The organism is Acinetobacter sp. I-MWF (assembly GCF_025433935.1).
GTDB classification, from domain to species: domain Bacteria; phylum Pseudomonadota; class Gammaproteobacteria; order Pseudomonadales; family Moraxellaceae; genus Acinetobacter; species Acinetobacter guillouiae.
Genome location: NZ_JAMBAR010000001.1, coordinates 1,302,236 through 1,359,906 on the forward strand (window position 1 = coordinate 1,302,236; position 57,671 = coordinate 1,359,906).

Genomic DNA, 57,671 nt, shown 5'->3' on the forward strand with positions numbered 1-57,671 from the left:
CTTAAATGTTCGGCTTTTTAATCGAACCACACGCAGTGTTTCTTTGACTGATGCCGGAATCCAATTGGTTCATTCACTTCGACCATCCATGGAAAATATTTCAAATGCGCTAAATCATTTAGATGATTTTAGAGATCAGCCGAGTGGTGTACTTAGAATTAATGCCAGTGAAGGGGCGGTTAGGTTGGTTTTAAAACCCATTCTTAAAAAGTTCTTACAACACTATCCATTGGTTCATTTAGATATTGTTTGCGATGGCAAATTAACCAATATCGTTGAAGAAAATTTTGATGCAGGCATACGCCTTGCAGATGATATACCTAAAGAAATGGTTGCAATCCGTTTAACTGAAACCGCACGTTTTGTTGCTGTCGCATCCCCAGACTATTTATTAAAAAATTCTACGCCACTTGTTCCGCATGATCTTTATGAACATGATTGCATTCGTTTTCGTTTTGATAGTGGCTTAATTTTTCGCTGGGAATTTGATATGAATGGCATTATTGAAAAGATAGATGTCAAAGGGCGATTAACACTAACAGATCAAACATTAATGGTTGACGCTGCAATAGATGGTATTGGTATTGCATTTGTACCCGACCATTTGGTAAGGAATGCTGTTGAAAATCAGCAATTAAGTATCGTTTTGGAAAAGTTTAGTCCAGTCTATCGTGGACTTAGCCTTTATTATCCTGGCTATCGTCATGTATCAACTACACTTAAGGCGTTGATCAATATGATTCGTGATTCATCAAGCGATTGATATTCATTATTTTCATTTCCACAAGTCGCAAAAAAGCTTGGCTAAAAAGAGTTCATTTTAGAATTCAACTTATTTGCCTATATCGAGCGATCTTAAAGAGAAAATTTAATCATTTAAAAGCGAACTTTCATTCACAGAAGACATAAGGAAAAAGATAAAAACTTCAAAAAGTACTATGTTTTATAGAAATCCATAAATTTTTTAAGGTTTTTGTAAATATATCCCGAAATAGAGGCTGTTTTACCTCAAAGTGCTTTGCTTAATTTCTAAAAATAGGACATAACTATGAGAGTAAATACAGTAAAAATTTTTAATTACAAGGGGAATAAAAAATGCTTTTAAAATTTGCCACTCGATTCGCAAGTATTTTATTTGGAATATTGGCTTTAATCGCGATCGTGATTCATTTTGTTTTTTCCAATAAGCTATCCATTGATCTTTGGATTGTCTTTTTCCCAGTGATTTTAGCGGTTCCAATTTTAACAGCAGTTTTGATGACTGGTGATGATGAGTTAGGTGTTCAATCTAATGAGTGGAACAACTCATAACTTTAAATCTAAGCTCATCGAAAGATGGGCTTTTTAGTATATGAAAGAATTAATTTTGAACCTATGTCATTATCTCACTTTTTCTTTTAATGGATAAAGGAGAGATCTAGGCAGTAAGTACCGACAACTTTGTGGTTGTATAGCGAGTCTAGTTATTGTTATGTACTCGCTTAAACGTGTATTTGCAGTGTTTTACTTTAATGATTGGATTGTTGATGAGGAGAACCAAGTTGCGATATTTATTGTTTATACTCAGTTTTTTACTATGTGCTGAATTGAAAGCGCAAAGCCCATTAGACGAACCTTTTTTGCAAGTTGGTGCAGTTGATGATCAATTCAATATCATTAATCTCGAATTGTACAATGGCTTAGTCAAAGTGATTAATCATAATTTTTCGAACATTAAGCCGAATCAATCAGATGACTTAACAAACATTTCTAGAATTAGATTGACCAGCAATGGATTGTTGCTTGTATCTGATTTAAAGGGGATTGAGTCTGTAGAAGATCTAAGAGAGAAATTTGATGAAAACAAGTATAAAAATCTGACCAAAAACAACATTTGTAGTAAAAGTGATTTATTTGAGTCTGAAGTATTTAAAAAAACAACACGAGGCAATATTGTTTATCAATTAAATAACGCTAAAGGTGAGTTTTTGAAAAGTTTTATAATGAATTATAAAGAATGCTTATAGATTTTATCTTTTAATATCAATATTTTGGTTTAATTTCTATGTGCTTAAATGGTTTTTTCCTTAGTCGTCTTTTGGGGAACTCAGACTAATTTATAATTTTTAAATTAAACCTAAAAAAGTAGAATTCCTTAGCCATTTCTATGGGATAGCAAAATGTGGAATTTCATCAAAAGCTTTAATTGTATAAATGTATGGCTAATCATATCTTTGATTGCGCTTGGATTGGTATTGTTTCTATATTTTTCTTAGGCTTAGATGATTTTTAGCAATTCAGAGGTAGTAACTAAGTTTGAAGTATCGAGCTTGTATAGGGCATAGCGATATTTTAGCTCTAGTGGACGGGAAATGCAGGTGATGTAGATTTATGCATTTGAGTGGAATAATGAAAAGAAATTACGCTCTTCAATAAAAATAAATATCTAATTCATATCGTGCATAAACGATGATGTTTGTGATTTTAGTAGATCGTTTGGAAGCATGGCGCTAGATGATCTCTATGCATATAATCAATGTAATTAGAAAAATTCTAAGGACTATAAAAATGAAATTGAGAATTTTATTGCTTTTATCATTTAGCCCAGAAATTTATGCAAATCAAATAGATCATTGCAAAATTATTGCAGAAAGCGCTGGAATGATCATGCAGTTAAGACAGTTTGGTATTGATTTAAATACGGCATTTAATTTAAAAGGCGAACTAAGCAATAATGCAAAAAATTTAGAAGTCATCATTGCTGATGCAGAATCAAAACCCGTGTACGCCACAAATTTAGGTAAACAAAAAGCGGAACAAGAATTTGCAGCTGAATGGAAAAAATTGTGTTTGGAATCAGTTCAGTTTTTGAATGATGGTGCAGGTCCGACTTAATCAGTTTATCGCGTGGATCAAAGAGAATAATATTGTTGTTTCGCTATAACCTATAGGGCTATATTTTTGAAAATGGAATTAAAGGTATATTCAACATATATTTATAATTTTATAAGAATTTGAAAATAAAACACTCCAGAGATGCCGCTGCATGGTCGTTACCCTGAACCCGATGAGTTCAAGGTGGACGCGACGTACACTTAATGGGTTTCCCACTCAAGGTGGGCATACACTCAAAATATACAGAACACATCCATAAGTTTAAGTATCGGCAGGGGAATAGACGTACTGGCGAACACCCTAGAGTTGTATTAAGTATACATAATTTGGAGATTGTGGCAAATCACCAACGCTCATAATTTATAAATACAGCATAAAAAAACCAATCAATTGCACGAAAAAAAAGCGGTTTATCCCGCTTTTTCAACATCTTCTAACATGGTCGCTAATAAACGTTCGCATTGTGCATATTCTTGTAACGATTTATTCATGCCTAAAACTTCTTGCATCAGTTCTAAAGCCACCATGATCACCAATTTATTGTGTTCAACATTGGGGGCTTTACGGCGGAATTCTTGAAACTTTTCATTTAAGAGTCGACCAGCACGTTCGAGTTCTGGTTGCTTATCTGTTGTGGTGCCTAAACGAAAACTTTGCTCGATTAAGCGTAATTCTACAGTCACATGTTCAGTCATACTCATACTTCCTCATTCGACTCTGATGGATGAGCAAGCTGTTGGATTTCTTGCGCATGATGATCTTGTTCAGTCCCTAAAATCGAAAGGCGTTGAATAATGGCTTCCACTTTTGTTTTGGCATGTTCATTTTTTTGAATTAAACGTTCACGCTCATCTTGAAGACCTTTGATGTCTTGTAAGTGATGGCGCTGTTCATTTGCCATTTTTTCTTTAACCACACGCAATTCATTACGTTCAGCCAAAATTTCCTGAAAACGATTTTTTAAATCGGTACAGCTTTTTTCCAAACGCCCATAACGCTCTGCTAAAGATGTGGCATCTGTATTGAGCTGTTGAAACTGATTTTGTAACTGAGAGAGTTGCTCAGTGAGCGTATCAATTTCATCTTGTTTTTGGGTGATAATGCTATTTTTATGGCTAATTTGAGCATGAGATTGCTCTTCGCTGTTATCCTTTTCTTTTAACAGCGATGCATTTTCTTTCTCAACAGTTTCAATTCGTGTTTTTAAAACACCAATATGCGTCTGTAGACGCTGTAATTGTTCTAACATAACGGGTCGCACAGATTTGCAATCAAAGGTAATATATACAGAAGTATAGAGATTGGATAAACGAATGCAAGACGATATTTCAGGTTGGTCAGATTGGAATCAAAATTTTGAGGGGATTGAGGAAATTTCAAGCCCGAGTGAGTTACATGGCTTACTGACAGGTATAGTTTGTGTTACTGAAGTTCCGACTCGAGATGAATGGTTACAAATTTTATCTACGCTTGATGTGCCAAAATTAGACGATGAAGCGCTTGCACTATTGTCTGATGAAGCCGAGGACGTATCACATGCACTTTCAGACGATGATTTAGACTATCTTCCAATGCTTCCAGATGATGAGCATACATTGGCTGAGCGTGTGCAATCACTGGCAGATTGGTGTGCAGGGGTTGTGCTTGGCTTTGGTTTGGCTTCTGGGCATATTCGCGCAGATGAGCAAGAACTCATTGAAAGTTTACAAGATGTCGCGTCTGTTGAGTTTGATGAATCAGATGACGATGATGAGGGTGAAGCAAGCTATCTTGAGTTGTATGAATTTGTACGCTTGATCCCTGTGTCATTATCAATGGGACGGAAAAAAGTTCCAGTATCTGAAAGCCCTTTATTGCAAAATTTTCATAGCAAAATGAAACAAGCAATTGATGCTTCTGAAAGTAACAATGTTGTAGAGATGTTTACTCCACATCGCCCAAGCTAAAACTAAGAAAAAAAGCTAAGAAACTTAAACTTTAAGAACATCTATGTTTGATGAGCAGCCAGTTTTACAGCGCCCTTTACCGTGCTTTTTATTCACTTTAAAAACATCGAAGTTGAATAAAGTCGTGATGTAAAGGGTTAAATTTTTTTAATTTGGAGTAATTTGCTTGTTCTGTTGTCGCAACTGAGCGCAGAACGAGAGAAATAATAAAATTATTTTAAAATATGCAAATATTGAGTCATCAGTATTTGCATTCATCTAAGCGTAATTGTAAGTTAAAGCTTCTTCCAAATTAATCATCTGAAATACAAGCTGAATAGAGAATGAAATTAACTCAAGCAGATTTTCAGGAACGTCGTGACCGCCTCGCTGAACAAATGGGTCCCAATAGCATTGCAATTATCTCAACCAGTCCAGAAGTCATGCGTAACCGAGATGCTGATTATAAGTTTCGTGCAGATAGTAGCTTTTTCTATTTAACCGGTTTCGCAGAGCCACAAGCAATTGCAGTCATAGAGACAGATGAAACTGGTGAGGAATATATCTATAGCTTGTTCTGTCGTGAACGTAATCGTGAAATGGAAATCTGGAATGGTTACCGCGCTGGAATTGATGGTGCGGTTGATGATTATGAAGCAGATGAAGCTTATGCGATTGATCTGCTTGACGAAGAAATTATTGCTAAAATTTTAAATAAAGAAAAATTATTCTATCGTATTGGTCAACGTGCAGATTTTGATGCCAAGGTCAGTACTTGGATCACCAAAGCCAATGAATCTGGACGTGGTTTTGGCGTTCCAGCGCAGTTGATTCAACTTGATCAAATTTTAGATGAAATGCGTTTGCATAAGTCCGATCAAGAAATTGAATTGATGCAAATCGCCTCAAATATCAGTGCAGATGCGCATACGCGTGCCATGCAAAAAGTTCATCCTGACATGATGGAGTATGCTTTAGAAGCTGAGTTGAATTATATCTTTGGTCAGAGTGGTTGTGTTCCTGCCTATAACAGCATTGTGGGTGGTGGGAAAAATGGCTGTATTTTACATTATGTTGAGAACAACCAACCGTTAAAAGATGGTGATTTGGTGTTGATTGATGCGGCTGCTGAGTATGAATGCTATGCCTCAGACATCACCCGTACTTTTCCTGTAAATGGTAAGTTTAGCCCTGAACAAAAAGCGCTATATCAAATTATTTTAGATGCACAAATTGCTGCGATAGATGCAATTCAAATCGGTCATTCTTATAAAGAACCGCATAATGTTGCAGTACGGATCATGGTGGAAGGTTTGGTCAATCTTGGTATTATGCAAGGTGATGTTGATCAAATTATTGAATCTGAACGCTATCGTCAGTTTTATATGCATGGTACAGGGCATTGGCTTGGTATGGATGTGCATGATGTTGGCGCATATAAAGATGAAAATGGTCAATGGCGTAGCTATGAGCAGGGTATGGTTGTTACTGTAGAACCAGGTTTATATATCGCACCTGATGATGAAACAGTGGATGCAAAATGGCGTGGTATTGGTATCCGGATTGAAGATGATGTGGTTGCAACTGAACAGGGGCCATTGGTCTTGACCAAAAATGTGGTGAAGTCGATTGAAGACATTGAAGCGTTGATGGCAAAGTCAGTATAAGTTTTTAATTTGAAAAGGTGAGTATGTATGGATACTTACACCGTTTTAGCTAAGCCAGTAGAAACAAGTCGTTTGATTCTACGCAAGTTTGTTGAAGGTGATGAAATTCCACTTTTTCATGAGTATTGCGGAGACAGGGAGTCTTCGAAATACTTACAAAGGCGACCACATGTCAATATTGAGCAAACCAAGTGTATGTTTGAAAATTGGAGTGGTACAAAATGGGAAAATAATGATAACGATTTTGCTTGGATTATTGGCGAGCGTAAAACTAATTTAGCCATGGGGCTTGTGATGTTTATTCACAAAGGAGATCACGGTGAAATTCATTTTGGGCTTGGAAGTAAATTTCAAGGGCAAGGCTTTATGAGAGAGGCAATCACTGCTGTCATTGTCTATTTAAAAAATAACAGTAGGCTTAAACGAATTGAGACTTTTTGTGATGCAGAAAATGTGAAATCACGAAACGTTCTGATTGAAACAGGATTTACTGAAACAACCTTATTAAAGCATTGGGCTATATTTCCAGCTTTGGGAGATAATAAGAGAGATTGTGTGGGTTTTATGATTGAAATAAATTAAAAAATAGATGTTAGTCAAGTAAGTTCACAAATAACAATACTCAAGTAATGAGTCAGTACTTTTATTGATGCTGCATATTTAAACAATACCTTTAAGGTGCCATATCGGTCGAGCTAAATAACATGCTTAATTCTTGGCTAGAATTTTTAATTTTCATACCTATGTTAAAAATAGCGTATTGATTCAGTACAAATACAGCCAACAATTTCCTATTTCAATATAAAAATAACTTTGCTTGATGTAATATGAAATCAATCAAGATTATAAGTATTCAGTACGCTGAATCACATATAGAAAGGATAAAAGCATGCAACAAGAAGTCATCATCGTCGGCGGTGGAATGGTTGGGTTGAGCTTGGCTCTGATGTTGGCAAAAGCCAATATTGCGGTAAAGCTTTTAGAGGCTGTGAAATATCCAAATTATGATGATGCCAATCTTGCACCCTATCATTCCAGTTTTGATGCACGAAATACCGCGCTATCACGTCGTACCGTGCAAATTTATCAAAAACTCGGTCTTTGGGATGCTTTGCAAGAACATGCGACTCCTATTTTAGAAGTACATATCACTGAACAAGGCAGTTTTGGTAAAGCACGTTTAGTTGCAGATCAAGAAAAAGTCGAAAGTTTTGGGCAAGTGATTGAAAATGCATGGCTAGGCCGTGTACTACTGACTCAAGTTCGCCAGCAAGCTTTAATTGAATTGATTGACGGTGTACAAGTCACCTCACTAAAACAAGAGGGTGACTATGTATATGTTGAAGCCAATCGTGGTGAAGAATATACCCATTCACTTAAAGCCAAACTGTTGATTGCTGCAGACGGTCGTGATTCTTTCTGCCGCCAAGCTTTAGGTGTTGGTGTGGATGTACATGATTATGATCAGGTGGCAATTGTCACAACAGTACAAACCTCTAAACCACATCATCAAGTGGGCTTTGAACGTTTTAGCCATTTAGGTCCATTGGCATTGCTTCCATTGCCGGGGGAATGTCGCCGTTCAGTGGTTTGGCCAGTGAAAAAAGGCACAGAAGATGAATGGTTAGGTGATGAAAATGACCAACATTTCCTCGATGCTTTACAGCAAACTTATGGTGATCGTGCAGGTAAATTCCAAAAAACAGGTAAACGTTTTAGCTTCCCATTGGCACAAGTGCTTGCTGAAAAACAAGCGGTGGGTCGGGTAATTTTGATGGGTAATGCTGCACATACGATTCATCCTGTCGCTGGACAAGGTTTTAACTTGTGTATGCGTGATGCAGATGTGCTGATGCGTTATATCACAACCCAAATTGCGCAATCTGATGATATTGGACAACCTGAGATGTTAAAGGCCTATGAACAATCTCGCTTAACTGATCAGCAACGTGTGATTAAATTCTGTGATTCTGTAGTACGTGGATTTAGTAATCAAAATCCAGTTTTAAAATTATTGCGTAATACTGGCTTGGTGGCTTTTGATGTGATTCCGGGGATTAAGCCTTTGGTTGCCAATTATGCGATGGGATTAAAAGCATGACACAGCAAGATATGTTAGATGTGGTGATTGTGGGTGGTGGTTTGGTGGGTGGCTTAACCGCATTACTTTTAGCAAAAGGTGGTGTACAAGCCACTGTTTTAGATGCAGCCCCTATTTTAGATGCAGAAAAGACTTTAGCTGTTGCTAATCCGCGGGTTTTAGCGCTGAGCCAAGCCACGATTCACTTGTTAAAAACGGTGAATGTGTGGGAAAAAATCGCTCGCCAAATGCCTTATACAGGCATGCAAGTCTGGAATAAAAATGGCTATGGTGAAATTAACTTTGGGCAAGCCTCAGAAAACTTTCCCACAGCTGAGCAAAGCTTAGGTTCAATGGTTGAACCAAGTTTATTAAACCTTGCCATCCAACAGGAAATGTTGGAGCAACTGCAAGATTATCGTACTCAAGTTAAAGTTGTGCGAGTAGAGCAGGGTGTAGGCTGCTGGATCATTAAACTTGCAGATGGGACTGAGCTAAAGACCAAGTTAGTGATTGGTGCAGATGGTGCAAACTCATTTGTTCGTGATCAAGCATTTATCGATCTTGATGTTTTAGATTATCAACAGGCAGGTTTGACCTGCGCGATTCGTACCACACAACCACACCAATATGTGGCTCGTCAGATTTTCCATTCGACTGGTCCGTTGGCTTTTTTACCGATGGCCAGTTTAAAGCCAGAACAAGCTGAACACTGGATTTCAATCGTTTGGACCTTACCTGATGATTATGCAGAAGAATATGCGCGCTTAGATGATGTTGATTTTTGTGAATTACTGACACGTGAAAGTCACCATATGTTGGGCAAGATCATTGAAGCGACACCTCGGGCTCAATTTCCACTTAAGGCGCGTGCGGCACAACGTTATGTAAAAGATGGGCTCGCCTTGATTGGCGATGCAGCACATGTAATTCATCCTTTGGCAGGGCAAGGCGTAAATATCGGGTGTTTAGATGCTGCTATTCTATGTGATGTATTACTTAAAGATAAACAGCGTGGCGTATGGGCACATGAACAAACCTTAAAGCGTTATGAACACCAACGCAAAGGGCAAAATGATGCCATGATGCATAGCATGTCGATGATTGGTTTTTTAGAAACTGCGGAAATATTTCCATTGGTTTGGGCGCGTAACTTTGGCTTAAAACAAGTTGAAAATATGCCATTTTTAAAAGATCAATTTATGTCACAAGCCAATGGGCTGGCAACTTTAAAAAGCACGCAATATACCATTTAATTGGATTTCTGATATTTTTTAACCAATCATTTAAACAACATTACGAATTTGATGAAAAAAAACACGATTTTGTGTATCTAGATACTAGTCGAATGGCGAAGAGCTTGATACATTTCTCTGTAAAACATCACCATTTTTCGGATGGTACATTGACGTCATTGATGGGGAGTTAAAGATGACAGATACAAATGATTATGATGATAATTCAGAAGATCATGCAGTAGACGATGATGAAGCTAAAGCGGCTGAAAAAGGCGCTGCGGCAAGTGATTCTACAGTTTCAGATACAGATTTAGCTGAAGCTGAAACACTCACTGTGACAGCGAAAAAAAGACAGCGTGAAGCGTTGGAAGATGAAGTCGCTGCATTTTTAGCGCGTGGTGGGAGAATTACCGAAGTTCCACCAGATGAATCTGCTAAAGATTGATTTTAAAAGCACCGAAAGGTGCTTTTTTAAATTTGGTTGGAATACTGTCTATTTTTAGATGTTTAAATCTCAATCTTAAAAAGTTTTAGTGTTTATGACTTTTTACTTGAACTTTTAATGAACTATTTTATTTTTATGGATCCTTGCTGCTTGCTTTAAGTGTATGACTGATTAAATTATTAGGAATGTTGTACTTTTGATTATTTGTTTTTCTATGTCAGCTTTTATACGTGTCAGATTGATCAGTGCATGGTTAAAATTTATTGTGTTTTAAAAGATTAAGGTGGTTAAAAAGCGACCATAATAATCAGTCACTTGTAGAAAAGCAGATTGAGAAATGCGTTTATAAGCATTTCTCAACTCAAGAAATAAAATTATTGTTGATTAGTCAGCTCTAAAGCACGTTGATAGGCGATTTTCTTTTTGATGCCAGTTAGATCCGCAGCAAGTTGTGATGCCGCTTTGACTGATAAATCTTGTAATAAGCGATTTAAAAGTTGATCTAACTTCTCTTGTTCCACATCTTGATCTTTGGCATCTGGTGCACCACCAATAACTAAAACAATTTCACCTTTTTGCTGGTTGCGATCATTTTCAATAAATGTCACCAACTCGCCCAAAGTCATCTTTTTAATCGTTTCAAATGTTTTGGTAATTTCACGTGCAAAACCAACAGGTCGATCTGCGCCAAAAACATCAGCCATATCTTTGACACTATCTAAAATACGATGAGGTGCTTCATAGATAATCATGGTTTGTGATTCATGTTTTAATTTTTCTAATTGAATCAATCGTTGCGATTGTTTTGACGATAAAAAGCCTTCAAAGCTAAAACGATCACTGGGTAAACCCACCGCACTTAGCGCAGCAATAGCAGCACATGCACCCGGTACAGGAATGACACGGATACCATTTTCCTGAGCGGCACGGACCAATTTAAAACCCGGGTCACTAATCAATGGTGTACCAGCATCACTGACCAGTGCAATATTATGACCAGTTTTTAATTTTTCAATAAGTATATCAATTTTGTTACTTTCATTGTGATCATGACACGCTGTGAGCGGAGTTGAGATATTATAGTGCTTTAATAATTGAGCAGATTGACGTGTATCTTCTGCCGCAATAACAGAAACAGACTTTAAAACTTCAATAGAACGAAAAGTCATATCATCTAAGTGCCCAATTGGGGTCGCTACGACGAATAATTGAGCACTCATAAAGGTCTCCATGAAGAATAAGTTAGTGTTGAACAGTATTAAAAGAGTGGTTGTGTTGGGAATGGTTGGATTTACAATCCAAGTTCACGCAGAAATTCTGGTTATATTACCTGAAACAGGCCCTATGTCGCGAGCGGGTTTGAGTATTAAACAAGGAATATTAAGTGCCGCGCAGGCCTCAAAGAATGAAATACCCTTAAAATTTGTCGATTCAGATCAAAAGACCATCAAAGCGCTGTTAAAACAGCACGTCAATAAAAAGACTAAAATGATTATTGGGCCTTTGGCTCGGCCTGATGTTGAGGCTTTAATTAATTTAAAGCCTAAAGTACCTGTATTGGCACTTAATGAAGTTTATCCAAGCTATAAAAGTGTTTGGCAATATAGCCTTTCTAAAAATGACGATGCTTTGGCACTGCTTGACTATATCCAGCATGATAAAGTCAGCAAACTTTATGTGGTGCGTGAAAAAGGCACAGAAGCAGAATCTATTAACTTTTTAAATGCATTATTTGCCAATTATATGGGTGAAGTTGATCCTGTAGAGCATGTGCCAAAGTCGATTTCGGATCGAGAGGGTATTTTACTGTTAGGTTCAAACCAATGGTTGACCAGTTTTCCCAAATTGCAGAAGAAGAAAATTTATACCCAAGCCATTGCCGTTGATGAAAAAAAGGCCTTGCCTAAAGGGATGAAATTCTGTGATGTTCCAGCCTTATATATCGCCGAATGGGATGATGTGGTCAAAGCCTATAAAGATAAACCGACCTCGTTACCGTATCAGCGTTTATATGCCTTTGGTGGAGATGCTTGGCATATTGCTGAGCAATTTGTTTTGGATCCGAATGTAAAAAGCTTAACCTTTAATGGGCGCACTGGAAAAATTAAAATTGATGGCAATCGTGTTGAACGTATTCCGCAATGTTTTGAACGCTCAAAAAATAATTTAGTGCCTTTGTGATGACAGGTTTCCCATGGCAAAAAATAATTTAGGACAATGGGCGGAGCAAGAAGCAGTGAAATTACTGCTTCAACATGGCTACGAGATCGTAAAATTGAATTATTTCTCGCGCTTTGGTGAAATAGATATTATTGCGCAGTCTAAACAAGAGTTAATTTTTGTTGAAGTGAAAGCAAGAACTCCAACACAGATGGGGCATGCTTTTGAAACGGTAAATCAATCAAAACAACAAAAAATGATTAAAACGGCGTTTAAGTTTTTACAAGAACATCCACAATATGAACAATATTATTGCCGTTTCGATGTGATTGGTTTTGATTTACATCATAAAATTGCAAAAAACGTACAGCAAGAACTCAGTAAAATCTCTTATGATCAATCTTGGATTGAAAATGCATTTACTTTAGATGCAGACTTGATTAATCTGTGACTGAAATTTATGTACGGTTATTTCAAAAATAAATATATTTTCCAGCATGTTAACGACGTTTAAATGGGTTGTTTAGCAGGCTGAAATTAATAGGAGTCTTGCTGAGTGTTAAAACGTATTGTCATCACCATGATGTGTGTAGCAAGTTTGTCTGGTTGCGCGAGTTTTATCTCAGGTGGTACTGGTTCTTCACCAGTGGGAACAGATAGTGGTGTTCGATCTTTAGGACAAGTGTTTATTGATTCTTCTATTGAGCGAACTGCGAAAATCAACTTGTATAAGTTGGATGCTCGATTTAAGCAATCTCGTGTCAATATTAATAGTTTTCATAGCAATGTGTTACTGACAGGGCAAGTGCCAGATGCACATTTAAAACAGTTGGCAGAAGATAATCTACGAGCAATGAGCGATGTAAAAGCAGTCCATAATTACCTGACTGTAGGCAATCAAATCGGTTATAGCACCATCATGCAAGATGCATCAGTCACTGTGAATACTCGTGGTTTAGTGATGAAAGCGCCTGTGGTTTCAGACAATAAAGTCTTGATTCATACAGAAGACGGCGTGTTGTATGTTTTAGGTCGTTTAAACAATGCTGAAATTGCAGATTTAAATGATGTTTTACAAAAAGTTGGAAATGTGACTAAAATTGTGACCTTGATTGATAACATCGAACAAGCAAATAATTCAGTCCAAACTTCATCTTTCACAGCACCTGTGGTAAATAATGTACAGCAACAACCTGATGTACAGACACCTGTTGCGATTGATCCTAATGCTACAGAGCCAAACAATAATGTTATTCAACAATAGGTTAAAAGTTTTAAAAGTTAGATTTGGAAAGCAGTTTGAACACCTAAAATCTCAATTTAAATCGCACTATCAAGATTTTCGTTTATACGATTTAGGCAGTATTACCATTAATGGCTTGACCCCTAAAAAGGGTTATTCCATTCAGCATAATATTGCCTATGGCTTAAAGGCGAGACAACGTTTAGATCTATATATTTCTAATAAAAAGCAACAAAATGCGCTGATTCTTTTTGTTCATGGTGGGGCATGGAGTCATGGGGATAAAAGTGCTTATAAATTTGTAGGTGAGGCGTTTAGCCGTTTTGGCTATAACGTGGCAGTGCTGAACTATCATTTGGCACCTGAACATAAATTTCCAAGCTATATTGATGATCTTGCTGTTGCATTGAATTATTTGGAGCAACAACAAGCACGTTTTGGTATTTCAATGGATAAAATTGCCTTGATGGGGCATTCAGCAGGCGCATTTAATATTGCATCTTTGCTTTATCATCCTAAGCACTACCAACTGGCCATCAAACAAAATATTAAAGCTTTGATTGGAATCGCTGGACCTTATCATTTCGATTATAAAGGCGATGCTTTAGCCGAAAATGCCTTTGATCAAAGTATCCCTTATCAACAAGTAATGCCGTATTATTTTGTTGAAAAAAATGAGGTAAAGCATTATTTGTTCTTGGCAGAAAATGATCAGATTGTTAAAGCTAAAAACTCTTTAGATTTTAAACAGCAATTACTTGAACAAGGCAATCATTGTGAAATTTACACGATTCCTAAAACTGGGCATATTTCAATTATGGGCAGTGTTTCAAGTCTGTTTAGTCGATTTTATAAAACCCGACCTGAAATTATTAAGGTTTTAAATGAAGCAATGAAAAATGCCTAGCAATCGCTAGGCATTTTTCATTTAAACATGTCTCAATCAAGATCAGTCTTTATGCATTGGTCTATTGTGAATCACATGTTCAATCATGGCATGGGCGATACTGCCACTAAAAGGTGTTTCGGGTAACTGATCAAACTTAAAGAACTGAGCCTCACTAATTTCTTCTTCTTGCAAGACGATTTCACCAGATTCATATTCTGCCTTAAAGGCCAGCATAAGATTACTTGGAAAAGGCCAAGGTTGGCTTGATAAATATTGTACATTTTTGACATGTAGGCCAACTTCTTCCAATGTTTCTCTTTTAACCGCTTCTTCCAGTGTTTCACCGACTTCAACAAAACCCGCAATAAGACCATACATCTTGCTTTTATTCTTGGCATTTTTTGCCAATAGAATTTCGTTATCGCCACGAGTAATCACGGTGATAATACATGGTTGTACACGTGGGTATTGATGATAACGACAGCTAGGGCAGACCATAGCATATTCAGTGGGATGAACCTCGGTTTCGTGACCACAGTGGCTACAAAACTTATGATTTCTTCGCCACTCTAGCAACTGTACTGCACGACTGGCTTGTTCAAACTCAGATTTGGTCCATTGTGAAATCAATTGACGAATCGGGATCAGTTGATATCCCGCTGGAATTTGATCTTCGATAAAAAGATCTCGGGCAATAATCTGATCACCCGAGTTAAAGCTGATATCACTTGCTAACTTTTCAACTTTAGGCAGTTGTAAATTTTCATCCACTAAAAGTTGTTGATGGTGAAAGATATATGCAAGTGATAATTCTGACATTAGGCTACCGATTTTAAATTTTGACTACTTGTTAATGCTACATCAAACATGGCTTGTAAAACAGGTTGTTTATTTTGTAGATTTTCAATCATCATGTCTGCACTGGCTAAAACATCCAGCAGCTTATTGACTTGCGCAAGGTTAAACACATGTTCTTTGTTAAGACCCGTTTGAATAAACTCCGCAGAGAGTAGCAATGCTTTTTGACCATCTTTTGCTGCAAGGAACAATAGCGCACCACCAATTTCACTTAATTGTGATGGAAGTTGGTCTAAACTTGTGCTTTGAGGATCTTGTAAATATTGCACCAATGTTTGTGAGCTTAAATCAACCAGCGCTTTGGTCTCAGTCAATAATGCTGCATGTGCTTCATCTAGACGATCTAATGAAATCTGCAAGTTATTCACTTTTAACTGTAAACGACTCGATGTGTAATTACGCTCTAAGATACCAATCGAATTCATCGCTGATAAAATACTATTCATCAATTGTTGCGCATAATTTTCATCTTTGAGCATGTTGTCTTGAGACAGTAGGTCAGCCTGTTGTTTCAGTCCGCTATAGGCTTCATTAAGATTCAAGACTTTAAATACATGTGCAAGATCGGTCAGTTTGCTTTTCAATTCTTGCGTTTTTTCATCACTCATATTTTTGTAGTTAAACTCAATATCATTACGGATTTGCGACATTTCGTCCGTAATCAGTTGGCTCACACTATGAATGGTTTCAAAATCAGGGCCATATAAATGGCGGCTGAATATTTGTAATTGTGTGTCAGTCAGAATATCTTCGCCAACATTAATCTGTTCGCGGATGTGTTGTGATATTTCATCTTCTTGGCTGATACAAATACTTAGGATATTGGCTGTATCTAATAAAGATGGATTGAATCCACTTAGGTCTTTAAAGAATAAAGACATATTGGTTTCAATACTGATTAACGTTCTGAGGCGTGTGTCATTGAGAATGATGTTTTCAATGTGATTTAAAGCAACTGAAACCAAAGCCCAATATTGCTCACTTGCTTGGCCTTTGGCTGCATTTGCCAAATAAGACCCAACCAGTTTGATACCTTGTAAATCTAAATCTGTTTCTTGCTGTTTGAGCAGCTTGTGTAAGCACAATTTATACAGCTTATGTACAGACACTGAATGCTCTAACTCAGGTGATTGCGGCAAGTTAAAATTCGGTGTTACACAGTCGAGCAGTGGAATAATCGCTTGACCCTCTGGTGTCAGCTCTAGACCTAAAGAAAGTTCTAAGCGATTTAAAGTGTCGTGCAAAAATTGTGGTGCTCTGACTTCACGAAGGCAAATAAACTCAATATAGCGTTTGAGCATGGTGGTGCCTTCACTCAAAGCGATGACTTCTTGAGTATTGATCTCATGTGGGTTTTGCATCACTTTACGCATCACCGCTGCTGAGAGTTGCGCAATTTTAGCAACATGCGGCATATCAATCAGCATCAGCACATTTACACATTGTTCAAATTGAAGCAAAGCATCATCAATACCGAAGGGTAAAGTTTGGTCTTCAACTAAACTACTGACAGCAGATTCTACCTGTAAAATTGAATTATCGACTTCTTTTTTAATAATAAGTAATGCTGTCGGATCAAAATGTATAGAGGTTTGGTAAGACATTGATCTGCACCTATCCTGGGTATCTGAATGTTTTATTTCATAGCCTCAAAATGAGGCTAATTTTCTAAGTTTTAATATAGCCGAAGAAGACCATCTTTACAGAAAAAATAGCCATCAATTTCAAATTTTATTTTGCAAAAATGCAGGCTTCCCCATGTTTTTCTTGAAATTGTTTGACCCAGTTCTCATGTGCTTCTAATTCTTCATCTGAAGGCAAAATGATTGGGGCATTGATTTCAATTTTTTTCCGAGTTGTATTTCTTTGCGCCTGATCAGTATGTGCAGAAAGAGCATCCATGTCAAAGGATACTTGGCCGCCTGTCATGGCAAGATAAACATCAGATAAAATTTCAGCATCGAGTAAGGCACCATGGAAAGTACGATCTCGTTGCGGAATTTCATAACGGCGAACTAAGGCATCCAAAGAGTTCTTTTGTCCGGGATGTTTGCTTTTCGCCATCGCCAAGGTATCAGTCACTTCACATACTTCTGAGAGTGCCTGTAGACCACTGCGCTTGAACTCCATATCTAAGAAGTTCATATCGAAGCTTGCATTATGCGCAATAATTTCACTGCCTTTTAAGTAGTCAAATAAAACTTGCGCAATTTCACTATATTTTGGCTTATCTTTTAAAAATTCATCGGTAATACCATGGATGGCTTCTGAATCGCCAACTGGTTTTTCTGGATTTATATAGATATGAATCGAACTGCCAGTCAGTTTACGATTGACCATTTCAATTGCGCCAACTTCAACAATTCTGTCACTGTCCTGATAATAGAAACCGGTGGTCTCGGTATCCAGAATAAATTGTTTAGGGCCATGTAACTGGACCGTCGCAGGTGTAATCACAATTTGTGGATGAATATCTCGCATTGCGGGTTGGCTCATTGCTGGCTCATCATTTTCATTGATATCTTGGTTAGATGGTTCTTCCATCTCAATTTCATGAGCTGGCATGACATCCTGCTGAGGGCTAATTTCCGATTCTATCATTTCATCTGATTCAATCAGGTCAAATCCAAAGGGATCGTCAAGCAGCCAGTCTTTTTCATGTTTTTTTTTATCGTCAGCCACTGCCATAGGTTCAGTCAGTTTGGTTGGCGCAGTGGTGTTTTTTTTTGCGTCGAGAATTTGCTGTGTACCTAAATTCGCCAATTGATCTGCCATTTCATTGCCTGCATGTCCTGCATGTCCTTTAATCCAGTTCCATTCAATTTCGCGACCTTGGCAGGTTTGATCGAGTTTTTTCCAAAGATCTGGGTTTTTTACATCTTTCCAGTTTTTCTTTTTCCACCCTTCAATCCATTCGGTAATACCACGTTTTACATAGTTGGAATCGGTCCAAAGTACTAATTTTGCTTCGGTTGGGCAAAATGCGATCCCTTCAATGGCTGCGGTAAGTTCCATGCGATTATTGGTTGTATCAAGTTCACCACCACACAACTTATGTTCTTCTGTTTCAGTGATGATATAAGCGCCCCAGCCACCAGGACCTGGGTTGCCTTTACAAGCACCATCGACATAAAGTGTGATTGTTTGTGACATAGTAATAACCAATGAAAGTGAATTAAGAGTTGAACATCGTGGTTTAAGAATTTATTGTATACGCAAATCGGCGTTTTCTACGCATGAACTGAGATTTTTTTAATTTCTTGTAACATTTGTATGCAATTCGCATTCAAAATTTGCCTTGTAAGCGCGTTTAGCTCTACTAAAATGGCAATGATAAAATAATTTACTAAATGTTGTTCGGAACTCTTATGTTTAAACCTACCACAATGGTGTGGCAACCTACTGCGACTGTTTTCTTTAAATTATCCTTATTAACATCTGCATTCGCAGCATTAGGGTTGACTGCAGGGTGTTCTTCGACGTCGACAACATCAAAGGTTCAAACATCAAAGTCAGCAGGCATGTTAGATGCCAGCAGTCTGGATTCTCTAGAAGATCTACTTTCTGCAACTGATATACGCGCGGTAGAGGGCGATCGCCTACTGATTTTAAAACATGGTGACGTATGGAAGCGGATGTCAGTCGGTTTTAAAATGGATGAAAACCATTGGGATCCTCGTATCGATGCGCAACGGAGCTGGTTTGTTTCACGCCAACCTTATATTGACCGTCTAAGTGCACGTGCATCACGCTATCTTTACCATACCGTGAAAGAAGCTGAACGTCGTGGTTTACCTACTGAATTAGCACTGTTGCCGATTATTGAAAGTTCTTATGACCCAGCAGCAACCAGTAGTGCCGCCGCAGCTGGGATGTGGCAATTTATCCCAAGTACAGGGAAAATTTATGGTTTAAGACAAACCAGTTTATACGACGGGCGTCGTGATGTGGTTGAATCAACACGTGCCGCTTATGAGTTTTTAGGTAGTTTATACAATCAATTCGGTTCTTGGGAGTTGGCTTTGGCTGCCTATAACGCAGGCCCAGGGCGTATCCAGCAAGCAATTAATCGTAACCAAGCTGCGGGCTTACCAACAGACTATTGGTCATTGCGTTTACCGCAAGAGACCATGAACTATGTACCACGCTTTTTAGCTGTGGCGCAGATTATTAAAAGCCCATCTAAATATGGGGTGAGCTTACCACCGATTGCCAATCGTCCGCACTTTAGAGAAGTTGCAGTTCCACCAGGCGTACAACTCAATCAAATTGCTTCAATTACCAATTTAAGTCGTGCTGAGCTATATGCTTTAAACCCTGGTCATCGTGGTGAATTTGTTGATCCATCGAGTACCTTACGTATTTTGATTCCTGCGGATCTTAGTCCGACCATCGATGCAAAACTAAGAGCGTTAAAACCGGGTTCTGATAGCGGTTTATGGGCAAGCAATACTGCGCCAACTACAGCTACACGGACTTTAACGCCTACAGCAGTCACCTCGACAGTGACTCAATCGATTACTCCAAGTAAAGCGACGCCACCTGCTTTAACAACAGCAAAAACCACCACGACAACTGCAGGTTCATTGAGCACGCTCAAAAATACACCACAAGGCTCGGATGCATTAGCGCAATTTGCTGCCAATGCTGATATTCCAAGTGCGCCACGTATTCCTGTTGCTGTGACCAATGCAGCCAATGTGAAACCTGTTGCCGCAGAGCCGCCAATTTCTGCACATGAAAAAGCACAAATTCTTGCCGCAGTAAAAGCTGAAGGTGAAAAGGAAACGGTTAAACAAGTTTTAGAACCTCAAGCCACCCAAGCTGAAAAAGAAGAAGTGGTTAAAGAGATTAAGGCGATTGCACCACAAGGGACAGAAGTGCTGGATCCGTATGATGGTAAAATTAAGCTGACTGCAATTCAAACCAGTCAATCGGTTGCAGAGGTTCAAGGTAAAGAAAATACGGTTGGATTCTCATATCCTAAAGGTTTAGCAGACACCACACCTGCAAACTCGGAAGAAGCCAAACTGAATCAAGATAAGAACTTTAAGAAAACCGAAACTGAAGTTGTGGTTGAACCACCAAGAGGTAAACGCAGTACTTATACCGTTTTGGCAGGGGATACTTTAGCAACGATTGCTTTAAAGAATGGCGTAAATTGGCGCGATATTGCCAAATGGAACCAAGTTGATCCAAACGGAACTTTATTTGTTGGGGCGACTTTGTATTTATATGATGCCAAACCACAAATTGATACCCCTGTGGTTTCTCGCAAAACCACGGATTCAGTTCCAGCCAATTATGTGGTTAAACCAAATGACAGTTTAACCAGTGTGGCAAATCAGTTTGATTTATCTGTTTCACAATTGGCAAATTATAATAATCTGAATACCAACAGTAATTTATTTGTCGGTCAGAAATTAAAGCTTAAAGATGCTTCAGATGATAAATTATCTGAAATCAATAAAGCAGTGGTTCGCGCAGATACCTCTAAGCCTGTTGCAAAAATCAAGACCAAGGCTTATGCAGTTAAACGTGGCGAATATCTTAAAGTGATTGCCGATCGTTATGCTTTGTCTGTACATGAACTTGCTGATTTGACTCCAGGACTAGATACTTCAGGTAGCTTATTTGTGGGGCAAAAGATCAATGTGCCTCTCAATGAAGTTAATGAGCCTGAAGCTAAACTTGACTCTAAAGTGATTGATCAAAGTAAGTTTAAGAATGTAAAAGCTGAAACAAACTATAAAACTGAGAACTATAAAGTTCAAAGTGGCGACAGTTTATCCAGTATTGCAGTTCAGTCTAAATTAAGTTTGGCAGAATTAGCCGAGTTAAACAAAATTTCGACATCTAAAAACTTGCTTGTGGGTCAAATCATTAAGATCCCTGCTGGAACAACAACACCAGAAACCTATACTGTGCAATCTGGTGATAGCCTGATTGCGCTGGCAAATAAATATAATTTGCAAGTTAACCAAATTGCCGATTTAAATGGTTTAAAGAGTACATCTGGTTTGTTTGTTGGGCAGAAATTGAAGTTGACTGGCACGCCTGAAACCAGCAGTAAAGAGAAAGCACAAGCGAGAAATGAGTCGAAATCAGAAGGCGCCAGTAAAGATATCCATGTGGTCAAATCAGGTGAAACACTGGCAAGCGTTGCAAAAAAATATAAACTGCAATTGTCTTATTTAAGTGAGTTAAATGGTTTGTCGCGTAATCAGGCTTTGGATATTGGACAACGCTTAAAGCTTGATGGGGAATTACCCAGTAAATCCACGCTATCTAAAGAAAAAGAAGACCTAAAGGCGACTGCGAAAGCAAAAGCTTCGAGTAAGAATACTGAAAGCTATGCGGTGAAGTCTGGTGAGTCGTTAAATGCGATTGCAAATCGTGTTGGCATGTCAGTTCAAGAACTGGCTGAATTGAATGATCTGAGCCCACGTGCGGGTTTACAACGTGGACAATCTATTCGTATTCCTAAAATAGTGACTGAATACAAAGTGAAAAGCGGTGATTCATTGATTCGTTTAGCCAGCAAGTTTGGGATTGATACCAGTGCACTTGCTGAGATGAATGAATTAAAACCAAACGCGTCATTACGCATTGGCAGCATTATTAAAGTTCCGAATCTTTAAGCGCCATTTTATTGGAGTGACGTTTAAAGCTTAACATTTCAAAAACTTTTTTGAATAAAGGAAAATAGGGGAATGCGCCTAAGTTTTGCATGTGTCAGCCCGATCGGGCTGGCATTGGGATTATGTGTTGCAAGCTTAAATGTTGATGCTGCTCTACAGACAACAGCTTATATTGCTGTACATAATGCTCCACAGTATGACAAAGCTCAGGTGATGCCTTATGCCAATAGCAATGCACCCAAAGGTGGCTATATCAGTACAGCGAGTATAGGCACCTTTGATAATCTCAACAGTATGAATGGCAAAGGCAGTTCAACTGAAGGGATTAATTATCTGTTTGATAGCTTAATGGATAGCTCATTGGATGAACCGGGCGTGTTATATCCGCTTCTCGCTGAAAAAGTCACTTATGATCCTGTTAAAACCAAATTTGTTATTTTCCATTTAAATCCTAAAGCCCGTTTTAGTGATGGTTCACCCGTCACGGCTGAGGATGTTAAATTTAGTTTTGATATCATTCAAAGCAAAGCCAATCTGGGCTTTCAAATGTATTTGTCTGATTTAGCCAAGACTGAGGTATTGTCTAAATACCAAGTGAAAATGACATTTAAATCAGACCACAATGCAGATATGCCCTTTATTTTGGCAAAAATTGCGATTTATTCAAAAGCAGATTGGAAAAATAAAGACTATAGCAAAGTGACCTTGCAGCCGATTTTAGGATCGGGGCCTTATCTGATTGAACGTATTGATTCTGGGCGCAGTATTAGCTATAAGCGCAATCCAAATTATTGGGCAAAGGACTTAGCCATCAATCGTGGTCGTTATAACTTTGATCACATGAAATATGTTTATTATCGAAGCCCTGAAATCGCTTTTGAAGGGTTTAAATCTGGACAATATCGCTTTTATCAAGAAAAAAATGCCCGTAACTGGGTCACCGAATATAATTTTCCTGCGGTAAAACAAGGTTTGGTGAAAAAGTATATTTCTAAGATTGAAACACCAGCACTCACGCAAAGTTTGGTTTTTAATACCCGAAAGGCGCCATTCAATGATCTCAATTTTCGCCAAGCATTAACCTATGCTTATGATTTTGAATGGATCAATAAAGCATTGTTATATGGTCAAAATATTCGCTTGCAAAGCCACTTTCAAAACAGTGAGCTTGCTGCGACTGGAAAACCAAGCGCGAAAGAACTTGAAATTTTAACGCCTTATTTAAAGCAATTGCCCGCATTACAACGCCAAGGTGTATTGGCAGATTGGAAATACCCAGTTTCAGATGCCAGTGGTTTTAACCGACAGAATTTATTGATTGCACGTTCGATGCTATTAAAGGCGGGTTATCGTTTTCACAATGGACTATTGGTGGATAGACAAGGTCGTCCCATTCAAATTGAATTTCTGATTCATCAAGATGGCGTGCTACGGACTTTGTTGCCATATATTCGTAATTTAAAAAAACTTGGGATTCTGGCAAATATTCGTCAAGTCGATTTACCGCAATATACAGAGCGTATGCGCCGTTTAGATTTTCAGATGACTGCTATCGATATGCCGCAATCATTAACACCAGGTGCTGAACAGGCACAGATGTGGGGCAGTAAAGCTGCCGATGAAGTGGGCAATTACAATTATGCAGGTGTTAAAAGTCCAGTGGTCGATCAGCTGATTCAACAGATTATTTATGCACCGAACCGTGAACAATTGGTGCTTCGTACCCGAGCACTGGATCGGGTATTACGTGCAGGCTATTATCAAATTCTGACTTATGGCAATGATAAAAACTGGTATGCTTATTGGAATATGTATCAGCAACCCAAAGTTAAACCAAAATTATCCCTCGGTTTAGAGTATTGGTGGGCAGATGCAGATCAAGCGAAAAAAGTAGAGCAATATTTAAAAAAATGAGCATTTTAAAATCATAATTTCAAATCTTCATGGTTAAAACATCAGTGGCTCAACGTAAGTGATGTTTAAATTGACATATCTACCCTCATGAGGTCATAAGGAACATCGTTTCAATGGGCACATATATACTCAAAAGGCTGTTACTGATCATCCCGACATTGTTCTTTGTTCTCTTGATCAATTTTGTTGTGGTTCAAGTTGCACCTGGTGGGCCTGTTGAACAAGCGATTCAACAAGCGGAAAACTTCCAAGGGGTCAATATGACTGCTGGAGGGCTATCATCTTCGGTAAATAACCATGAGTATCGTGGTGCACAGGGTTTAAGCGAAGATATGGTCGATAAAATCAAACAGCAGTATGGCTTTGATCGACCTGCACATGAACGATTCTGGTTGATGTTAAAAAACTATTTAGCTTTAGATTTTGGCACGAGTTTTTTTAAAGATAAACCGGTGACTGAGCTGTTATGGGAAAAAATGCCAGTCACCATTTCCTTGGGTGCGTGGAGCACTTTTTTAATTTATTTAATCTCAATTCCTTTAGGGATTAAAAAAGCCAAGCAGCATGGCTTATTTTTTGATAAATCAACCTCATTACTTTTGGCTGTGGGCTATGCCGTTCCCGCTTTTGTATTTGCAATATTGTTGATCGTATTTTTTGCTGGTGGTTCTTATTTACAATGGTTTCCGTTACAAGGCTTTGTTTCAGACAACTTTCACAGTCTCAATCTATTTGAAAAAATAGCAGATTATTTTTGGCACATGGCTTTACCTTTGTTGGCCATGGTGTTGGGCGGATTTGCAAGTTTAACCTATCTGACAAAATATTCATTTATGGAAGAACTCAATAAGCAGTATGTGCTTGCAGCACGAGCAAAAGGCTTAACTGAAAATGATGTGTTATATAAACACGTGTTTCGCAATGCATTGTTGGTGATTGTTGCCGGCTTGCCTGAAGTATTGGTTGGGGTGTTCTTTGTTGGAAATCTGCTGATTGAAATTATTTTTAACTTGGATGGCTTAGGCTTGCTGGGTTTTGAAGCCGTGCAACAGCGTGATTATCCGGTGATTTTTGGTGCTTTGTTTTTTCTGACCTTATTTGGGCTGATTTTACGTTTAATCTGTGATGTGGCTTATCGTGTGATTGATCCTCGAATTGATTTTGAATCGAGAGGTGCAAAATAATGTCATCGATCATGCAAGCACGAATACAGAAATTTAAGAAAAATCGCTTAGGTTTTGTCTGTTTCATCGTATTTATTGTTTTATTTATTCTTTCAATTTCTGCCGAATTTATTGCCAATGATAAGCCCTTATTGGTCAAATACGACAAGCATTATTACATGCCAGTTTTAAAGGCTTATCCTGAAACACATTTTGGTGGGGTCTTTGAAACAGAAGCCGATTATCGTGATCCGGTGGTTCAGCAGTTGATTGATGAAAAAGGCTGGTCGATTTGGCCACTGGTTCGTTATTCCTACCAAACTCCCAATTTAGATTTAGCCGTTCCTGTTCCATCACCACCCACCGCACAAAACTGGTTAGGTACAGATGATCAAGGGCGTGATGTATTTACCCGTATTCTTTATGGTCTACGCATATCACTGTTGTTTGGTTTGGCATTGACACTATTTGCTGCATTTATTGGAGTTATTGTTGGGGCGATACAGGGCTATTATGGCGGATGGGTGGATTTAATTGGGCAACGTCTGCTTGAAGTTTGGGGTGGTTTGCCGACTTTATTTATGGTGATCATCTTGGTCAGTATATTTACCCCGAGTGTCTATTGGCTATTTCTGATTATGTTGATTTTTGGCTGGACAGAGTTGGTCGGTATAGTGCGTGCTGAATTTCTTCGCGCCCGTCATTTAGATTATGTTCAAGCAGCACGTGCCTTAGGGGTGAGTGACTTGGTGATTATGTTCCGACATATCTTGCCCAATGTGATCAGTTCAAGTTTATCTCAACTTCCATTTATGCTGACTGCAAATATCACCGCACTTACTGCATTGGATTTTTTAGGTTATGGGCTTCCACCAGATGCAGCCTCCCTCGGTGAATTGTTATTACAAGGTAAAAATAATTTAAATGCGCCGTGGCTGGCTTTGTCAGGATTTTTTACTTTGGCCTTGGTGCTATCTTTATTGATTTATATTGGGGAGGCGACACGCGATGCATTCGATCCAAGACGTCAAAAATGATCAATCTTTGTTGTTGTCTGTCCAACATCTGCATATTGAAAATCAGCGTAAAGAGGTGCTGGTCAATAATCTTAACTTTGACTTGCATGTCGGGGAAACTGTTGCGATTGTCGGGGAGAGTGGTTCAGGCAAATCAATCAGTGGTTTGGCGCTGCTTGGCTTGCTTCCTGAAAATTTAACTGTGACTGGGCAAGCGTTATATGATGAGCAAAATCTATTGTCTCTTAATCAAAATGCGCAGTTGGCGATCCGTGGTAAAAAAATTGCCATGATTTTTCAAGAACCAATGACTGCACTCAACCCGCTACACAAGGTTGAGCGGATTATTGGTGAGACTTTACTTTTAGACGGGATGTCCAAGGAAAAAGTCAGAAAACGTGTCTATGACTTATTGTGTGATGTCGGAATGGACGAACCTGAGGATAAGTTGAATCGTTATCCACATGAGTTATCGGGTGGTCAGCGACAACGTGTTTTGATTGCATCTGTTTTGGCACAAAAGCCTGAAATTATTATCGCGGATGAGCCGACAACAGCTTTAGATGTCACATTACAATCGCAAGTTTTAAACTTATTACAACTGCTTATTTTAAACCATAAAATGGCCATGATTTTGGTTAGTCATGATTTGAATTTGGTACGTAAATATGCCAATCAAGTGATTGTGATGAATCAGGGGCAGGTTGAAGAAAAAGGCACAGTTCGAAATATTTTTCAAAACCCTAAAGCCAGCTATACCCAATATTTATTGGATCATGATTTTGGTGAAGCCAACGCTTTACCGCATAAACGTAATTTAGTTTTATCTCTACATCGTGTTGGGGTGAAATTTCCAATAAGAAAGGGCATATTTAATCGAGTTAAAGATTATTTTGTTGCCGTTCAACCGCTCAATTTACGTTTAGATCGCGCTGAGTCCATCGGCATTGTCGGAGAAAGCGGTTCAGGTAAAACCTCTTTGGCGTTGGCAATCGCACGACTGATACAGTGCTCGGGCAATGTCTTCCTACTCAATCAAGACTTGAACCGATTAAGCCAGCGTAAATTACGCCCATTGCGATCCAATTTTCAAATTGTATTCCAAGATCCGTTAAGCAGTTTAAATCCACGTATGACTGTCGACCAGATTATTCGAGAGGGCTTGGTACTACAACATCTAAAAGAAGCTGAAATGCTGATTCGTATCAATGAAATTTTAGATAAAGTAGAGCTCCCAATAACAGTTAAACAGCGTTATCCGCATGAATTGTCTGGTGGTCAACGGCAACGTGTGGCTTTAGCACGTGCAGTGGTATTGCGCCCTAAATTACTGATTCTCGATGAACCAACTTCAGCTCTTGATCGGACTACACAACGTGCGATTGTAAAATTACTGCGCCAGTTGCAACAGGATTATCAAATGAGTTATTTGTTTATTAGTCATGATTTACAGGTTGTAAAAGCACTTTGTCAGAAAGTTTTGGTATTAAAAGATGCTAAAGTTATCGAGTTTCAAGACACTCAAGCCTTATTTGATAAACCTTTAAATGACTATACCAAGCGATTAATTGCAGCGAGTCAGTATTAACGCTGTATAGATGGTTGTGGTTCAAAAAATATTCACATTAACAAAGTTGACAAAACGCATTGTCAGATTTACGCTTGAACTATTATAAATTTAAATTAGAGTAAAAGCTCTAATCACTAAAGAGATTTGACCATGAGCCATCTTGCACAAGCATTAGAAATAAAAACCACGAGATTTAAAAACCGAATCATTAAAGGTGCAATGAGTGAAGCATTGGCCAATCATGCAGGGCAACCGAACCAATTGCATTTAGGTTTATATGATGCTTGGGGGAAAGGCGGCTTGGGTTGTGCCATTACTGGGAATGTAATGGTGGATTTCCGTGCGAAGAATGAGCCGGGTGTTGTTGTCGTTGAAACTGAGCGTGATCTTGCCAAACTGACTGAATGGGCAAATGTGGGTAAAAAGCACGGGATGGTACAACTGATTCAGTTATCACATCCAGGTCGCCAGTGTCCAAAAGGACTCAATAAAGAAACAGTTGCACCTTCAGCAGTGCCTTTTAGTCCAATGTTGGCAACGACATTTGGTACGCCACGTGCACTCAATGAAGCAGAAATTTTAGATATCATTCAACGATTTGCTGAAGCTGCGCGGATCTGTGAAAAAGCAGGTTTTGAAGGTGTACAGTTACATGGTGCACATGGTTATTTAATCAGTCAATTTCTTTCACCATTGACCAATAAACGTCAAGATCAATGGGGCGGTTCGATTGAAAACCGTATGCGTTTCTTATTAGAAATTTATGCTGCAGTGCGTGCTAAAACCTCAGAAAACTTTATTATTTCAGTCAAACTGAACTCTGCAGATTTCCAGCGTGGTGGAATCACAGAAGAAGAAGTGGTTCAAGTATTTAAAGCCATTGATACAGCAGGGATCGATTTGATCGAAATTTCTGGTGGTACCTATGAAGCACCAGCAATGGCAGGCGCAAAAGCGGATAAACGTAAGCAAAGTACGATTGCACGTGAAGCATATTTCTTAGATTTTGCAGAAAAAATTCGTAAAGAAGTCAAATGTCATCTTATGGTGACAGGTGGTTTCCGTACAGCACAAGGTATGAATGCGGCTTTAGACAGTGGTGCGTGTGAATTTATTGGGATTGCACGTCCTCTTGCGGTAGAACCTGAAGTCAGCAACAACTTGATTGCAGGTCAGGACGTTCGATATGCAGTAGAGCAGATCAAAACGGGTATTCCTTTTGTTGATAAAATGGCGATCATGGAAATCCTGTGGTATGCCGCTCAGTTTAAAGCAATTGGTGAAGGGAAGAAGCCAAATCCTAAGCTTTCTCCACTCAAGGTTTTCTTTAATTATGCAAAAAATAATATCAAAGCGGTGATTCAAGGACGAGTAAACTCGCGAAAATCAGCTTAAGGTCATCGAGTATTGATCATTAAAAAGACCATTGTGAAATGGTCTTTTTAATGTGTGAACTTTTTTATTTAAAAAGATAAAGACTGAATAGTGAATTTTAAAAAAGCTACCATAAGTACGATTGTCTGGCAGCTTTTATTGACCGTTTTGAATCAATAGCACTGAGATTCAGCTCAAACGTTTAGGTCGTGAAATTCAGTTCAAATTAATGCGCACAAAAAGCCATATTAAAATATTCAAATAATTCAGGCGTGTTCAACCACAGTATACTTGACAGCCCGAACAGAACAACAATAACCAACCAGATACTAAGCTTGAACCACGAGAATGAGTTAGTCATTAACCACAGCCTCTTCATTGACAAAGAAATGCACAATAACGCCGACTACACACAAGGCAATTGAGCATCCCCAAATGATGTTGTAGTTACCCGTTATATCATGATTTAAACCGCCTAGCCATCCACCAAAAAATGAACCGATTTGGTGAGTGAAAAACACTAGACCGCTTAGCATGGTTAAGTATTTTACACCAAACATATTGGCTACAATGCCATTGGTTAGAGGTACAGTCGAAAGCCATAAGATCCCCATAACGATACCAAAGGCGTAAACAGTCCAAATACTCAATGGCAGCATCAGAAATGCAACAATCGCAACGCCACGTAAACCATATAAACCCATAAGTAGATGCGGTTTAGAATACTTACCACCAAGCCAACCTGCGGTATAGGTTCCGATAATATTAAATAGACCAACCAATGCGAGAAAGATCGTTCCAGTAGAGGCATCAAAACCATGATCAATCAAATAACCTGGCAGGTGAATGCCTAAAAAAACCACTTGGAACCCACACACTGAAAAACCAAAGGCCAACCATAAAAAAGGTTTATGCTGAAAGGCAATTTTAAGAATCTGTTTAAAGCTTAAATTGGGTTTTATCGCTTGTTTAATTGCATTTGGTGGTACATACATAGGTGCTTTAAGCATCCATGCCAATGGAACAATCAACAAGATCAGCATTGCTGTAATGACCAGCGCAGATGACCAGCCGAAGTTCTTAATGAGAAGCAGGGTGGTTGGCAACATAATGAATTGCCCAAATGAACCTGCTGCACTGGCAATACCCATTGCCATACTACGCTTGCTTGGATGCGCTGCTCGTCCTACGGCTGAAAGTAATACCGAGAATGATGTTGCAGAGAGGGCTAAGCCGATAATTAAGCCAACACTGATATCCAGTAACAGCACATTTGAACTGATAGACATTAACAATAGGCCAATGGTGTAGAGCACCCCGCCTATCGCAACAATCGTCTTACTCCCATATCTGTCTGCAAGCGCACCAGTAAAAGGTTGTACTGCGCCCCAGAATAGATTTTGTATGGCAATGGCTAAACTAAAAACCTGATGACTCCAACCAAACTCATGGCTCATGGGCACAAGATAAAGCCCAAAACCGTGACGTACACCTAAAGAGAGTGCCAAGATAAAAGCACTTCCAATAAGCATATAAATGAGTGGTTTAGAGAAACGCGTGTCGTCCTGTTGTACTGACATAAGCTATCCATTGAATCATCATATGAGAATTGTAGATGATTCAATGTGACTTAGCGATAGAATAAAAATTTATCAATCGATAAATTTTAGTGATCAATCAACACATTTTAATGAAAATAAATTTAGCTTTTAGAAACGATAACCCACACCAACATAAGTAATCAGAGGATCAATATCAATTTTGGTTTTGGCTGTGACAAGTTGTTTGTTGGTGTTTGAGTCTGAAATGGTAATGGTCGCATCACTACTCATTGGTGCATAAGTGACAGAGCCTACTCCAAACCAGCGATCATTAAAATCATAGGTTGCACCCAGTGTTGCCATAGGTGCCCAAGCATCATCTGCTTCTACTTTAACTACAGGATTTGCAGATGATTTTTTGCCATCTAATGCTGCTCCAGCCTGTCCATCTAATACGTTCTGGATCATGTGACCTGCTGCAATCAGATCGTCTTTTACGCCATTATCGACTTTTAGGTGAGTAAAATGTGCATACATGACACCGACACCAACATAAGGCCGAAGTTTATTTACACCAGATTTACCAAATTGATAATGTAGTTCCGCCGCTGGCAACCATGCAGTTGCAGATGCTGCTTTTGAATGTTTTGTTAAATCAGTAATTGCAATATCTTTTTTCAAGTCAATACTGCCAAGTGGTGTAGAATCTTTACCGGTCAATGGTGCATAGATTTGGCCTTTGCCTTCTATCTCAACTTTAGGCGGAACACCTGCTTTAAACTCTAATGAAAGATTATCAGTGAAGTAGTAATTTCCCATCAGACCAAAAGTATCAACATCTTTTGCTGTTAGACCAGTGCCTTCAGAGGTCCAACTGGATAGACCATTGACTGTGGCTGTGCCTGTTAAAGCGCCAGGAATCGTGTCACCCAAAAGGCCGATTGCGCCATAAAGAAAAGGATTGGATTCTTTAACTGCTGCGTCTAAAACTGCTTTTTTAGAAATATCACCTACTTTAGATTGTGTTCCTTCTGCAACGGCAGTATTCACTTTGATAGGATTAGCGTTACCCTGTGGCATTGCATGTAGCCAACCTGCTGAAACAGAAAAGCGTTTAAATCCATCACCATCTTTCAGACTAAAATAAGGTGAATCTGCATGCGCCATCATCGGTAAAGTCATGCATGAGGTCATAATGCAAAGTAATGATTTTTTCATAGGTTTGGACTCCATGTCCGTAATTGATACTAATTTTTATGCGTTTTTATTATTAGAAGTTTTTGCTGTTAATTAATGTAGTCTTTACAAAGGCTTTTTTTAAGTGAATGTTCTTTTTTTAATGTTTTATTTATCATAAGTTTATAAATGTAATACAACTGTAATCATGTTGTCATGATATTACATGCTAAAAATAGGCCATGATCTCGGTTAAAAGTAACCTTAAAACATTGACTTGGCCGACAAAGAAAAACTTAAGCCATAACAAAAGGCCATATGAATATGACCTTTTGTTAAGCAGCAATAAGTCATTTTAGTCAATGACTTTCGTTATTTTTGAAAACGAGATAGATCTTCTTCAGGGCGTGCGGTTAAAACTTCTACACCGTCTTTGGTCACCAGCAGGGTATGTTCATATTGAGCTGAAAGACTATGGTCTTTGGTTACCACCGTCCATTTATCACCCATTAAACGTGTTTGCCAAACACCCGCGTTGACCATTGGTTCAATGGTAAAGGTCATACCTTCTTCCAAAACCATGCCTGAATTAGGTTGACCATAGTGAAGGACTTGTGGCTCATCATGGAATACTGTACCAATACCATGACCACAATATTCACGCACCACACTAAAGCGTTCTGATTCAACATATTTTTGAATCGCTGCGCCAATATCACCAATGGTTGAGCCCGGTTTCACCGTTTCCATACCACGGTACATTGCTTCTTGAGCAACTTTACATAAACGTTCAGCAATAATCGATGTTTCACCACCAACCACATACATCATATTGGTATCGCCGTGATAACCATCTTTAATCACAGTCACGTCAATATTGAGAATATCGCCTTTCTTTAAAATTTTACTTGCAGATGGAATACCGTGACATACCACATGATTTACAGAGGTACAAATCACATGTTGGAATGCAGGGCGACCAGGTGCAGCGCCATAACCTAAACATGCAGGTATAGCGTCTTGTTTGTTGACAATATAGTCATGACAAATCGTATCCAATTCAAGTGTACTGACACCTGGTTTGATATGCGGTTTGATCATATCCAAAACTTCTGCAGCCAATCGACCTGCAACACGCATCTTTTCAATTTCATCTGCGGTTTTGATTAATCGACGTGGTGCTTCGTAAGTACTGTTCATGATCTTTAAAAACTTTTGGAAATTTGTATGTGACTATGGTATAAATAGCCGCCCAATTTATCAAATGCTTTCTGTGACTTTCTTTGTGAATGGTTTATGGAAATATTGATAAGGGTAATTTAAAAATCCGCACATATGTCGTCACATTACTCTGGGTGCCTGAAAGGGTGGAGAATGCGGACATATGGAGGCCTAACCCAAACTTTTAAGGTAAAGAAAATGGCAGATTACAACGTAAGCATGCGCGACCTTCTTCAAGCTGGCGCGCACTTTGGTCACCAAACTCGCTTCTGGAACCCAAAAATGCGTCAATACATTTTTGGTGCGCGTAACCGTATTCACATCATCAACCTTGAACATACTGTTCCTGCGTTAAATGATGCTTTGAATTTTGTTAACAATCTAGCAAGCAAAAAGAACAAAGTATTGTTCGTTGGTACAAAACGTGCTGCTTCTAACATCATTCGTGAACAAGCTCAACGCGCTGGTCAGCCTTATGTTGATCACCGTTGGTTGGGTGGTATGTTGACTAACTGGAAAACTCTTCGTCAGTCAATCAACCGTTTGAAAGATCTTCAAACTCAATCACAAGATGGTACTTTTGCTAAACTTACTAAACGTGAAGCATTAGAACGCGCTCGTGAAATGGAAAAACTTGAACGCTCTTTAGGCGGTGTTAAGAACATGGGTGGTTTACCTGACGCATTGTTCATCATCGACGTTGATCACGAAGCAATCGCGATTAAAGAAGCTAAAAACCTTGGTATTCCAGTAATCGGTATCGTTGATACAAACTCTAACCCAGATAACGTAGATTTCGTTATTCCGGGTAATGACGATGCGATCCGTGCTGTTACACTTTATGCTTCTGCAATGGCTGATGCAATTCTTGCTGGTAAAGAATACGCTCAAACTCAAGCGAATGCTCAAGCTAAAGGCGAAGAAGCTGCGAAAGAAGCTCCTGAGGCTTAATGCGTTTTGACGCAAGCTTGTCATTTTTGTGATTTAAAATGATGACAAATTGAGCGTCGAGAAAGCAAAGCGGCCCAGAGGAACCTTTGGGCCGTTTTTGTTGAACAGATTCATATTCTACCGTATTTAGGAGAACAACATGACTGCAGTTACTGCGAGCATGGTAAAAGAATTACGTGACCGTACTGGTCTTGCAATGATGGAATGCAAAAAAGCATTAACAGAAGCAGACGGTGACATCGAATTAGCGATTGATAATCTTCGTAAATCAGGTCAAGCAAAAGCAGCTAAAAAAGCTGGTAACATTGCTGCTGATGGCGCGATCACAATTGCTCAAGAAGGTAACAAAGCAATTCTTTTAGAAGTAAACTGTCAAACTGACTTCGTTGCGAAAGACGAAAACTTTGCTGGTTTCTCTGCTAAAGTTGCTGCTGCTGCACTTGCTGCTGGTGTAACTGATGCTGCTCAAATTGCTGAATTGAAACTTGAAGATGGTTCAACTGTTGAAGAAGCTCGTATTGCGCTTGTTCAAAAAATCGGTGAAAACATTCAAGTTCGTCGTGCTGCAATTGTTGAAGGTGAAAACCTTGCAGTTTACAAACACGGTTTAAAAATCGGTGTTGTTGTTTCTTACACAGGTTCTGCTGAAACTGGTAAAGGTATTGCAATGCACGTTGCTGCGTTCAACCCAGTTGCTGTAACTGCTGAAGATGTTTCTGCTGATCTTATCGCGAAAGAGAAAGAAATTGCAGAAGCTAAAGCGATTGAATCTGGTAAGCCAGCGAACATCGTTGAAAAAATGGTGACTGGTTCAGTTGAAAAATACTTGAACGAAGTTGTTCTTGAGCGTCAACAATACGTAATCGACAACGACAAAAAAGTTGCTGAAGTATTGAAAGCGACTGCAACAACTGTAGCTCAATTCGTTCGCTTCGAAGTGGGTGAAGGTATTGAGAAGAAAGCTGAAATGAGCTTTGCAGAAGAAGTTGCTGCTGCTCAAGCGGCTGCTAAATAATTTTTACTCACTGAGTATAATTATTGAAAACCCCTCTTTAGAGGGGTTTTTTTGTCTGTAATTTAATTGAAGTAGATTTAGAAGTATTAATTCATACATATCTAAAAGATTATTCTTTTATAATTCCACAATGAACATTGATTAGACTCAAACTTTATGGCAAATAAAACACAACTTGGTATTGGTGCTGTAATTGCAGTGATCGTCGCAGCTTATCTGGGTGTTGATCTTAATCAACAAAAAAATCAAACAACTGAACCCTCTAAAGTTGAATCGATCGATCAGCAAAACAATCATTTACAAGACAATACACAGCATGTGGATGAGCAGGGTAAAGATAACCAATTTAACGATAAGCCGTCTGCCAATAGTCAAAATCAAAATGGCCTTGAGGTTATTCGAAAAGCCTATGATGCAAAACTCAGTAATGTTCAAGTACAATCCATCGGTCGAGTAAAAGCCGTGTTGCGTGATGATAATGAAGGTTCGCGCCATCAAAAATTTATTCTTGCACTGGATAATGGCTTAACTGTATTGGTTGCACATAATATTGATTTAGCTCCCCGTATCGATAATTTACGCAAAGGTGATACTGTCGAATTTTTTGGCGAATATGAATATAGCAATCAAGGTGGTGTAATGCATTGGACACACCATGATCCAAAGCGTCGTCATCAAGATGGTTGGCTAAAACATAATGGAAAAACCTATCAGTAATCTATTGGTTATTTTCTTAGGTGCACAAAAGATTAGGTCTTGTTTAAATGTATAGATAGCAATTTTGTTCTATACGCTTTTTATAAACATGCTATTTTTAAATTATTATCAAAAGTCTGAATAGAAAAAATGCAGGAGTGGGCAAGCTACTTTCACCTAAAAGAATTGGGTGGATTAGAATTGTTAAAAGCACAGTATCACCATAAGCAATTTTCAAAGCATGTGCATGAAGGTTATTGTATTGGTGTGATTGAAGATGGTGCACAGAGTTTTTATAGGACTGGGCAGTTACATACAGCACCGAAGGGTGACATTATATTAGTCAATGCTGATGAAATTCATACAGGTTCATCTGCTGTCGAGTCAGGCTGGAAATATCGTGCAATTTATCCAACGCCAGAAATGTTGTTAGATGCAGGGCAAGATTTTTTTAGTGTTAAAAATAGCGTACCGTGGTTCCCACAAGCAGTTGTGCAAGATGTTGGATTGGCACAGCAACTCTGTTTACTTTTTGATTTATTAGAACAAAAAGAAAATACTTTACTGAAAGAGAGTATGTATTTATCCACTTTAGCCCGCTTAATCAGTCGCTATGGTCGTGCCAAATTAACACCTGCTGAATTACCAGAAGCACAACGGAAAGTTGAAATAGTTAAAGATTTATTAAGCAGCTTCCCTGAGCATGATTATTCGCTCACTGATTTGGCGACATATGTAGGATTAAGCCCTTGGCATTTTTTACGTGAATTTAAAAAATATACGGGCTTACCACCGCATAGTTGGTTGGTTCAGGTCCGTTTACAGAAAGCGCGCCAATTATTAAAACAAGGTCAGAGTATTGCAATGACTGCCCAAAATAGTGGTTTTTCAGATCAAAGTCATTTTAATCGACATTTTAAAAAAGCAGTCGGGGTTACGCCTTCTCAATATTTAAGTACCTTAAATATTTAATAAATGTATTCGGAAATAACCATTTAAACGCTCACAGCCCCTCACCAAATAGCAATTTCATCCAAGCGATCACTGAGCATTTATAAGATACTGATTAAATTCTTAGATTTGGATTTTGCAAATGAGTGATCAATTTGAATCTTACACTGCCGAGATTGAGCCGAAGTCTAATCAAAATAAAAAGGCTTTTTTCCAGGGTGTGGTCGATATTTTACCTTTATCTATCGCCGTACTGCCTTGGGGTATTCTGGCTGGCTCAATGGCAATCAATGCTGGATTAAGCTTTGCACAAGCATTCTCAATGTCCGCTGTTGTATTTGCAGGTGCAGCACAGTTGGTGAGTTTAGGTTTAGTCATGTCACATGCATCTGCCTTGACGATTATGATTACGGTATTTTTCTTAACCAGTCAGCATTTAATTTATGCGCTTAATTTTCGTCAAGATGTCAGTCGCTTTCCGTTTAAGCAACGCATATTAATTGGCTTCTTGCTGACAGATGAGCTGTTTGCTGTCGGCATTGGCAAAGATAAACAGCGCAGCTTTGCTTATTTGTTTGGTGCTGGGCTGTGTTTTTATTTGGCTTGGTGCCTATTTAGTGTGTTAGGAATTGTACTGGCTAAATCAATTCCAAATTTAGAAAGCTTACATTTAGATTTTTCAATTGTTGCGGTATTTATTTTGATTATTGTGCCTATGGTGAAAAATAGCGCAACTTTGGTAGGCGTCATGTGTACCTTGCTATCTGCCTGTATTTTTAAATATTTTCAATTTGAAGGGGGCATTGTGCTATCCGGGATTTTGGGGATGTTTAGTGCGATGTGTACGGCAAAGATCGTCGGAGTAAAAAATATAGGCGTAGTAAAATGACATGGACTTTATTGTTAACTTTGGCAGCCATTATCTTGATTAACCGCTACTTTTTCTTAGAACCTAAAATCGCCCTGAAATTACCTCGTGTGATTGGAAATATGTTGAAGTATTCAGCGCCATGTTTGCTGACTGCAATTTGTGCACCAATTGTATTTTTTAATGGAGACCAATTCCGTGCATTGCCTTTGGATGCCTATTTTTTAACAGCAATGATCTGTGTTGTTTTGGCGCTTATTTCTAAGAAAATTCTAGTCAATTTAGCTTTAAGTTTATTGTGCTTTTACGGGTTATTTTATCTGTTAAATTGAAAAAAATGGAGGGAAAAGCCGAATTGGATTTTCCCTCTGGTTTATTTGCGCTAAAAAGCCAGTTTCTGGCGTGTTTTCCATTTGGGTAGTACTTTACCAAGATAGGCATCCATACACCATACAGGGCCAATGAGGAGGAATTGAAGGTCTTTAAAGAAAGAAGGCTTTTTACCCTCGACTTTGTGACCATAAAATTGACCAATCCAAGCCAAAATAAACACCCCAATATAGAAACCAACACCAACAGGAAGTAAGTAAATGATCCATGCCATGACTGCAATTAATGCGGTCATTGCTACAGCAAGAACAATATCTAAACGGGCATAGAAAACGAGGGTAAGAACCAGAAGTAGTGCCGTAAGCAAAGCACTAAAATGAGCAAGAATCCCAATGATGGCAAATAAAATCGCGGGAACACAAGCCCAATGGATGGCTTTATTGGTTTTGTTTTGATGGCTTTCGCTATATTCATCGAACCATTCGGTGATTGTTTTCATTTGGCGCTCCATGCATGTGGTTGGCTATATTTATTTTTGCTGAAAACAATATAAATCAGAATAATGTTTTGGTCAAAATAGCGGCTTTAAATAAAACTAAGTGCTGGTCAGGGGGATTTCAATGTGTGGCCTGATAGAAATTTAAAATATCACGTGCCCAAGTTTGATGTTCTGGTTTTAGTGTAACTTTGATTTCCTGAAAATTGGTGACATTGTTGCCATCACTTTCATCGGCATAATAGGCGATCCCATGTGTTTTGTTGGGATAGTTGGGAATTTGATAGCTAAAATAGACTTTATTTTTATTGGCTTTGACGATTTTTAACAGGTGGTTTTTATCTTCAATGGCACCAAATTCATTGTCTAAACTGAGCTTTTTGACATTGGGGAAATATAAACTTGCGCTATGCATGGCACAGCCAACACACGCGGAAGAATTATAAATGGTGATGGCTTCATCTTTTTTACGGCTTGCCAGCACAGCATATGCAACGCCAGAAGGTCCCATATCCGTGCTGATCACTTGCCATGATAGGGGGACAAGTACAGGACCAATACCCGGCAGTAAAATGATTTTAAAGTTTTTTGCTTGAGTCGCAGATATCTTATAACGGAACTGACATTTTACTTGCTGGGTATTGTTGATCTTACAGACGGCATCATCTTTGTAGAATCCTGTATCGTTAAAAGGATTAGGAATTGCTGCAATATAGGTATCCACTGTTACATTATTGCTGAGTGTGGCTGCGGGAAGTTTTTCAAGTTGGTGTTGTGGGTGAGGTGCTTGGTTGGTTTTTAGATCAGGAAAAGTGGCTTTGAAAATCGCGATATCTCCATAAGCAAAACCACTTAGGCCCAATAGTATGATTAAAAATTTCGAATTAAGCATGTCCTATCCCGACTAGTCCCTACTGATCCTTATTGGGGACTTTGATAAATCAATTGACCTTCTTTGTAGGTTGCCAATATTTTGATGTCTTTAATCTTTTGAGTGGGCACTTTTAATGGGTCTTGATCTATTACCACAAGATCCGCCAATTTGCCTTTTTCTAAGGTACCTTTGTCTTTTTCTTCAAAGTATTGGTATGCAGCCCAATCTGTGACTGATTTTAATGCAATATAAGGACTGACTTTTTGATCCTCACCTAATATATCTCCAGAACGGGTGGTACGATTGACGGTTGCATCAATCACCATCATATTTTTAGGAGGGATGACTGGGGCATCATGGTGCTCAGTAAAAATCATATTTTTTCTTAATGCAGAACCTGTTGGAGAAATTCGGTTGGCTCGTTCTGCGCCGAGCGTTTCATGTTTATGCCAATCGCCCCAGTAGTAAGTATGTAATGAGAAGAACGAAGGAATAAGCCCTAATTTCTTGGCTTGATCTAATTGATCCTCACGCATGGTTTGTGCATGAATAATCACATTGCGGCGATCTGCTTGGCCATATTGTGCATTGGCTGTCTCAATAGTTGCGAGATATTGGTCAATTGCAGCATCACCATTGGCATGTGCAAGAATTTGCCAATGATTCTTATAAGCCAGATTAATTGCATCTTGAACCATTTTTGTATCTGGATAGGCTGGATAACCACGATAGTCTTTAGGTTTTCCCTCTGGCGGGATGAAGTAAGGCTGCGTTAGCCATGCGGTTTTGCCTTGTGGAGAGCCATCTAGGCTGATTTTAACCCCACCAATTCTAAAATGATTTTGATAATTGAGACTACTGCCATTTTTCAGCATATAATCTTTTTCATTGATAATATCTGGATAAACCACGACATCAATATTCAATTGATTGATGGCCGCAAAACTTCGCCATAATTCAGTGGTACCATGATCTGCACGACCTTCTTGTACAGTGGTATAGCCATTTTTGATATAGGTATTTAGTGCTGTTTTTGCCATATTTTGCATGATTTCAGGTGGAACTTTACTAAATGCAGTTGTCATTGCTGAAAAAACAGCAGCTTCTTCAAGTACACCATTTGGCTCTTGAGAATTTGCTTTACGACGAATAATCCCGCCAGTTGGATTTGGGGTATTTTTATCGATGTTTAAAAGTTCAAGAGCCTTGTGATTTACAGAGCCTAAGTGTCCAGACTGATGTAAAACAATAATCGGGTGATTGGTGGAAACCAAATCTAAATCATCTGCTGTAGGATGCCGTTTTTCTTTAATTTGGGCATCATCATAACCATTTCCAATAATCCAACCTGAGGTTGCTTTGATAAAGTCAGGATTGTTTTGTTGCCATAATGAAAGTTCACGAATCAATGATGCAATATCTGAAACGTTACCATCGGGCGTAGGGTAGAGATTTGCCACAGTTTGCTGTAGACCGACACTATTTAAATGGCTATGTGCATCAATAAAACCAGGCAGCAGGGTATGATGGTTTAAGTTAACCTCTTGGGTATTTTTTTGTTTTAACTTTTGCGCTTGTTTTAAATCACCTGCAAAGACAATTCTTCCATCCTTGACCAGTAGCGCTTCGACATAATGGGGTGACATGCCTTGCATGGTTAAAATTGAGCCACCGTAAAATAGCGTGTTTGTTTGCGTCAATGTTGCAAGATCAGCGGGTGTATTCGTGTTTGTTGGAGATACTGTGGTACATGCGCTAAGCGAGCCAAGGCCAATTACGCAGATGATGGGTGCAATTGCACGGACAAGTTTTGATGGGCTACTGATTTGAAACATGAATAATCCCCAAATTTGTTTTATTAAATATTGTTTATTTTATTCAAACTAGCAAAGATTTTGATCTGCGTATAGGTTTGATATGTGTTTAAAAATGATAAGTGTTTTTACATTTGAACAATGATCTTGATTTATCCTAAACGATTTTTTATTTATATACCGCCTAAATAAATCTTTTTCTAAAATAAATCACAGATAACAGCGCCAGTGCTAAACCAATAAATGAGGGACCATAACCGATAGGAGCAGCAAGTAAGCCAACAATTACAGCTCCTGCTACAGCCCCGCCATAATTAAAAATATTCACCCGTGCGATAATTTCATCGCGTCGATTTTCATCTAAACGACCTGCTGCTGAAAATGTCAGCGGGACTAATGCGCCTACCGCAACACCAGCCAGTGCAAAACCAGCAATAACAATCGCCAATGAATGTCCTAAGCCAGCTATGGCACAGCCTGTTGCACCAATCAGCGTTGTGATGAAGGCAACCCATGCAGCGCTTTTAAATTTTAAAAGATAATCCAGACTTAAACGGGTGAGTAAAATACCCATTTGGTATGCGGCATAACCCAATGGGGCGACTGTGGCTGAGCTTGCTAAAATATCTTTAAGATAAATTGAACTCCACGTGCTGATCGCTGAGTCGACAGTAAAGGCGATGAGAATGATCACACCAAAAATAAGCAATTGTTTATGCGGAATTGGTGATCGTTGTTGAGGATGTAGGGCAGCATTTTCTTTTTGTTGAAATAACCAACGTTTTGACACTTGCGATGTAATCAAACACATCATGACAGCAATGCACAATGCCGCAGTTGCCCCAAGTGTGGTTGAGACTGTCGCGGACATGATTAACGCACCAAGGAAAGCAGCAGCGGTATAACAGGCAAAGAAACCGCCCAAGGCGCTTTTTCCAAGTTTCTGTTCCATCATGACAGCTTGCATATTCAATGCCGCATCTAAACATCCGAGTCCAAGCCCATAAAGTAAAAAACTAGCGACCATGATCATGACACTGGGACTAAATGCTGCAATTGCAATACCGATGGCTTCAAATAGCAAGCCGATAACAATAGCCAGCCTTGAACCTAGTTTGACGGCAAGTCGATCTGCCAAAATAGAACCCAGTGCTGCTGCAATACAGACGCCAAGGATAATAATCGACAGTTGATCATCTGAAAGTCTGAATCGGCTTTTGATTGTGGGAAGCGCGGTCATGACGCTGGCATAACCCAAGCCTTGCGTGGCAAAACCAAGTGCGATTACTTTTTGGGTTGTGCTGAGGGATGTATACGCGAAGTTTGGCGTTTTGCTGTTCACGTCCATGCATGGCTCACTTTTTTACTTTTAGAGTTTAAACTTCGGTTTTCGTTTTACTGTCTAGTGATACATCCTGTATCAACTCGCATTTTATTTTATCTGGAATGCATTGAAAGAAAAGGGGCATAACTGGAAAGTTAAGGGGGCAATTCGGACATCTGTATTTTTATTTTTGCAATAAAAAAGCCACTGGAAAGTGGCTTTTGTTAAATGCATGCAGTGATTTACGAGTTTGGACCATCTACGCGTTCAATATTAACGCGTGCTGTTCCTGAATTTGTAATACCTAAACGCTTAGCAGCGCCGTAAGAGAGGTCAAGTACACGGTTACCATGGAAAGGACCACGATCGTTGACTTTAACCACTACGCTTTTACCATTGTCTTTATTGGTTACACGAATAAAGCAGTTTAATGGCAAGCTACGGTGTGCAGCAGTCAAATCATTCATATCGAATGTATCACCGCTTGCGGTTTTACGACCGTGGAACTGACGACCGTACCAAGATGCAACACCAGTTTGGCTAAATTTGCGAACTGTGTTTGAAGCAACTTCATTAAGTTTATCAATTACTGAAGGCTCATCTTCAGGAACTTGAATCTTTGCTGCAATAGTTTGACGACGGACTTGATCGCCAGAACGTTCAGTAATTGACAAACTGTTTAGGTTTGAAAAATGAGAGTTGAAATTTGTTGAATCTTTGCTAATCACACGAGAAGCTAGACTCGAACTATCCGAATCATTGTTTAAGTATGATGACTGAACCATTTCTGAGTTGACCTGCGTCATACTCAGACCCATGGTCAGGGCCATCATATATTTTAGTGAAGCATGCATCGTTTAACTCCTTGGAACCTCAATTTTAACTTTCTAAGTCGCTGAAAATTAACCATAGAGGTCTGTAAATTCACTTGTGCAACTGCATTTAACGGAAAGGATAATATTCAAGCTGGAATAAATGTGTCTAGCATTATTTAAGAAACAGTTACAAAAAGGACAAATTCTTACAGGTTTTGATTAAAAAATAATCAATATTGTAACAAGATATGAAAAAAGTATTAAATGTGATCAAATTAACATAAAAAAATCTTGACTTATTTATTGTTTAGGAAATTGCAAGTCTTAACGACTTACAATTTCGGTGCCTAAAAGCCATAAAGCGGTGGCATACATACGGCTTCTATTATATGTCGTAATCACTTGAAAATTAGGATAAGTAATATAATAAATAGGGCCATTGCTGTCCTGTAATTGAATCACATTAACCAAATCTAAGTCATCAATTTTGACGATTGGATTTAATGGAGAAATCCCTAAATTTTTAAGTGATCCATAGGGAACAGGCTGAGTTAAATCTTTTGCAATAACTGCTTCAGGATTGTTCTCTGTATAACGCGCTAAAAATGCAATAGGGCGATCACGCTGCCAGCCATGTTGAGCCAGATAGTTGGCAATTGAACCAATCGCATCGACCGCAGAGTTACGTAAGTCAACATGACCATTTCCATCGTAATCCACGCCAAATTTAGACACATTACTTGGCATAAATTGCGGATAACCTACTGCGCCTGCATAAGACCCAACAATCGAATTGGTTGGAACGCCATCTTTATATGACCATGCAATTAAAGCACCCAACTCATCTTGGAAATATTGCGCACGGCGGGGATAACCAAAACCGAGGGTTGCAAGTGCATCACGGGTGATAAAGGAGCCCTTATTTGAGCCATAACCTGTTTCCACCCCTAGAATGCCTAGGATGATTGCTTGAGGCACCCCAAACTGCTGTTCTGCGCGATTCAGTGTATCTGCATATTGTTGTTTAAAACGCACACCACGTTGGATGGTGCCTTCAGCTAAAAAATTAGTTTTGTATTGGTACCAAGGCTTACTTTCACCTGGTCGTTCCATAATGCTGATGATATTGGGTAAATTGCGTGAACCGTTCATTGCCCAATCAATTTGTTCGCTACTTAAACCATAGGTTTGCATGGTTTTGGCTTTAAAGTTATTGTATTCAGGGTTGCTGGCAAAATCATTGGCTTGGCAGAAACTGGTCAGTGAAAATGCAGCTGCACAAAAAGTGATGTTTTTAACCTTCTGTAAAAGCCCAAAAGTAAACATAGGTTATATTTCCTAATTATTTATGATAAAAAATTAACGATGTGTATGTATAGACATCACAATGCCAAAAGTGGCCATTAAAGTAATAATTGCAGTACCACCATAACTCATAAAAGGTAATGGCACACCGACTACAGGTAAAATACCACTGACCATGCCCGCATTTACAAATACATAAACAAAAAATGACAAAGCAAAAGTACCAGCAACCAAGCGCCCAAAATTATGGAAGCACTGTAGACTCATTTGAAAGGTTCTAAAGATAATACAAAAGTAAATGATGATCAGAAGTAGGATACCAATCAGACCGAATTCTTCAGAAAATGCGGCAATAATAAAGTCAGTATGGCCTTCAGGTAAAAAATGTAAGTGCGATTGAGTGCCTTCCAAATAACCTTTACCCATAAAGCCACCCGAACCAATCGCTGTTTTAGACTGAATGATGTTCCAGCCTGTGCCTAAGGCATCAGCTTCTGGATTAAATAAAGTTAAAACACGTTGTCGTTGATAGTCATGTAGTAGAAATTCCCAAGCGACTGGAATCACCACTGCAACAGCACTCACTGCACCTAAAATCATTTTCCAAGAAAGACCACTTAGAAATAGCACAAAAATCCCACTGGCTAAGATGAGCAGTGATGTACCTAAATCGGGTTGTTCTGCAATCAGGATAAAAGGAATGCCAATCATGATCAGTGATAAAAACACATTTTTAAAACTAGGCGGTAGAGGATTACGAGATAAAAACCATGCAATCATCAATGGCATACCAATTTTTAAAAACTCACTGGGTTGTACGCTGCCAAAACCCGGAATCCCAATCCAGCGTTGAGCACCCATGCGAACCTCACCAAACACTTTAACTGCGACTAAGCAGACCAGCCCAAACAGATAAAAGTAAGGTGCAAAAGCTTGATAAACTTTAGGGGGAATTTGGGCTAAACCACACATGACGAGAAAACCGATACCAAAGCTCATGGCTTGTTTGGAAACCAGCCCCATATCTTGTGCAGACGCACTATAAAGGACGGTTAAACCGAGCATCGCGTTTAAAATTAGAAATAAGCTCAACCAAGGGTCAATATGGAGTTTTTGCCAGCGTGAGGGGATCATGGCAGTACTCAGACCATCACGAGGAGATTGACGTAAAAATTTATATTGAGAGCTTGGTGCCATTGGTCTATTTTGTGCGGGAAATGTGTTTTGCGCATGCTATCACAATCCCCCTCGAAGGCAATGAATATCAATACTTTGCAACAAAATTATGACTTAAATTTTGTGATTATTTTGAGGGTGAAATATTTAAATTAGAAAATAGTGGGTTAAATAGATTGAATTAAATGGTTTTGAACTTGAATAGGTCTTAGATAGATCTAGGAATAGCGTTTTATCATGATTTTAAGTTCATGAATTTAATGGTTAATTACTACAGCTAAAAGTATAGCTCGATAAATTTAAAAAAATGCCCTTATCAAGAAGGGCATTTTTTATATTTAAAAATCCAATTGAGTTTTAACGATCAATTAAAAAATAAAGTATCGTAATATTCTGCTACAGCTGTGATTTCATCTTTATTTAAATTTGGAATCAACTTATCAATTGCCATATGCACTGCTTTACCTACAGCAGACGCGCCAATATCCGCAGCTTTACGTTTGATCATACCCAAATCCAGCGTTTTATTAAAATCACGCATAAAATGGTTAATCGTCGCATCTGAGAATTGTTTGAATTGTTCAGACAATACAGCGCGATTTACATCCTCATTTGCTTGAACTTCAGCAAAGCTATTTTTGAGATTGGTGACTAAACTTGCGTCTAAATTCACACCGACACGGAATTGACCTTGTGGATCTTTAAATAGACTACGTTCTGAAAACTCTACAGACTGACGAACCACATCATTGTCTGCCTTACTTAATAATTGTTTAAGTAATACAGCAACAGTCGATTTGACATAGCCTGCTAATTTTTCAGCAGTATCTCGTTTGTCACTTGCAGGGAAGCGACGAACAAGTTCAATCAAAAGCGTATCAATAATTTCTTCATTAATGAGTAAGGCAGTTTGATCACGTAAAGGATAAAGTGGTTCGTTAGAGTTTTTTTTCTCAATACCGGTCTGAATGTTCTTTAATAGTTCTTCAGAAGGTACAAAACCAAAAAAAGGCATGTTTTCAACCTCAATGTTTATTGTCGCGCCAATCGAATTGGGCTTGGCATCCATGATTCATCAGATACACGACATGGGTTAATATCTAAACCGCCACGACGTGTATATGTTGCATACACCATCAGCTTTTCAGGTTTTAAATTTTGCCAAATATCGGCAAAGATTTGTTCCACGCATTGTTCGTGAAAACCGTTATGCTGACGATACGAGATAATATAAGCTAAAATACTGCGATAACAAGGTTTTTCGCCTTGGTATCGGATAAAAACAGTGCCCCAATCGGGTTGTCCAGTCACAGGGCAATTGCTTCTTAATAAGTGTGAATACAGTTGAATTTCAACGCTTTCACCGTGTTGTGCATTTTCTTGATCAAAGGCCAAAAGGCTTGCATCTGGATGATTGACCAGCTGGTCAGGTTCTTGATCATCAATACAAATACCCGTTGGTTTGCTGATCTCTAAATCATCAACTTGAAATAAAGTTAGCGTCACTGGGGCTTGTGCAGCAGCAGATAAGTCTTTTTCAACGGTATTGATAAAAGCTTGATGAGAGTCAAACTGGGTAAAGTTCATACTATTAAAGTAGAGCTTTAACGACTTTGATTCAATCAAATTTGGTGATGTTGCTGGGAGTGCAATACGCCCAATGGCAACTTGCGGGATCCCTTTACTATTGAGCCAAGAAATTTCGAATACATGCCACCAATCTTGACCTTTATATATACCCGCTACATCCGCATATTGCTCACGCGCTTGTGTACGCGCGATCGGGAAAAGAATTTCGGGTTGATAGGTAGTTGGGTAATCGGTTTCTTTACCCAATAAGGATTTTTCAACAGACATTATTCACGCATTCCTGAACCACGAGAAAGTAAATAGTAGGCAATCGCATACAGTACGCCACAGAATAGAGTCACGATAAGTAAAGACAATGAAACATTGACATCACTATGACCTAAAATTCCGAAACGGAAAGCATTGACCATATATACAATCGGGTTAATTAAAGACAGATTTTGCCAAAATGGACTTAAAGCACTAATCGAATAAAACACACCGCCTAAGTAGGTGAGGGGTGTTAATACAAAGGTTGGGATAATTGAAATATCGTCAAACGATTTTGCATATACAGCATTGATAAAACCACCTAAAGAGAACAATAGTGAGGTAATAATAACGGTATATATCGTGACGAAAATATTATGGATATAAAGGTCAGTAAAGAACAAACTCATTGCTGTGACAATTGCCCCAACAAGAACACCACGGGCAACACCACCAATCACATAACCACACAAGACCATATGTAATGGAACTGGGCTCATGATCAGTTCTTCGATGCTTTTTTGGAATTTAGCACTAAAGAAACTGGAAGACACATTGGCATAGCTATTTGTAATCACCGCCATCATGATGAGACCTGGCACGATGAATTGCATATAGCTAAATCCACCCATTTGCCCAATACGAGAACCGACCAAATTACCAAAAATCACAAAGTACAAGCTCATGGTAATCGCAGGCGGTAATAAGGTCTGCGGCCAAATGCGCATAAAGCGGCGGATTTCTTTTTGAACTAATGTATAGAGCGCAATACGTAGTTGAGTAAAATTCATTCTGCAACTCCTTCAAGATTTTTCTCAACCAGTTTCACAAATAACTCTTCAAGACGATTTGATTTATTGCGCATACTGCGAACACGAATGCCTTGCGCTTCTAAAAGCTGAAATAAATCATTTAAAGAATGCGCTTTATCCATCGTGACTTCTAAGGTCATAGGGTCAATCAAATTAAATTTCACACCAATGATATCAATCATGATCGGTTCAATAGGATTTTCTAAATCGAAAATAAAAGATTCTTCACTCAATTGGTTTAAGAATGCTTTCATCGATGTATCTTCTTTGATAACACCACGGTCAATAATCGCAATCTGACGACAAAGCATTTCTGCTTCTTCTAAGTAATGCGTGGTTAAAATGATCGAAGTGCCTTTTTCATTCATTTCTGTAAGGAAATCCCACATTGAACGGCGTAACTCGATGTCTACACCTGCAGTGGGTTCATCTAAGATCAAAAGTTTAGGTTCATGCATCATGGCACGCGCAATCATTAAACGGCGCTTCATACCACCAGACAACATACGACCTTGAGTATTACGCTTATCCCATAAACCTAATTTTTCTAAATATTCTTCAGCACGTTGTTGTGCAATTTTAGGCGGAATGCCGTAATAACCCGCTTGAGTGACTAAGATGTCAAAGATCTTTTCAAATTGACCAAAGTTAAATTCTTGAGGAACAACACCTAGACATTGCTTTGCATGTGAAGGATGGGTATCTAAATCATGACCAAAAATTTCCACAGTACCCGAGGTTTTCCGGGCCAAGGAACTGATAATACTGATTGTTGTCGATTTACCAGCGCCATTTGGTCCTAAAAGTGCATAAAACTCTCCTTCTGGAACAGTCAAATTGATTCCTTTGAGTGCTTGGAATCCATTTCTATAGGTTTTAGATAAATCTCTTAACGTCAGAGCATCAGTCATGAAATTCTCACTTGGTTTATGGAGTGTGTATTGTGAGCGATCTTTTTGAATAAACCAAGTAAGTTAGGAGGAATTCTGCATTGCAAATATGCAACATTGTTTAAAGCATGAGCATCAATCAAAAGAGTTGTTTTATAAATGCTTTACCTCGCGGTTTTTTTTGTTATGATGTGCCATCTCAATTTAAGCGCCCATAGCTTAACTGGATAGAGTACAGGTTTCCGAAGCCTGTGGAGTGGGTTCGAGTCCCGCTGGGCGTACCATCTTGCTGTTCCTCCTTGTTCTTGTTCCAATTTGTCTCAAAACCTTTTATATTAAAAGTATTAACAAAATTTTGGTTAAATTCAAACCAATCAGTAAATCTACTTAACTTTTCCAGTAATTTATCTATGCACGAAAGCACACGGCTAAATCGCCGTGCTTTTTTAATTAATCGGATCTGTAGTGCATTGCCTCATTACTGTGAAAGTATCCTCATATTCATGCATCCCCTTATTCCAGATATCCTTTTTTGGTGTTATTTTCATTCCAATAATCGAATTAAGAACTATAACGTGCTCTATCGTTGGTTCTCGTTGATCAATTCTTTTTATCACGCCATCAGGGGCAACAAAGGTAACTTTAAATTCTCCAAAATCTGTTGTATTCGACGATTTGCTGTAGGAGGGGCTTTTTCGATAGGTTGGTTCATCTAAATACACAAAATCAATTTTCTTCAAGGCTTTTTTTATTGATTTGAACTTTTGTTGAACTTGGTATGCATTTGACTTTATCACCAATTTGCATTCAAAGATTTTTTCTTTTTTTGTATTTGTTGCATTTATATGAAAAGGCTGATCTGCTGAGAATCGAGTAGGTACTCCATTTTCTTTGTATGGTCGTAGTTTAGCGTTTAAAACTGCATTTTTGATCAATTCATCTGTTTTAGCATTTCCAGTACTACTAATCACTTTTGCAGATGTCACATTACCCATTCCATCTGATTCAAAGCGAATCACAGTATCAAATACATTTGGAGTATCAAACTGATTAATAATTTTTGGTATTTTAGGATTTATTCGCCAGCTTACTCCATTATTTTTTGTTAGATCAAGAGATTCTTCTGCTGCATTTGTTAATAAACTACAAAACAAAAATGGGATATAAAATAAATGCTTCAAAATGTACACCTTATATAAAAGTTAGTATGCAATATCTTTGTAAGTTAAATTATTGTGCTCAAGTTTATAGCAATTTTTCACACAATTCATTACTACAGCTAGAAGCTGAATTCCACAGCAGATTGCTAATGCGACTGTAAGGCATAAGTGATTATTAAGTTAACACTGAACTTTAAAAGCTTTGTAAAATGCCTGAATCTGATTTTTGTTAGGCACACGCCTAAATCAAACATTGGTTAATTAAACGCTTAAGCTAATTCAAACAAAATTGAGGTAGATCTTTCAGCAGTTTTTCTAAATCAATAAGCTGATATTTTTTAGTGAATACACCACTAATTGAAGGCGTGTTTGAACGCTGAATTATTGATGTAGTTATCAATGAATTAATTATCACTTAGAGTATTGATGAAGAAAGCATAAAATGGTTCAGTCTAAATAACCATATAAAGTTATGGATTGATCAATATAAGTCATTGATGGGTGACTATTCGTAATTTTTAAAATATAAAAGTAATTTGAACATGAAAAATTGGATGATCTTTTGGAAATGCTTTAAATAGAGTTACTTTGTTGGTGAAGTTTTTTATAGCCAACCACTCGATAAGATTGATTCTAAAAAGCATAAATTAGTAGCAGAATACAAAGTACTTAAGTAAAACACGTATCTATCAAATCATTTGTAATACTGTGATTAAGCTAAATATCTATAGATTTTAAGTCTCTTATTCACCTTCATATTGAGTATTTTTCACCAATTAAAAGCAAGCTATAGCACTTGTTATATATTGCCACTGACAAATAAAATGAAACCCTAGTAAAATAGTAGGTATTCCTCCTATTACCGAATAATCGGTTTTTGCCTGCATTCTTTCCCCAAAGATGCAGGTTTTTTTTGCCTTAATGTTTAAATTATTCATAGCATAGCCTTAGTTGGCTGCTTTTTTAATAAAATCCTTAAGCGGTTAAGGATTTAGAATTTTGCTCAAAGTTCATAAAATAGAGCTGAATGCGGTAGTATAGTGATTAACGACAAGAGTAATCATTACGATGAATGAAACCTTTACATATTTGTATACCCACGTGGGTATATTTGGGTCCTTACCCACACATAAAGTGTTTACAAGTGATAAGAGTGATAAAACAAAATTAATTTTTGCTGATAACACATTTATTTACAGTTTAATTTCTTCTTGGGCCTTAAGTAACTCTGATTTTGATAGTGGAAAAGTGACATGGAAAGAAGAACCAGAAGGCTATCTAGAGAATGAAATAAAAAAATTAGCGATTTATAAAGCGAATCATCCCTTATTTATCACTGAATCATAAATTGATGTAGTCACTAGAGTGACGTCACCGCTATTTTAAAGGTTGATGAAAGGTAGAGCAAAATATTGAAGAATGCCTTGCAGAAATTTGAGGCATTTTAAATCGCTTAATTTTTCTTAACTCGCCAAAAAAATGTCATAAATGAGTGTTATATTGCTTAAAACAATTGAGGGGAGCCAGCATGGGTATCGATCTAAAAGAACTCAATAAGCAAATTGATGATTTTAAAGAAAGTAAGGATCCACAAAGATTAGTGATCGGTTATAAAACTTATTCTAAATTAATGAAAGAGAATAAGTTTTTAGATAAAATTAGCAAAGATGCAAATGACCCAATGATTAGATATTATAAAGAAATAAAGATAAAAATAGTCACAGAAAAGCATTTTTTTGAGATTGAATAGCTGAATAAGCAATATAAGTTGAAATGAGTGGTAAATAATGAAGTTTATAGTGAGGCGCTTAAAGCGTCTTTTTTTATAGCAAAAATTGTTATAGATACTTAACAGGTATTTATAGACAGGGAAGTATCGATAAGAAAAGGAAAGAGAGAAGTAATTATTGCAAAATGTTTTACTATTTAAGCAGCTTACTAAGCGATAGATTTTAATGTGATTTATTTATCCATATTAATGATTGAAAATTTCACGTTATTAGTGTATAAAAAATCAACAACAATAAAATAAGGGTGATTACATGATATCTAAATCTATAAACATCGCATTCTTCTTTTCTATGTTTATTGTTCTTACTTTACTTATCCATTTATTTGGTAATATCCCTTTAGGGATATGGGTGTATAAGTAAATACAAATGGACCTAAAAGCTCATCAAAAGGTGGGCTTTTATGAACTTTGATATGCTGAAATGTATTGAATATTATGCTACTGATCTTTATATTGATAAGTGCTTAGAGATGCTTTGCTATTGAGCAACTTGGATAAAGATATAAAATTAGTGGTGTCTTATACTCAATTTTTCGCTGTAGATGTTAGCCAATGAGGCTCAAGCTAATCGACTCGAAATTTTCTACTCTTATATTTATCTAAAAATGGAAAACAATGCATAAAAGTATAAATATTGTGTCAATAGAATACTTAAATAGGGCTTTTTGAGATATATATTGAATAAAGGTTGTATTACTTGCCTTTAAGGCGTATAAAGTCACTTCGTTGATGCGGGATGGAGCAGTCTGGTAGCTCGTCGGGCTCATAACCCGAAGGTCGTTGGTTCAAATCCAGCTCCCGCTACCAACGAAAAAAGATTCAAAGTTTATAGCCTAGTTTGCTTCATGCTTACTAGGTTTTTTTATGCTTAAAATTTATTGCATTGAATTTAAGCACTTTAGAATAGCAATGATATAAAAAGCGGACTCAATCCATCTGCTTATTTATGCTGGTTATTTGAAGATAAGTAGAATAGTGTTATTTAATGAGTTTTCACTTTTAGCTTAAGTATTCTATGGCTCAATCTAATCTATATAACTTACCTGCTAAATATTGGATGGGCAGAATAGCAATTGGATATGGCATTGGCTATTTTGAGGGAGCTGTGGGTGATAACTCTCCACATCGTCATCACGCACATCAGTTAAGCTTTGCAAAACAACAGGGAGAACGGATTCAAGTTATTGCTGATGATTATTGTATATGGAGTAGTGGAGTCTATATCGCAGCAAATACTTTACATCATTTGCAACCAGGAACTTACTGTTCGATCTATATTGATCAAACACATTTTCTTGCTGATGTCATTCAGCATTATTTACAAGCTTACTTACAACCAGACTCGTCGATTACGATATTGCCTGAAAGTTTGGTGGCTATTCTTAGAGTATATTTTATAGAACAAAATCAAACATTTGAATCTTTTCAAAAGCTTTTAAGTTATTGCAGTGAATCTAATTTCAAAGCTCAGTCAGTTAGAGAAGAGCGTCTTGCAAAATTTCTTATTCTCAACCATCAACAGAATTTGACAGTGAAACAAATCGCCTCACAATTCAATCTTTCAGAAAGTCGTTTTAGTCATTGGTTTAGTGACAATTTTGGTATTTCTTATCGTAGTTATCGGAAATGGTTACGCTTATTACAAAGCTTTCAAGCCATAGATCAGGATATTAATTTAACCAGCATCGCTCACCACGCTCATTTTTCTGATCAGGCGCATTTTAGTCGAACCTGCAAACAAATGTTTGGCATTCAACCTTCACTATTAAAATTTATTCCATCCATTGAGCAAATGCCAATATTACTTTTGTCAGATTAAAAGCTATAAGTGATATAGCGGTTTCGTTCAATTTTTCTATCCAGCCATTCAGCATACTCCTAAAACGTATTCTGTTGAATGGAGTTATAAATGAGTGCTTTTGTTAAAATATCTCTGCGATATTTATTTTATCCGCTTTGTATGCTGTTAACCGTATGGATGATGATGTTCATCGTCTCAGGGCAAGTTCCGTATTGGCCAAGTTCAATATTGTTCATCTTGCTAAGTGGTGTAATGATTGCATGGGTTGAGCATTCTTTGCCTTATCAAGTAAAGTGGTTGGATACACATCAAGATTTTGTTACAGATATCATCCATGCAATTTTTAATTTATTTTTGATCGTTTCTGTCTCAAAAATTATCGAATGGTTTGATCTTTTCCGATTTATTCCACGATTATGGCCCGACCATATTTCGGTATTTTGGCAGATATTGATTGTTGCTGTGGTGATTGATTTTGGTCTATGGCTCATGCACTACATGAGCCACAAGTATCGGTTTTTATGGAAATTGCATGCGATTCACCATCAATCACGTCGTTTATATTGGTTAAATTCTGAAAAGCGGCATCCACTGAGTGCAATCGTACTTGCTGGGCCTAGTTTGATCATCCTCGCGCTTTTGGGTGCTCCAAGTTTGCTGATTGGGTGTTGGATGATATTTATGGCCGTGCATTTGTTTTTTCAGCATGCAAATATTGATTATCGTGTTGGTCCTTTCAAATATATTTTTGCTGTAGCTGAGGTACACCGTATTCATCACAAGCATGGATTTGGACGTAAGAATTTTGGAGAGGTGTTCATATTTTGGGATATCTTGTTTAGAAGTTTTTACTATGAAGATCAGAGAATTAAAGATGATCAAGTTGGTGTGCGTAGTCAAATACCCAACCAGTATTTAGCTCAACTCCGCTGGCCATTTAAAAAGTAACCCTAAAGTAAACATAAGCAAAATTGATGTATGGAACATTGGTGTATTTGGTTCTGAAATAGAAAGTTAATTGACTTTTTATCAATGAACGAGAAAAGTAATTTATTTGAACAAGCTCTTGCAAAAGGGCTGTTCTAAATAGATAAGTCATTCTTTATCCATAATAAAGTTAAATATGTATAAGAAGGCTTGATTATTTATTTTTTTCCTGTAAAGTAAAGCCAACTAGAAAAAAGTCATGTTTTGGTAAATCTTCTCTAAGTATCGCAGTTTTAGTCATAATCCTTCGTTTTATTCAGATTTTAAGTTCAATTCTTTATTATTTTCGACGTTATCACTAGTCATAAAATGGCTTAAAATTTTTTAAATCTCAGTAGGATTGATTATGTCAAACTCAAATGTTGTTAAAGGTACAGTTAAATGGTTCAACGAAACTAAAGGTTTCGGTTTCATTCAACAAGAATCAGGTCCAGACGTTTTTGCTCATTTCAGCGAAATCGCTAACTCTGGCTTCAAAACTCTTGCTGAAGGTCAACAAGTTGAATTCAGTATCACTCAAGGTCCTAAAGGTCCTAACGCTGTAAACATTACTCCGCTATAATTCAGAGTAAGTTGTAAAAAAAGCACGATATCGTGCTTTTTTTGACTCTAAATTTTTATTTTAATTCATATTTATACTGAAACACTGAACCTGTTTAAAAGATCCATCATTCGCCTATCAGTAAAAATTTAAGCAAATCTAATCAATTTCTGCGCAAGGCTTGTCTTTTCTATTCGGGGTACTGTGTAGCTGCTGTGCTATTTCTAGATCAATAAACAAAAAGAAACCCGCATCATGCAGGTTAGTATGGCGTTTCTTTATTGTCTATAGACCACTCTCTCCAATGGTCACGGATACTATACATCTGTTCTTTAATAATAAAAACGCAGTAAAATAGTCGAGATAAATGTATAGTATCTTTTGGGTTCAATATGATTGATAAACCATAATAATTTAGATAACTGAATAGAATCTAGTAGACTTTTCTTTTACGCCATATTTTAAAACGAATTAATTTAAAAATATTTAAAACCAGTTGTATAGAATTTAATTTTGCCCTTCTTTGCGCGTAGCATTGGCTGGCATTTTTCATTGTTTTTATAGAGGCTTTATCTATGAGCATACGAAGTCTCGATCATTGAGTGAATAAATTCTGATATTGGTATTATTGTAAAATTAAATAGCCGATGAATGGTATTGAAAGTGAGACTCTTGTTATGTAAATTAAGTTTAGCTAAACATATATCACAAGTTTATATACCCACTTACTCTATCGGTGGGTATTTTTTATACAAGCAATGAAAAGGTTGACGATAATTTAATTTTAAAGTAAATTTAAATTGTTATTTTACTAATAATAAATAACAAAAATCCTTAGTCAGCGCAAAATTAAGGTAAGGCCTTACAGAAATGTAGGGCTTTTTTCTTTAGATAATAGCTATTTAGAATAAACTATTTTTGAAGTTGATGATTGGTGTACATATAAGAGTGGATATTGGTTTTTAAAACAGGCTTGCAATTACCGAAGAAAGGGGATTGTTTAATTGTATTCAAGTAACTGAGTGTTATTGTTGAAGTATCAATATTGAAGCATTTGCAGTAATGGAAGCCAAAAGCTAGCATACATCTGAACGAACTTAAGCAATGAATATTTTTATTGATATGACAAGTAAAAATGAATTTGTTAAATTAAGTGAAAGATACAATGGATGGTCGCGATATGAAAAAGTTAATTTTAGCAGGGAAGTTGGTTGAAGCGACGTTAGAGGGTGATCAAGTCACTAGATTGCTCATCGGAAATTTAGTCAGTTTTCTAATAAAAAATGGAACAGTGAGTTATGAAGAATATCTTCAATTTACTTTGCAAACAAAAAAAGAGTTGATCGAAAATTCCAAAGATTCTAGCGACTCTAAACTCAAAATGATTGAAAGTATTTTTGATCTTCATATTGATGATTTAAAGCAGATAAACACAATAGATGCTAAAAAAAACTTGAGTAGTAACTGATTCAATGTTTTGGATAAGCACTTAAAATGTAAGCAAATAAAAAAAAATATAATAATTTACTGTTTTTGCAGTATATTAAAGTGCGTTTGATGTATAAGCATAAATTTAATAATCATTGAATGTTTTGTTGACAGTTTTAGCTGTTTTTTATTTAATTTTTAAGGTGTTTTTATGAATAAACTTGATATAAATGTTAAGGATCAATTTGGAAAGTGTTACGCAGTTGAGGCAACATTAGATGATGTTGTGATAAATCCAAATAAAACTCATGAACGTATCAAATATATCATTGTTGAAAATGAACTTTTGCGTCCTAACTTTGAAATGCTTTTTGAAAGCAGCAAGAATGGTAAAATTTATAAGATTCTAGAACCTATGATTTAAATCGAGCCACCTACGGGTGGTTTTTTAATTGCTTAAATTTATAAAGAGATTATTTCCAACCTGGCGCTATTTCTTTAAGCATTGTATTACAGCAGGCTTTGGGTAATTTTTGTTACATAGTTTAATTTAATTAATAAATAAAGACTGATATAATTTTTTTGAATTGCTGTGCGACTCACACATCATTCATGCGCCTCCAAAAAATAAGCCCACTTTTTAGTGGGCTTTCTAATGCTATATCAATGACTGAGTTAATTAAATTGTTATTTGGGTAAGTGCGAAAGATGCCTTGATGAGGATAAAAGTATAATAGATCTTTATCGAAATATTAGACTTTTGGTCTTAAGTAAAAGGTTAAGTCATCACTTTTCGAAGCTAAAAGACCAT

Annotated in this window: 54 protein-coding genes, 2 tRNA genes and 1 other RNA gene (1 of these 57 cut by a window edge); 35 read left to right on the plus strand and 22 right to left on the minus strand. The window is 37.7% G+C overall.

Translation table 11 applies throughout. The features are described 5' to 3' along the window. The 4 genes from M2R48_RS06170 to M2R48_RS06185 all read left to right on the plus strand — a co-directional run. A protein-coding gene (locus M2R48_RS06170) for a LysR family transcriptional regulator (protein WP_262085443.1) crosses the window boundary here: on the plus strand, positions 1 to 763 show its 3' portion. It extends 146 nt beyond the left edge of the window; 763 of the gene's 909 nt are visible here — the last part of the coding sequence; its start codon lies beyond the left edge, outside the window; the stop codon is at positions 761 to 763. A gap of 332 nt (positions 764 to 1,095) precedes the next feature. Continuing rightward, positions 1,096 to 1,311 (plus strand): hypothetical protein, encoded by a 216-nt coding sequence (locus M2R48_RS06175; RefSeq protein ID WP_262085444.1) that lies wholly within the window; start codon positions 1,096 to 1,098, stop codon positions 1,309 to 1,311. A gap of 230 nt (positions 1,312 to 1,541) precedes the next feature. Then, a complete protein-coding gene (locus M2R48_RS06180) occupies positions 1,542 to 2,006 on the plus strand; it encodes a hypothetical protein (RefSeq protein WP_262085445.1) in 465 nt (154 codons plus the stop codon). Between the two features lie 541 nt (positions 2,007 to 2,547). Beyond that, positions 2,548 to 2,874, plus strand: coding sequence for a hypothetical protein (locus M2R48_RS06185; RefSeq protein ID WP_262085446.1), 327 nt, complete (start codon positions 2,548 to 2,550; stop codon positions 2,872 to 2,874). 128 nt (positions 2,875 to 3,002) lie between these two features. Here M2R48_RS06185 and ssrS read toward each other — a convergent pair. The 3 genes from ssrS to M2R48_RS06200 form a co-directional block, all read right to left on the minus strand. Beyond that, positions 3,003 to 3,184, minus strand: a non-coding RNA gene (gene ssrS / locus M2R48_RS06190) — 6S RNA. Positions 3,185 to 3,284: 100 nt separating this feature from the next. Next, positions 3,285 to 3,569, minus strand: a complete 285-nt coding sequence (locus M2R48_RS06195; RefSeq protein ID WP_004819948.1) for a cell division protein ZapA — start codon at positions 3,567 to 3,569, stop codon at positions 3,285 to 3,287. Between the two features lie 2 nt (positions 3,570 to 3,571). Continuing rightward, a complete protein-coding gene (locus M2R48_RS06200; RefSeq protein ID WP_004722081.1) occupies positions 3,572 to 4,123 on the minus strand; it encodes a hypothetical protein in 552 nt (183 codons plus the stop codon). Between the two features lie 64 nt (positions 4,124 to 4,187). On the opposite strand from M2R48_RS06200, the gene M2R48_RS06205 reads away from it, so the two are divergent. From M2R48_RS06205 to M2R48_RS06230, 6 genes are all read left to right on the plus strand, one after another. Continuing rightward, positions 4,188 to 4,820, plus strand: a complete 633-nt coding sequence (locus M2R48_RS06205) for a UPF0149 family protein (protein ID WP_004819950.1) — start codon at positions 4,188 to 4,190, stop codon at positions 4,818 to 4,820. A 323-nt stretch (positions 4,821 to 5,143) separates the two neighbouring features. Further along, on the plus strand, positions 5,144 to 6,466 hold the full coding sequence (gene pepP / locus M2R48_RS06210) for a Xaa-Pro aminopeptidase (RefSeq protein WP_262085447.1): 1,323 nt from the start codon (positions 5,144 to 5,146) through the stop codon (positions 6,464 to 6,466). Positions 6,467 to 6,493: 27 nt separating this feature from the next. Next, positions 6,494 to 7,048: a GNAT family N-acetyltransferase gene (locus M2R48_RS06215; RefSeq protein WP_262085448.1), complete on the plus strand. Its 555-nt coding sequence runs from the start codon at positions 6,494 to 6,496 to the stop codon at positions 7,046 to 7,048. A 307-nt stretch (positions 7,049 to 7,355) separates the two neighbouring features. After that, complete coding sequence (ubiH, locus tag M2R48_RS06220; RefSeq protein WP_034614245.1) at positions 7,356 to 8,567, plus strand: 2-octaprenyl-6-methoxyphenyl hydroxylase; 1,212 nt, start codon at positions 7,356 to 7,358, stop codon at positions 8,565 to 8,567. Further along, entirely contained in the window at positions 8,564 to 9,802 is a 1,239-nt protein-coding gene (locus M2R48_RS06225; protein WP_262085449.1) for an FAD-dependent monooxygenase, read from the plus strand. Before ubiH ends, M2R48_RS06225 begins: the two co-directional genes overlap by 4 nt. 175 nt (positions 9,803 to 9,977) lie before the next feature. After that, entirely contained in the window at positions 9,978 to 10,229 is a 252-nt protein-coding gene (locus M2R48_RS06230; RefSeq protein ID WP_004722066.1) for a hypothetical protein, read from the plus strand. Between the two features lie 374 nt (positions 10,230 to 10,603). Here the strand turns inward: M2R48_RS06230 and rsmI are convergent, their stop codons facing one another. Then, positions 10,604 to 11,449, minus strand: coding sequence for a 16S rRNA (cytidine(1402)-2'-O)-methyltransferase (rsmI, locus tag M2R48_RS06235; protein WP_262085451.1), 846 nt, complete (start codon positions 11,447 to 11,449; stop codon positions 10,604 to 10,606). A 10-nt stretch (positions 11,450 to 11,459) separates the two neighbouring features. Here rsmI and M2R48_RS06240 point away from each other — a divergent pair, with 10 nt between their 5' ends. From M2R48_RS06240 to M2R48_RS06255, 4 genes are all read left to right on the plus strand, one after another. Further along, on the plus strand, positions 11,460 to 12,410 hold the full coding sequence (locus M2R48_RS06240) for a penicillin-binding protein activator (protein ID WP_262085452.1): 951 nt from the start codon (positions 11,460 to 11,462) through the stop codon (positions 12,408 to 12,410). A gap of 13 nt (positions 12,411 to 12,423) precedes the next feature. Then, a complete protein-coding gene (locus M2R48_RS06245; RefSeq protein ID WP_262085453.1) occupies positions 12,424 to 12,840 on the plus strand; it encodes a YraN family protein in 417 nt (138 codons plus the stop codon). A 105-nt stretch (positions 12,841 to 12,945) separates the two neighbouring features. After that, positions 12,946 to 13,653 (plus strand): BON domain-containing protein, encoded by a 708-nt coding sequence (locus M2R48_RS06250; protein WP_004819975.1) that lies wholly within the window; start codon positions 12,946 to 12,948, stop codon positions 13,651 to 13,653. After that, a complete protein-coding gene (locus M2R48_RS06255) occupies positions 13,637 to 14,539 on the plus strand; it encodes an alpha/beta hydrolase (protein ID WP_034614258.1) in 903 nt (300 codons plus the stop codon). The genes M2R48_RS06250 and M2R48_RS06255 overlap by 17 nt, the downstream gene beginning before the upstream one ends. A 42-nt stretch (positions 14,540 to 14,581) precedes the next feature. Here M2R48_RS06255 and nudC read toward each other — a convergent pair whose 3' ends face one another. The 3 genes from nudC to dnaQ all read right to left on the minus strand — a co-directional run bounded on the left by nudC (position 14,582) and on the right by dnaQ (position 18,532). Continuing rightward, positions 14,582 to 15,340 (minus strand): NAD(+) diphosphatase, encoded by a 759-nt coding sequence (gene nudC / locus M2R48_RS06260; protein ID WP_034614261.1) that lies wholly within the window; start codon positions 15,338 to 15,340, stop codon positions 14,582 to 14,584. Beyond that, a complete protein-coding gene (locus tag M2R48_RS06265; RefSeq protein WP_262085454.1) occupies positions 15,340 to 16,983 on the minus strand; it encodes a chemotaxis protein in 1,644 nt (547 codons plus the stop codon). The genes nudC and M2R48_RS06265 overlap by 1 nt, the downstream gene beginning before the upstream one ends. 127 nt (positions 16,984 to 17,110) lie before the next feature. Then, positions 17,111 to 18,532: a DNA polymerase III subunit epsilon gene (dnaQ, locus tag M2R48_RS06270; protein WP_262085455.1), complete on the minus strand. Its 1,422-nt coding sequence runs from the start codon at positions 18,530 to 18,532 to the stop codon at positions 17,111 to 17,113. 215 nt (positions 18,533 to 18,747) lie between these two features. Between dnaQ and M2R48_RS06275 the strand changes: the two genes are divergently transcribed. From M2R48_RS06275 to M2R48_RS06300, 6 genes are all read left to right on the plus strand, one after another. Continuing rightward, a complete protein-coding gene (locus tag M2R48_RS06275; protein ID WP_262085456.1) occupies positions 18,748 to 22,020 on the plus strand; it encodes a LysM peptidoglycan-binding domain-containing protein in 3,273 nt (1,090 codons plus the stop codon). Between the two features lie 72 nt (positions 22,021 to 22,092). Continuing rightward, on the plus strand, positions 22,093 to 23,934 hold the full coding sequence (locus tag M2R48_RS06280; protein WP_262085457.1) for an extracellular solute-binding protein: 1,842 nt from the start codon (positions 22,093 to 22,095) through the stop codon (positions 23,932 to 23,934). A 113-nt stretch (positions 23,935 to 24,047) separates the two neighbouring features. Beyond that, entirely contained in the window at positions 24,048 to 25,118 is a 1,071-nt protein-coding gene (locus M2R48_RS06285; RefSeq protein ID WP_262085458.1) for a microcin C ABC transporter permease YejB, read from the plus strand. Beyond that, positions 25,118 to 26,134: an ABC transporter permease gene (locus tag M2R48_RS06290; RefSeq protein WP_262085459.1), complete on the plus strand. Its 1,017-nt coding sequence runs from the start codon at positions 25,118 to 25,120 to the stop codon at positions 26,132 to 26,134. Before M2R48_RS06285 ends, M2R48_RS06290 begins: the two co-directional genes overlap by 1 nt. Next, positions 26,106 to 27,701, plus strand: coding sequence for a dipeptide ABC transporter ATP-binding protein (locus M2R48_RS06295; RefSeq protein WP_262085460.1), 1,596 nt, complete (start codon positions 26,106 to 26,108; stop codon positions 27,699 to 27,701). Before M2R48_RS06290 ends, M2R48_RS06295 begins: the two co-directional genes overlap by 29 nt. Positions 27,702 to 27,833: 132 nt before the next feature. Then, a complete protein-coding gene (locus M2R48_RS06300) occupies positions 27,834 to 29,078 on the plus strand; it encodes an NADH:flavin oxidoreductase/NADH oxidase family protein (RefSeq protein WP_262085461.1) in 1,245 nt (414 codons plus the stop codon). 332 nt (positions 29,079 to 29,410) lie between these two features. Here the strand turns inward: M2R48_RS06300 and M2R48_RS06305 are convergent, their stop codons facing one another. The 3 genes from M2R48_RS06305 to map form a co-directional block, all read right to left on the minus strand. Further along, positions 29,411 to 30,637, minus strand: a complete 1,227-nt coding sequence (locus tag M2R48_RS06305; RefSeq protein ID WP_262085462.1) for an MFS transporter — start codon at positions 30,635 to 30,637, stop codon at positions 29,411 to 29,413. A 129-nt stretch (positions 30,638 to 30,766) separates the two neighbouring features. Continuing rightward, the gene (locus tag M2R48_RS06310) at positions 30,767 to 31,816 is read right to left on the minus strand and encodes an OmpW family outer membrane protein (protein WP_004722031.1); all 1,050 of its coding nucleotides are present in this window, start codon (positions 31,814 to 31,816) and stop codon (positions 30,767 to 30,769) included. 330 nt (positions 31,817 to 32,146) lie between these two features. Continuing rightward, positions 32,147 to 32,974 carry a type I methionyl aminopeptidase gene (map, locus tag M2R48_RS06315; RefSeq protein ID WP_004722029.1) on the minus strand — a complete coding sequence of 276 codons (828 nt, stop codon included), beginning with the start codon at positions 32,972 to 32,974 and terminating at the stop codon, positions 32,147 to 32,149. 219 nt (positions 32,975 to 33,193) lie between these two features. On the opposite strand from map, the gene rpsB reads away from it, so the two are divergent. From rpsB to M2R48_RS06345, 6 genes are all read left to right on the plus strand, one after another. Beyond that, complete coding sequence (rpsB, locus tag M2R48_RS06320) at positions 33,194 to 33,946, plus strand: 30S ribosomal protein S2 (protein WP_004722027.1); 753 nt, start codon at positions 33,194 to 33,196, stop codon at positions 33,944 to 33,946. Between the two features lie 139 nt (positions 33,947 to 34,085). After that, positions 34,086 to 34,961, plus strand: a complete 876-nt coding sequence (gene tsf, locus M2R48_RS06325) for a translation elongation factor Ts (RefSeq protein ID WP_004722025.1) — start codon at positions 34,086 to 34,088, stop codon at positions 34,959 to 34,961. A 156-nt stretch (positions 34,962 to 35,117) separates the two neighbouring features. After that, the gene (locus M2R48_RS06330; RefSeq protein WP_262085463.1) at positions 35,118 to 35,678 is read left to right on the plus strand and encodes a DUF3465 domain-containing protein; all 561 of its coding nucleotides are present in this window, start codon (positions 35,118 to 35,120) and stop codon (positions 35,676 to 35,678) included. Positions 35,679 to 35,807: 129 nt separating this feature from the next. Further along, positions 35,808 to 36,629, plus strand: coding sequence for an AraC family transcriptional regulator (locus M2R48_RS06335; RefSeq protein WP_004722023.1), 822 nt, complete (start codon positions 35,808 to 35,810; stop codon positions 36,627 to 36,629). A gap of 121 nt (positions 36,630 to 36,750) precedes the next feature. Then, positions 36,751 to 37,497, plus strand: coding sequence for an AzlC family ABC transporter permease (locus M2R48_RS06340; RefSeq protein WP_262085464.1), 747 nt, complete (start codon positions 36,751 to 36,753; stop codon positions 37,495 to 37,497). Beyond that, on the plus strand, positions 37,494 to 37,808 hold the full coding sequence (locus tag M2R48_RS06345) for an AzlD domain-containing protein (protein ID WP_262085465.1): 315 nt from the start codon (positions 37,494 to 37,496) through the stop codon (positions 37,806 to 37,808). Before M2R48_RS06340 ends, M2R48_RS06345 begins: the two co-directional genes overlap by 4 nt. Positions 37,809 to 37,858: 50 nt before the next feature. Here the strand turns inward: M2R48_RS06345 and M2R48_RS06350 are convergent, their stop codons facing one another. The 11 genes from M2R48_RS06350 to M2R48_RS06400 all read right to left on the minus strand — a co-directional run bounded on the left by M2R48_RS06350 (position 37,859) and on the right by M2R48_RS06400 (position 49,172). Continuing rightward, positions 37,859 to 38,305 carry a DUF962 domain-containing protein gene (locus M2R48_RS06350; protein WP_004722016.1) on the minus strand — a complete coding sequence of 149 codons (447 nt, stop codon included), beginning with the start codon at positions 38,303 to 38,305 and terminating at the stop codon, positions 37,859 to 37,861. A 118-nt stretch (positions 38,306 to 38,423) separates the two neighbouring features. Beyond that, positions 38,424 to 39,194 carry a DUF4850 domain-containing protein gene (locus tag M2R48_RS06355; protein WP_262085466.1) on the minus strand — a complete coding sequence of 257 codons (771 nt, stop codon included), beginning with the start codon at positions 39,192 to 39,194 and terminating at the stop codon, positions 38,424 to 38,426. 29 nt (positions 39,195 to 39,223) lie between these two features. After that, on the minus strand, positions 39,224 to 41,011 hold the full coding sequence (locus tag M2R48_RS06360; RefSeq protein WP_262085467.1) for an amidohydrolase: 1,788 nt from the start codon (positions 41,009 to 41,011) through the stop codon (positions 39,224 to 39,226). A gap of 163 nt (positions 41,012 to 41,174) precedes the next feature. After that, positions 41,175 to 42,338 carry an MFS transporter gene (locus M2R48_RS06365; RefSeq protein ID WP_262085469.1) on the minus strand — a complete coding sequence of 388 codons (1,164 nt, stop codon included), beginning with the start codon at positions 42,336 to 42,338 and terminating at the stop codon, positions 41,175 to 41,177. Positions 42,339 to 42,556: 218 nt separating this feature from the next. Beyond that, entirely contained in the window at positions 42,557 to 43,168 is a 612-nt protein-coding gene (locus M2R48_RS06370; protein WP_004722011.1) for a septal ring lytic transglycosylase RlpA family protein, read from the minus strand. Between the two features lie 285 nt (positions 43,169 to 43,453). Then, positions 43,454 to 44,455 carry a lytic murein transglycosylase B gene (mltB, locus tag M2R48_RS06375; RefSeq protein ID WP_262085470.1) on the minus strand — a complete coding sequence of 334 codons (1,002 nt, stop codon included), beginning with the start codon at positions 44,453 to 44,455 and terminating at the stop codon, positions 43,454 to 43,456. 33 nt (positions 44,456 to 44,488) lie between these two features. Continuing rightward, a complete protein-coding gene (rodA, locus tag M2R48_RS06380; protein ID WP_004722007.1) occupies positions 44,489 to 45,631 on the minus strand; it encodes a rod shape-determining protein RodA in 1,143 nt (380 codons plus the stop codon). Between the two features lie 343 nt (positions 45,632 to 45,974). Next, positions 45,975 to 46,625 carry a hypothetical protein gene (locus tag M2R48_RS06385; protein ID WP_262085471.1) on the minus strand — a complete coding sequence of 217 codons (651 nt, stop codon included), beginning with the start codon at positions 46,623 to 46,625 and terminating at the stop codon, positions 45,975 to 45,977. Between the two features lie 17 nt (positions 46,626 to 46,642). Further along, positions 46,643 to 47,467 (minus strand): NADPH-dependent 7-cyano-7-deazaguanine reductase QueF, encoded by an 825-nt coding sequence (gene queF / locus M2R48_RS06390; RefSeq protein ID WP_262085472.1) that lies wholly within the window; start codon positions 47,465 to 47,467, stop codon positions 46,643 to 46,645. After that, the gene (locus M2R48_RS06395) at positions 47,467 to 48,240 is read right to left on the minus strand and encodes an ABC transporter permease (RefSeq protein WP_004820027.1); all 774 of its coding nucleotides are present in this window, start codon (positions 48,238 to 48,240) and stop codon (positions 47,467 to 47,469) included. The genes queF and M2R48_RS06395 overlap by 1 nt, the downstream gene beginning before the upstream one ends. Next, on the minus strand, positions 48,237 to 49,172 hold the full coding sequence (locus M2R48_RS06400) for an ABC transporter ATP-binding protein (RefSeq protein WP_004722000.1): 936 nt from the start codon (positions 49,170 to 49,172) through the stop codon (positions 48,237 to 48,239). The genes M2R48_RS06395 and M2R48_RS06400 overlap by 4 nt, the downstream gene beginning before the upstream one ends. 187 nt (positions 49,173 to 49,359) lie before the next feature. Between M2R48_RS06400 and M2R48_RS06405 the strand changes: the two genes are divergently transcribed. Beyond that, a tRNA-Arg gene (locus M2R48_RS06405) sits at positions 49,360 to 49,435 on the plus strand. A 162-nt stretch (positions 49,436 to 49,597) separates the two neighbouring features. Here M2R48_RS06405 and M2R48_RS06410 read toward each other — a convergent pair. Further along, positions 49,598 to 50,332, minus strand: a complete 735-nt coding sequence (locus M2R48_RS06410; RefSeq protein WP_262085473.1) for an energy transducer TonB — start codon at positions 50,330 to 50,332, stop codon at positions 49,598 to 49,600. 1,047 nt (positions 50,333 to 51,379) lie between these two features. On the opposite strand from M2R48_RS06410, the gene M2R48_RS06415 reads away from it, so the two are divergent. The 8 genes from M2R48_RS06415 (at position 51,380) to M2R48_RS06450 (ending at position 57,284) form a co-directional block, all read left to right on the plus strand. Next, positions 51,380 to 51,658, plus strand: coding sequence for a hypothetical protein (locus tag M2R48_RS06415; protein WP_262085474.1), 279 nt, complete (start codon positions 51,380 to 51,382; stop codon positions 51,656 to 51,658). A 181-nt stretch (positions 51,659 to 51,839) separates the two neighbouring features. Next, a complete protein-coding gene (locus M2R48_RS06420; RefSeq protein ID WP_004820039.1) occupies positions 51,840 to 52,061 on the plus strand; it encodes a hypothetical protein in 222 nt (73 codons plus the stop codon). Positions 52,062 to 52,833: 772 nt separating this feature from the next. After that, positions 52,834 to 52,910, plus strand: a tRNA-Met gene (locus M2R48_RS06425). A gap of 208 nt (positions 52,911 to 53,118) precedes the next feature. Continuing rightward, positions 53,119 to 53,922, plus strand: a complete 804-nt coding sequence (locus tag M2R48_RS06430) for a helix-turn-helix transcriptional regulator (RefSeq protein WP_262085475.1) — start codon at positions 53,119 to 53,121, stop codon at positions 53,920 to 53,922. A gap of 90 nt (positions 53,923 to 54,012) precedes the next feature. Next, on the plus strand, positions 54,013 to 54,852 hold the full coding sequence (locus M2R48_RS06435; protein ID WP_262085476.1) for a sterol desaturase family protein: 840 nt from the start codon (positions 54,013 to 54,015) through the stop codon (positions 54,850 to 54,852). 385 nt (positions 54,853 to 55,237) lie between these two features. Further along, on the plus strand, positions 55,238 to 55,453 hold the full coding sequence (locus tag M2R48_RS06440; RefSeq protein WP_004721990.1) for a cold-shock protein: 216 nt from the start codon (positions 55,238 to 55,240) through the stop codon (positions 55,451 to 55,453). 1,144 nt (positions 55,454 to 56,597) lie between these two features. Then, entirely contained in the window at positions 56,598 to 56,900 is a 303-nt protein-coding gene (locus M2R48_RS06445; RefSeq protein ID WP_262085477.1) for a hypothetical protein, read from the plus strand. A 171-nt stretch (positions 56,901 to 57,071) separates the two neighbouring features. After that, entirely contained in the window at positions 57,072 to 57,284 is a 213-nt protein-coding gene (locus tag M2R48_RS06450) for a hypothetical protein (protein ID WP_004721987.1), read from the plus strand. Positions 57,285 to 57,671 lie beyond the last annotated feature (387 nt).

Excerpts from the sequence above, each read along its gene's own strand:
- M2R48_RS06175 (WP_262085444.1), top strand. The coding sequence starts at position 1,096 with ATGCTTTTAAAATTTGCCACTCGATTCGCAAGTATTTTATTTGGAATA.
- M2R48_RS06185 (WP_262085446.1), top strand. The coding sequence starts at position 2,548 with ATGAAATTGAGAATTTTATTGCTTTTATCATTTAGCCCAGAAATTTAT.
- M2R48_RS06195 (WP_004819948.1), bottom strand. The coding sequence starts at position 3,569 with ATGACTGAACATGTGACTGTAGAATTACGCTTAATCGAGCAAAGTTTT.
- M2R48_RS06200 (WP_004722081.1), bottom strand. The coding sequence starts at position 4,123 with ATGTTAGAACAATTACAGCGTCTACAGACGCATATTGGTGTTTTAAAA.
- M2R48_RS06205 (WP_004819950.1), top strand. The coding sequence starts at position 4,188 with ATGCAAGACGATATTTCAGGTTGGTCAGATTGGAATCAAAATTTTGAG.
- pepP (WP_262085447.1), top strand. The coding sequence starts at position 5,144 with ATGAAATTAACTCAAGCAGATTTTCAGGAACGTCGTGACCGCCTCGCT.
- M2R48_RS06215 (WP_262085448.1), top strand. The coding sequence starts at position 6,494 with ATGGATACTTACACCGTTTTAGCTAAGCCAGTAGAAACAAGTCGTTTG.
- ubiH (WP_034614245.1), top strand. The coding sequence starts at position 7,356 with ATGCAACAAGAAGTCATCATCGTCGGCGGTGGAATGGTTGGGTTGAGC.
- M2R48_RS06225 (WP_262085449.1), top strand. The coding sequence starts at position 8,564 with ATGACACAGCAAGATATGTTAGATGTGGTGATTGTGGGTGGTGGTTTG.
- M2R48_RS06230 (WP_004722066.1), top strand. The coding sequence starts at position 9,978 with ATGACAGATACAAATGATTATGATGATAATTCAGAAGATCATGCAGTA.
- rsmI (WP_262085451.1), bottom strand. The coding sequence starts at position 11,449 with ATGAGTGCTCAATTATTCGTCGTAGCGACCCCAATTGGGCACTTAGAT.
- M2R48_RS06240 (WP_262085452.1), top strand. The coding sequence starts at position 11,460 with ATGAAGAATAAGTTAGTGTTGAACAGTATTAAAAGAGTGGTTGTGTTG.
- M2R48_RS06245 (WP_262085453.1), top strand. The coding sequence starts at position 12,424 with ATGGCAAAAAATAATTTAGGACAATGGGCGGAGCAAGAAGCAGTGAAA.
- M2R48_RS06255 (WP_034614258.1), top strand. The coding sequence starts at position 13,637 with ATGTTATTCAACAATAGGTTAAAAGTTTTAAAAGTTAGATTTGGAAAG.
- nudC (WP_034614261.1), bottom strand. The coding sequence starts at position 15,340 with ATGTCAGAATTATCACTTGCATATATCTTTCACCATCAACAACTTTTA.
- M2R48_RS06265 (WP_262085454.1), bottom strand. The coding sequence starts at position 16,983 with ATGTCTTACCAAACCTCTATACATTTTGATCCGACAGCATTACTTATT.
- dnaQ (WP_262085455.1), bottom strand. The coding sequence starts at position 18,532 with ATGTCACAAACAATCACACTTTATGTCGATGGTGCTTGTAAAGGCAAC.
- M2R48_RS06275 (WP_262085456.1), top strand. The coding sequence starts at position 18,748 with ATGTTTAAACCTACCACAATGGTGTGGCAACCTACTGCGACTGTTTTC.
- M2R48_RS06280 (WP_262085457.1), top strand. The coding sequence starts at position 22,093 with ATGCGCCTAAGTTTTGCATGTGTCAGCCCGATCGGGCTGGCATTGGGA.
- M2R48_RS06285 (WP_262085458.1), top strand. The coding sequence starts at position 24,048 with ATGGGCACATATATACTCAAAAGGCTGTTACTGATCATCCCGACATTG.
- M2R48_RS06290 (WP_262085459.1), top strand. The coding sequence starts at position 25,118 with ATGTCATCGATCATGCAAGCACGAATACAGAAATTTAAGAAAAATCGC.
- M2R48_RS06295 (WP_262085460.1), top strand. The coding sequence starts at position 26,106 with ATGCATTCGATCCAAGACGTCAAAAATGATCAATCTTTGTTGTTGTCT.
- M2R48_RS06300 (WP_262085461.1), top strand. The coding sequence starts at position 27,834 with ATGAGCCATCTTGCACAAGCATTAGAAATAAAAACCACGAGATTTAAA.
- M2R48_RS06305 (WP_262085462.1), bottom strand. The coding sequence starts at position 30,637 with ATGTCAGTACAACAGGACGACACGCGTTTCTCTAAACCACTCATTTAT.
- M2R48_RS06310 (WP_004722031.1), bottom strand. The coding sequence starts at position 31,816 with ATGAAAAAATCATTACTTTGCATTATGACCTCATGCATGACTTTACCG.
- map (WP_004722029.1), bottom strand. The coding sequence starts at position 32,974 with ATGAACAGTACTTACGAAGCACCACGTCGATTAATCAAAACCGCAGAT.
- rpsB (WP_004722027.1), top strand. The coding sequence starts at position 33,194 with ATGGCAGATTACAACGTAAGCATGCGCGACCTTCTTCAAGCTGGCGCG.
- tsf (WP_004722025.1), top strand. The coding sequence starts at position 34,086 with ATGACTGCAGTTACTGCGAGCATGGTAAAAGAATTACGTGACCGTACT.
- M2R48_RS06330 (WP_262085463.1), top strand. The coding sequence starts at position 35,118 with ATGGCAAATAAAACACAACTTGGTATTGGTGCTGTAATTGCAGTGATC.
- M2R48_RS06335 (WP_004722023.1), top strand. The coding sequence starts at position 35,808 with ATGCAGGAGTGGGCAAGCTACTTTCACCTAAAAGAATTGGGTGGATTA.
- M2R48_RS06340 (WP_262085464.1), top strand. The coding sequence starts at position 36,751 with ATGAGTGATCAATTTGAATCTTACACTGCCGAGATTGAGCCGAAGTCT.
- M2R48_RS06345 (WP_262085465.1), top strand. The coding sequence starts at position 37,494 with ATGACATGGACTTTATTGTTAACTTTGGCAGCCATTATCTTGATTAAC.
- M2R48_RS06350 (WP_004722016.1), bottom strand. The coding sequence starts at position 38,305 with ATGAAAACAATCACCGAATGGTTCGATGAATATAGCGAAAGCCATCAA.
- M2R48_RS06355 (WP_262085466.1), bottom strand. The coding sequence starts at position 39,194 with ATGCTTAATTCGAAATTTTTAATCATACTATTGGGCCTAAGTGGTTTT.
- M2R48_RS06360 (WP_262085467.1), bottom strand. The coding sequence starts at position 41,011 with ATGTTTCAAATCAGTAGCCCATCAAAACTTGTCCGTGCAATTGCACCC.
- M2R48_RS06365 (WP_262085469.1), bottom strand. The coding sequence starts at position 42,338 with ATGGACGTGAACAGCAAAACGCCAAACTTCGCGTATACATCCCTCAGC.
- M2R48_RS06370 (WP_004722011.1), bottom strand. The coding sequence starts at position 43,168 with ATGCATGCTTCACTAAAATATATGATGGCCCTGACCATGGGTCTGAGT.
- mltB (WP_262085470.1), bottom strand. The coding sequence starts at position 44,455 with ATGTTTACTTTTGGGCTTTTACAGAAGGTTAAAAACATCACTTTTTGT.
- rodA (WP_004722007.1), bottom strand. The coding sequence starts at position 45,631 with ATGGCACCAAGCTCTCAATATAAATTTTTACGTCAATCTCCTCGTGAT.
- M2R48_RS06385 (WP_262085471.1), bottom strand. The coding sequence starts at position 46,625 with ATGCCTTTTTTTGGTTTTGTACCTTCTGAAGAACTATTAAAGAACATT.
- queF (WP_262085472.1), bottom strand. The coding sequence starts at position 47,467 with ATGTCTGTTGAAAAATCCTTATTGGGTAAAGAAACCGATTACCCAACT.
- M2R48_RS06395 (WP_004820027.1), bottom strand. The coding sequence starts at position 48,240 with ATGAATTTTACTCAACTACGTATTGCGCTCTATACATTAGTTCAAAAA.
- M2R48_RS06400 (WP_004722000.1), bottom strand. The coding sequence starts at position 49,172 with ATGACTGATGCTCTGACGTTAAGAGATTTATCTAAAACCTATAGAAAT.
- M2R48_RS06415 (WP_262085474.1), top strand. The coding sequence starts at position 51,380 with ATGAATGAAACCTTTACATATTTGTATACCCACGTGGGTATATTTGGG.
- M2R48_RS06420 (WP_004820039.1), top strand. The coding sequence starts at position 51,840 with ATGGGTATCGATCTAAAAGAACTCAATAAGCAAATTGATGATTTTAAA.
- M2R48_RS06430 (WP_262085475.1), top strand. The coding sequence starts at position 53,119 with ATGGCTCAATCTAATCTATATAACTTACCTGCTAAATATTGGATGGGC.
- M2R48_RS06435 (WP_262085476.1), top strand. The coding sequence starts at position 54,013 with ATGAGTGCTTTTGTTAAAATATCTCTGCGATATTTATTTTATCCGCTT.
- M2R48_RS06440 (WP_004721990.1), top strand. The coding sequence starts at position 55,238 with ATGTCAAACTCAAATGTTGTTAAAGGTACAGTTAAATGGTTCAACGAA.
- M2R48_RS06445 (WP_262085477.1), top strand. The coding sequence starts at position 56,598 with ATGGATGGTCGCGATATGAAAAAGTTAATTTTAGCAGGGAAGTTGGTT.
- M2R48_RS06450 (WP_004721987.1), top strand. The coding sequence starts at position 57,072 with ATGAATAAACTTGATATAAATGTTAAGGATCAATTTGGAAAGTGTTAC.